The 55,604-nt window shown below is 66.4% G+C and carries 56 protein-coding genes, 1 tRNA gene and 1 pseudogene (1 of these 58 running past the window's edge); 27 read left to right on the top strand and 31 right to left on the bottom strand.

The genetic code is table 11. The annotated features are described in order from the left end of the window. A protein-coding gene (locus tag KF783_RS06745; RefSeq protein ID WP_294077654.1) for an RHS repeat-associated core domain-containing protein crosses the window boundary here: on the bottom strand, positions 1-4,097 show its 5' portion. It extends 7 nt beyond the left edge of the window; 4,097 of the gene's 4,104 nt are visible here — the first part of the coding sequence; its start codon is at positions 4,095-4,097; the stop codon falls past the left edge of the window. 4 nt (positions 4,098-4,101) lie between these two features. On the opposite strand from KF783_RS06745, the gene KF783_RS06740 reads away from it, so the two are divergent. The 10 genes from KF783_RS06740 (at position 4,102) to KF783_RS15790 (ending at position 12,661) form a co-directional block, all read left to right on the top strand. Further along, complete coding sequence (locus KF783_RS06740; protein ID WP_294077653.1) at positions 4,102-4,389, top strand: hypothetical protein; 288 nt, start codon at positions 4,102-4,104, stop codon at positions 4,387-4,389. 195 nt (positions 4,390-4,584) lie between these two features. After that, complete coding sequence (locus KF783_RS06735; RefSeq protein ID WP_294077652.1) at positions 4,585-4,896, top strand: TrbC/VirB2 family protein; 312 nt, start codon at positions 4,585-4,587, stop codon at positions 4,894-4,896. 3 nt (positions 4,897-4,899) lie between these two features. Further along, positions 4,900-5,184 carry a VirB3 family type IV secretion system protein gene (locus KF783_RS06730; protein WP_294077651.1) on the top strand — a complete coding sequence of 95 codons (285 nt, stop codon included), beginning with the start codon at positions 4,900-4,902 and terminating at the stop codon, positions 5,182-5,184. Further along, on the top strand, positions 5,163-7,535 hold the full coding sequence (locus KF783_RS06725; RefSeq protein ID WP_294077649.1) for a VirB4 family type IV secretion/conjugal transfer ATPase: 2,373 nt from the start codon (positions 5,163-5,165) through the stop codon (positions 7,533-7,535). Before KF783_RS06730 ends, KF783_RS06725 begins: the two co-directional genes overlap by 22 nt. Continuing rightward, a complete protein-coding gene (locus KF783_RS06720) occupies positions 7,532-8,734 on the top strand; it encodes a type IV secretion system protein (RefSeq protein ID WP_294077648.1) in 1,203 nt (400 codons plus the stop codon). The genes KF783_RS06725 and KF783_RS06720 overlap by 4 nt, the downstream gene beginning before the upstream one ends. Continuing rightward, positions 8,731-9,471 (top strand): VirB8/TrbF family protein, encoded by a 741-nt coding sequence (locus KF783_RS06715; RefSeq protein WP_294077647.1) that lies wholly within the window; start codon positions 8,731-8,733, stop codon positions 9,469-9,471. Before KF783_RS06720 ends, KF783_RS06715 begins: the two co-directional genes overlap by 4 nt. Further along, the gene (locus KF783_RS06710; protein ID WP_294077645.1) at positions 9,468-10,172 is read left to right on the top strand and encodes a TrbG/VirB9 family P-type conjugative transfer protein; all 705 of its coding nucleotides are present in this window, start codon (positions 9,468-9,470) and stop codon (positions 10,170-10,172) included. The genes KF783_RS06715 and KF783_RS06710 overlap by 4 nt, the downstream gene beginning before the upstream one ends. Next, complete coding sequence (locus KF783_RS06705; protein WP_294077643.1) at positions 10,169-11,284, top strand: TrbI/VirB10 family protein; 1,116 nt, start codon at positions 10,169-10,171, stop codon at positions 11,282-11,284. Before KF783_RS06710 ends, KF783_RS06705 begins: the two co-directional genes overlap by 4 nt. 2 nt (positions 11,285-11,286) lie before the next feature. Continuing rightward, entirely contained in the window at positions 11,287-12,297 is a 1,011-nt protein-coding gene (virB11, locus tag KF783_RS06700; RefSeq protein WP_294077953.1) for a P-type DNA transfer ATPase VirB11, read from the top strand. A gap of 4 nt (positions 12,298-12,301) precedes the next feature. Then, entirely contained in the window at positions 12,302-12,661 is a 360-nt protein-coding gene (locus KF783_RS15790; protein ID WP_366511711.1) for a TrbC/VirB2 family protein, read from the top strand. A gap of 57 nt (positions 12,662-12,718) precedes the next feature. On the opposite strand, the gene KF783_RS06690 is transcribed toward KF783_RS15790, so the two are convergent. The 9 genes and pseudogenes from KF783_RS06690 to KF783_RS06650 form a co-directional block, all read right to left on the bottom strand. After that, a complete protein-coding gene (locus tag KF783_RS06690; RefSeq protein ID WP_294077641.1) occupies positions 12,719-12,883 on the bottom strand; it encodes a hypothetical protein in 165 nt (54 codons plus the stop codon). 270 nt (positions 12,884-13,153) lie between these two features. Then, positions 13,154-13,300 (bottom strand): annotated as a pseudogene (locus KF783_RS06685) (transposase); the annotation flags it as partial. A 45-nt stretch (positions 13,301-13,345) separates the two neighbouring features. Next, positions 13,346-13,669 (bottom strand): tetratricopeptide repeat protein, encoded by a 324-nt coding sequence (locus tag KF783_RS06680; RefSeq protein ID WP_294077640.1) that lies wholly within the window; start codon positions 13,667-13,669, stop codon positions 13,346-13,348. After that, positions 13,666-13,914 (bottom strand): hypothetical protein, encoded by a 249-nt coding sequence (locus tag KF783_RS06675; RefSeq protein ID WP_294077638.1) that lies wholly within the window; start codon positions 13,912-13,914, stop codon positions 13,666-13,668. The genes KF783_RS06680 and KF783_RS06675 overlap by 4 nt, the downstream gene beginning before the upstream one ends. 10 nt (positions 13,915-13,924) lie before the next feature. Further along, positions 13,925-14,476 carry an integrase arm-type DNA-binding domain-containing protein gene (locus tag KF783_RS06670; protein WP_294077637.1) on the bottom strand — a complete coding sequence of 184 codons (552 nt, stop codon included), beginning with the start codon at positions 14,474-14,476 and terminating at the stop codon, positions 13,925-13,927. 291 nt (positions 14,477-14,767) lie between these two features. Continuing rightward, positions 14,768-15,061 (bottom strand): HU family DNA-binding protein, encoded by a 294-nt coding sequence (locus KF783_RS06665; RefSeq protein WP_294077636.1) that lies wholly within the window; start codon positions 15,059-15,061, stop codon positions 14,768-14,770. Positions 15,062-15,214: 153 nt separating this feature from the next. Beyond that, positions 15,215-15,874, bottom strand: a complete 660-nt coding sequence (locus KF783_RS06660) for a glycosylhydrolase-like jelly roll fold domain-containing protein (protein WP_294077634.1) — start codon at positions 15,872-15,874, stop codon at positions 15,215-15,217. A 212-nt stretch (positions 15,875-16,086) separates the two neighbouring features. Then, complete coding sequence (locus KF783_RS06655; protein WP_294077633.1) at positions 16,087-16,617, bottom strand: hypothetical protein; 531 nt, start codon at positions 16,615-16,617, stop codon at positions 16,087-16,089. A 198-nt stretch (positions 16,618-16,815) separates the two neighbouring features. Next, positions 16,816-16,891, bottom strand: a tRNA-Thr gene (locus tag KF783_RS06650). 164 nt (positions 16,892-17,055) lie between these two features. Between KF783_RS06650 and KF783_RS06645 the strand changes: the two genes are divergently transcribed. Both KF783_RS06645 and KF783_RS06640 read left to right on the top strand, forming a co-directional pair. Next, positions 17,056-18,363 (top strand): hypothetical protein, encoded by a 1,308-nt coding sequence (locus KF783_RS06645; protein ID WP_294077632.1) that lies wholly within the window; start codon positions 17,056-17,058, stop codon positions 18,361-18,363. Positions 18,364-18,485: 122 nt separating this feature from the next. Further along, positions 18,486-23,102: an NAD-glutamate dehydrogenase domain-containing protein gene (locus KF783_RS06640; protein WP_294077631.1), complete on the top strand. Its 4,617-nt coding sequence runs from the start codon at positions 18,486-18,488 to the stop codon at positions 23,100-23,102. A gap of 7 nt (positions 23,103-23,109) precedes the next feature. Here the strand turns inward: KF783_RS06640 and KF783_RS06635 are convergent, their stop codons facing one another. From KF783_RS06635 to KF783_RS06620, 4 genes are all read right to left on the bottom strand, one after another. Further along, positions 23,110-23,697 (bottom strand): hypothetical protein, encoded by a 588-nt coding sequence (locus KF783_RS06635; protein ID WP_294077630.1) that lies wholly within the window; start codon positions 23,695-23,697, stop codon positions 23,110-23,112. Between the two features lie 5 nt (positions 23,698-23,702). Then, positions 23,703-26,366 carry a pyruvate, phosphate dikinase gene (gene ppdK, locus KF783_RS06630; protein WP_294077629.1) on the bottom strand — a complete coding sequence of 888 codons (2,664 nt, stop codon included), beginning with the start codon at positions 26,364-26,366 and terminating at the stop codon, positions 23,703-23,705. Between the two features lie 159 nt (positions 26,367-26,525). Then, the gene (gene glyS / locus KF783_RS06625; protein WP_294077628.1) at positions 26,526-28,799 is read right to left on the bottom strand and encodes a glycine--tRNA ligase subunit beta; all 2,274 of its coding nucleotides are present in this window, start codon (positions 28,797-28,799) and stop codon (positions 26,526-26,528) included. Further along, positions 28,796-29,677: a glycine--tRNA ligase subunit alpha gene (locus KF783_RS06620; protein ID WP_294077626.1), complete on the bottom strand. Its 882-nt coding sequence runs from the start codon at positions 29,675-29,677 to the stop codon at positions 28,796-28,798. The genes glyS and KF783_RS06620 overlap by 4 nt, the downstream gene beginning before the upstream one ends. A gap of 76 nt (positions 29,678-29,753) precedes the next feature. Here KF783_RS06620 and KF783_RS06615 point away from each other — a divergent pair, with 76 nt between their 5' ends. From KF783_RS06615 to pth, 3 genes are all read left to right on the top strand, one after another. Next, positions 29,754-30,599 (top strand): TraB/GumN family protein, encoded by an 846-nt coding sequence (locus KF783_RS06615; protein ID WP_294077625.1) that lies wholly within the window; start codon positions 29,754-29,756, stop codon positions 30,597-30,599. A gap of 131 nt (positions 30,600-30,730) precedes the next feature. Continuing rightward, positions 30,731-31,417 carry a 50S ribosomal protein L25/general stress protein Ctc gene (locus KF783_RS06610; RefSeq protein WP_294077624.1) on the top strand — a complete coding sequence of 229 codons (687 nt, stop codon included), beginning with the start codon at positions 30,731-30,733 and terminating at the stop codon, positions 31,415-31,417. 168 nt (positions 31,418-31,585) lie between these two features. Continuing rightward, the gene (gene pth, locus KF783_RS06605) at positions 31,586-32,161 is read left to right on the top strand and encodes an aminoacyl-tRNA hydrolase (protein ID WP_294077622.1); all 576 of its coding nucleotides are present in this window, start codon (positions 31,586-31,588) and stop codon (positions 32,159-32,161) included. An 82-nt stretch (positions 32,162-32,243) separates the two neighbouring features. Here pth and KF783_RS06600 read toward each other — a convergent pair whose 3' ends face one another. After that, positions 32,244-33,233 (bottom strand): transferrin-binding protein-like solute binding protein, encoded by a 990-nt coding sequence (locus KF783_RS06600; RefSeq protein ID WP_294077621.1) that lies wholly within the window; start codon positions 33,231-33,233, stop codon positions 32,244-32,246. 214 nt (positions 33,234-33,447) lie between these two features. Between KF783_RS06600 and KF783_RS06595 the strand changes: the two genes are divergently transcribed. Next, positions 33,448-34,050, top strand: a complete 603-nt coding sequence (locus tag KF783_RS06595; RefSeq protein ID WP_294077620.1) for a TIGR02466 family protein — start codon at positions 33,448-33,450, stop codon at positions 34,048-34,050. Between the two features lie 25 nt (positions 34,051-34,075). Here the strand turns inward: KF783_RS06595 and KF783_RS06590 are convergent, their stop codons facing one another. Next, positions 34,076-35,266: a serine hydrolase domain-containing protein gene (locus KF783_RS06590; RefSeq protein WP_294077618.1), complete on the bottom strand. Its 1,191-nt coding sequence runs from the start codon at positions 35,264-35,266 to the stop codon at positions 34,076-34,078. A gap of 93 nt (positions 35,267-35,359) precedes the next feature. Here KF783_RS06590 and ychF point away from each other — a divergent pair, with 93 nt between their 5' ends. Continuing rightward, positions 35,360-36,460, top strand: coding sequence for a redox-regulated ATPase YchF (gene ychF, locus KF783_RS06585; RefSeq protein ID WP_294077617.1), 1,101 nt, complete (start codon positions 35,360-35,362; stop codon positions 36,458-36,460). Here the strand turns inward: ychF and KF783_RS06580 are convergent. Next, complete coding sequence (locus KF783_RS06580; RefSeq protein ID WP_294077616.1) at positions 36,457-37,317, bottom strand: oxygenase MpaB family protein; 861 nt, start codon at positions 37,315-37,317, stop codon at positions 36,457-36,459. The two genes, ychF and KF783_RS06580, sit on opposite strands and share 4 nt — an antisense overlap. Before the next feature lie 74 nt (positions 37,318-37,391). Between KF783_RS06580 and KF783_RS06575 the strand changes: the two genes are divergently transcribed. The 3 genes from KF783_RS06575 (at position 37,392) to KF783_RS06565 (ending at position 39,714) form a co-directional block, all read left to right on the top strand. Then, positions 37,392-37,739 carry a hypothetical protein gene (locus KF783_RS06575; protein ID WP_294077614.1) on the top strand — a complete coding sequence of 116 codons (348 nt, stop codon included), beginning with the start codon at positions 37,392-37,394 and terminating at the stop codon, positions 37,737-37,739. A gap of 51 nt (positions 37,740-37,790) precedes the next feature. Then, positions 37,791-39,167: a hypothetical protein gene (locus KF783_RS06570; protein ID WP_294077613.1), complete on the top strand. Its 1,377-nt coding sequence runs from the start codon at positions 37,791-37,793 to the stop codon at positions 39,165-39,167. A 97-nt stretch (positions 39,168-39,264) separates the two neighbouring features. Then, positions 39,265-39,714 (top strand): MaoC family dehydratase, encoded by a 450-nt coding sequence (locus tag KF783_RS06565; RefSeq protein ID WP_294077612.1) that lies wholly within the window; start codon positions 39,265-39,267, stop codon positions 39,712-39,714. A 3-nt stretch (positions 39,715-39,717) separates the two neighbouring features. Here KF783_RS06565 and KF783_RS06560 read toward each other — a convergent pair whose 3' ends face one another. The 5 genes from KF783_RS06560 to petA all read right to left on the bottom strand — a co-directional run bounded on the left by KF783_RS06560 (position 39,718) and on the right by petA (position 43,548). Further along, entirely contained in the window at positions 39,718-40,062 is a 345-nt protein-coding gene (locus KF783_RS06560) for a hypothetical protein (protein ID WP_294077610.1), read from the bottom strand. A 141-nt stretch (positions 40,063-40,203) separates the two neighbouring features. Next, on the bottom strand, positions 40,204-40,743 hold the full coding sequence (locus tag KF783_RS06555) for an adenine phosphoribosyltransferase (protein WP_294077608.1): 540 nt from the start codon (positions 40,741-40,743) through the stop codon (positions 40,204-40,206). A 77-nt stretch (positions 40,744-40,820) separates the two neighbouring features. Then, positions 40,821-41,648: a cytochrome c1 gene (locus tag KF783_RS06550; protein ID WP_294077607.1), complete on the bottom strand. Its 828-nt coding sequence runs from the start codon at positions 41,646-41,648 to the stop codon at positions 40,821-40,823. 18 nt (positions 41,649-41,666) lie between these two features. Continuing rightward, entirely contained in the window at positions 41,667-42,962 is a 1,296-nt protein-coding gene (locus tag KF783_RS06545) for a cytochrome b N-terminal domain-containing protein (RefSeq protein WP_294077606.1), read from the bottom strand. Between the two features lie 13 nt (positions 42,963-42,975). Then, the gene (gene petA, locus KF783_RS06540; RefSeq protein ID WP_294077605.1) at positions 42,976-43,548 is read right to left on the bottom strand and encodes a ubiquinol-cytochrome c reductase iron-sulfur subunit; all 573 of its coding nucleotides are present in this window, start codon (positions 43,546-43,548) and stop codon (positions 42,976-42,978) included. A 194-nt stretch (positions 43,549-43,742) separates the two neighbouring features. Between petA and KF783_RS06535 the strand changes: the two genes are divergently transcribed. The 3 genes from KF783_RS06535 to KF783_RS06525 are packed head-to-tail and all read left to right on the top strand — an operon-like array spanning position 43,743 to position 45,647. Then, on the top strand, positions 43,743-44,192 hold the full coding sequence (locus tag KF783_RS06535; protein ID WP_294077604.1) for a tRNA (cytidine(34)-2'-O)-methyltransferase: 450 nt from the start codon (positions 43,743-43,745) through the stop codon (positions 44,190-44,192). Continuing rightward, positions 44,189-45,031 (top strand): oxygen-dependent coproporphyrinogen oxidase, encoded by an 843-nt coding sequence (gene hemF, locus KF783_RS06530; RefSeq protein WP_294077603.1) that lies wholly within the window; start codon positions 44,189-44,191, stop codon positions 45,029-45,031. The genes KF783_RS06535 and hemF overlap by 4 nt, the downstream gene beginning before the upstream one ends. Before the next feature lie 4 nt (positions 45,032-45,035). Next, positions 45,036-45,647 carry a GNAT family N-acetyltransferase gene (locus KF783_RS06525; protein ID WP_294077601.1) on the top strand — a complete coding sequence of 204 codons (612 nt, stop codon included), beginning with the start codon at positions 45,036-45,038 and terminating at the stop codon, positions 45,645-45,647. On the opposite strand, the gene KF783_RS06520 is transcribed toward KF783_RS06525, so the two are convergent. Continuing rightward, entirely contained in the window at positions 45,611-46,345 is a 735-nt protein-coding gene (locus KF783_RS06520) for a hypothetical protein (protein WP_294077599.1), read from the bottom strand. The two genes, KF783_RS06525 and KF783_RS06520, sit on opposite strands and share 37 nt — an antisense overlap. Continuing rightward, the gene (locus KF783_RS06515) at positions 46,342-47,166 is read right to left on the bottom strand and encodes a hypothetical protein (protein WP_294077598.1); all 825 of its coding nucleotides are present in this window, start codon (positions 47,164-47,166) and stop codon (positions 46,342-46,344) included. The genes KF783_RS06520 and KF783_RS06515 overlap by 4 nt, the downstream gene beginning before the upstream one ends. Positions 47,167-47,268: 102 nt before the next feature. On the opposite strand from KF783_RS06515, the gene lipB reads away from it, so the two are divergent. The 3 genes from lipB (at position 47,269) to KF783_RS06500 (ending at position 49,097) form a co-directional block, all read left to right on the top strand. Beyond that, on the top strand, positions 47,269-47,943 hold the full coding sequence (lipB, locus tag KF783_RS06510; RefSeq protein WP_294077597.1) for a lipoyl(octanoyl) transferase LipB: 675 nt from the start codon (positions 47,269-47,271) through the stop codon (positions 47,941-47,943). 91 nt (positions 47,944-48,034) lie between these two features. Next, a complete protein-coding gene (locus tag KF783_RS06505) occupies positions 48,035-48,268 on the top strand; it encodes a hypothetical protein (protein WP_294077596.1) in 234 nt (77 codons plus the stop codon). 169 nt (positions 48,269-48,437) lie between these two features. After that, positions 48,438-49,097, top strand: a complete 660-nt coding sequence (locus tag KF783_RS06500) for a hypothetical protein (protein ID WP_294077594.1) — start codon at positions 48,438-48,440, stop codon at positions 49,095-49,097. Positions 49,098-49,134: 37 nt separating this feature from the next. Here KF783_RS06500 and queE read toward each other — a convergent pair whose 3' ends face one another. From queE to KF783_RS06465, 7 genes are all read right to left on the bottom strand, one after another. Beyond that, complete coding sequence (queE, locus tag KF783_RS06495) at positions 49,135-49,767, bottom strand: 7-carboxy-7-deazaguanine synthase (RefSeq protein WP_294077593.1); 633 nt, start codon at positions 49,765-49,767, stop codon at positions 49,135-49,137. Between the two features lie 7 nt (positions 49,768-49,774). Beyond that, on the bottom strand, positions 49,775-50,464 hold the full coding sequence (gene queC, locus KF783_RS06490; protein ID WP_294077591.1) for a 7-cyano-7-deazaguanine synthase QueC: 690 nt from the start codon (positions 50,462-50,464) through the stop codon (positions 49,775-49,777). Positions 50,465-50,553: 89 nt separating this feature from the next. Continuing rightward, positions 50,554-50,952: a hypothetical protein gene (locus KF783_RS06485; RefSeq protein ID WP_294077589.1), complete on the bottom strand. Its 399-nt coding sequence runs from the start codon at positions 50,950-50,952 to the stop codon at positions 50,554-50,556. A 50-nt stretch (positions 50,953-51,002) separates the two neighbouring features. Next, a complete protein-coding gene (locus KF783_RS06480; RefSeq protein ID WP_294077586.1) occupies positions 51,003-51,902 on the bottom strand; it encodes an Hsp33 family molecular chaperone HslO in 900 nt (299 codons plus the stop codon). 157 nt (positions 51,903-52,059) lie between these two features. Continuing rightward, a complete protein-coding gene (argF, locus tag KF783_RS06475; RefSeq protein WP_294077584.1) occupies positions 52,060-52,983 on the bottom strand; it encodes an ornithine carbamoyltransferase in 924 nt (307 codons plus the stop codon). A 52-nt stretch (positions 52,984-53,035) separates the two neighbouring features. Continuing rightward, a complete protein-coding gene (locus KF783_RS06470; protein ID WP_294077581.1) occupies positions 53,036-54,232 on the bottom strand; it encodes an aspartate aminotransferase family protein in 1,197 nt (398 codons plus the stop codon). Between the two features lie 125 nt (positions 54,233-54,357). Continuing rightward, positions 54,358-55,212 (bottom strand): ABC transporter permease, encoded by an 855-nt coding sequence (locus KF783_RS06465; protein ID WP_294077580.1) that lies wholly within the window; start codon positions 55,210-55,212, stop codon positions 54,358-54,360. Between the two features lie 63 nt (positions 55,213-55,275). Between KF783_RS06465 and KF783_RS06460 the strand changes: the two genes are divergently transcribed. Then, on the top strand, positions 55,276-55,604 hold a 329-nt coding region (locus tag KF783_RS06460), incomplete at its 3' end, for a GcrA family cell cycle regulator (RefSeq protein WP_294077578.1).

Genomic DNA, 55,604 nt, shown 5'->3' with positions numbered 1-55,604 from the left:
CTTTTTTTTGTTCCGGGACCAGCACCCCTTACATTCTGCTTTCCTCCACGCCCTCGGGATTGATTTCCACGATTTTCCGAGATCGTTGGCCCGCGCGCGCCAGTCAGTCCTCGTGTAATTCTGCTTGCCCCATCGGCGGCTAGCGCGGTGCTTGCGCCAGTTAGAATAACGCCGCCAGCAACTGCAACAGTGGACGTGCCAAGCGTAGGCACCTCGGCAAGGGCGCCGCCAGTGGCGATCGCAATCCCCGTTCCAGCGCCAACTCCACCGACGACGACTTCTGCGGTTCCAACAACCACGTCGGTAACCCTTTCCCAGAACTCGCTCTGTTTCCCATCCGGATCACGCCCATTGACCGGATCGTTTGCGACATAAGCATACAGATTAACCTGATCGTCATACCCGATCGGATCGGTCTGGAGGAACCTCCCCAGCGTGGGCGAGTAGATGCGGGCCTTGTAGTAGTACATGCCGAGTTCCGGGATCCACGCCTGCCCCGTATACTGGAACCTCCCCGTGTTGCCGCTGCCGGGGATACCATATTCGTCATAGCTGTTGACGTTGGTGCGATTGCCGTTCGCGTCGGCGATCGCGATGATCGATCCCTGGTGGTCCGCGAACAGGTAGCGTGGGGACGACGTGCCGCTGCCGGTAAACTCGACCAGCGGGTCGTCCACCCCCTCCGCCGGGCCGTGGACATAGCGTTTGAGCATGTTGCCCGACCCGTCATATTCCGCCACCAGCGCGTCGCCGTCGTACAGGAACTGCGTCGTCCCCGTGCTCGGGCCGTACACCTGCCACAGCCGCCCCAGCGGGTCGTACGTCAGCACCGCGCCCGCGGTCGAACCAATGAGCCGGTTCTCGATGTCGTAGCTGTATCCCGTCGTCCCGTCCGACGTCAGGTTCCCGTTCGCGTCATAGCTGAAGCTCGCACTGCCCGCGGCCGTGTACTGGTTCAGACCGTTCCGCGCATAGCTGCGGTCCACGCTCGCATAGCCGGTGAACACGTAATCGTCATTGTCCCGCGTTCGCGATACGATCTGGCTCGCCCCATTATAGCCGAACGCCGTCGTGACATTCCCGCCACCCGAAAAGCTCTGCCCATAGCTCGATACCCGCGATATGCCGTCATACGCAAAGACCGTTCCGAACGTCCAGTTCCACGCCGACTGGTTCAGCCGCAGCAAACTCGACACCCGGCCCGCCGCGTCATAGGGCGGATAGAATAGCGGCGTCGTCCCGTTCAGATCCGCATAATAAAGACGCCCCACGCCATCGCGATGATAGTTCACATAGGTGCCGTCCGAATGCGTCACCCGCACACGGTTGCCATCCGCGTCGTAATCATAGCGGAGCCAGCGCCACGCCGCGCCCATATTGTTCACGCTCAGCGTCTGGCGCCCGAACCCGTCCCAGCTGCTCAGCACCGCGTCGCCGCCCGACGCGCTGTCGAACCGCGCCTCCGTCTGAAGCCCGCGCAGATCGTAGGCGTAATAGACCGCCCGCGCCCCGCCCGCGGGATAGGTCTTGCTGGTCATCCGGTTCAGGGCGTCATAGCCATAGGCGATCGTCCGCCCGTCCCGCTTGCGCAGCGCGGTGCGGTTGCCGTTCGCGTCATAGCCATAGTCTTCGTAATCGGCCGCGTTGACCGCGCCCGCGCTGGTGGGCGAAGGAAAGGTCCACCGGATCTTGCGGTCATGCCCGTCATAGGCGAATTGCGCGCGGTTGCCATTCGCGTCGATCACCGCGCTCTGCTGGCCGTTCAACGTATATTCGTAGCGCGCATCGTCGATCTGTTCGGCGGTCCCCACGCCCTTCTGAACCTTCACCAGCTGGCCGGCAGCGTCATATTGGTTCCGGGTGATCCGGTCCGGGCCGTAGCTCCCCTCCGCCCCCAGCGCACAGGCGCTGCTGGGCAGCGAGCCATAGGCCGCCGGATTCATCCGCACCGCCGTACATTCCAGGCGGCCGTAGAGATCGTAGCTATATTGGGTCAGCATATGGATGGTGCCGCCCGACGCCTTTGCCTCGGTCAGCTTGCGGTCGAGCAGGTCGTAGCTCGTGTCCACGCGTTCGCTCGCCGTGAAATTCGCCCAGTCGGTGTCCGACTGGCTCGCCACCGTCCCCTTTTCGACGCTGATGAGGCGGCCGGCGGCGTCATAGCTGTTGCGCACCGCCGGATGCGGATTGCCGGTGCCGGCGCCATCGGGATCGGGGCTGATCACGCCGGTCACCCGCCGCATCGCGTCGTAGCGCCAGCGGGTCGTGTCCGCGCTGCCGGCCATCGGCCCGTCCTCGGTCAGCTTGTCGCCATTGGCATCATAGGTCCAGCTGGTGGTGAGCGTCGTCATCGCCCCCGCCGCGCTATCCCAGGCGATCACCGATTTCGAAGTCGGCAGCAGATTGTTCGCGCTGCCCGCGGACCCATAGGTGAAGACCGTCCTGATCTCGTCATTGCCGCCGACGCACGCGGCCGGATTCCCGGCGCTCGAGTCGCGACACTCCGAAATCTCGGTCACCAGCCAGATCGGCGTCGCCGCCTGGACCACGCTGCCCGACGTGTTGCGATACCATGCGTAGAACTGACCATAGGTGTAGCGCTTCTGCGGACGCGCCGCTCCCGACATGGGCGCCGGCCCGGTCTCTGTCAGCACCCCGCCATGGGTGGTGTCGTAGGTGTAATCCGTCGTGTTGCCACGCGCGTCCGTCACCGTGACCGGTTTGAAACAGACGACCCATGTGGTGCAATTATAGGTCATCGATACAGAGATCGGCGCGTCCGAACTTCCGGTCGCCGCGCTCAATGTTCGCTGGCTCAAAAAACCGTTGGCGTAGGTGAAGCTTTCGGCCCGACCATTGGGCAGCGTCCGCTTGATCAGCCGTTGATACGGCATGTACGGCGCGCCGGAAAATTCGTTCGTCGTGACGCGATTGAGCGGATCAATGATCATTTCGGGCGAAGACGGAACGTATAGCGGCCCGACATTGCCGTTCACCACCTCCTGCCGGTAGCTCCATCCCAGAGCCGTCGCCAGCGTGCCGTTCTCTACCCAGCCGGTTCCGCGGGCATAGCCGCCGCCGACGATCGCCGGATCCGATGTCTGGGGATCAAGATCGGTGTAGGAATAGGTGAAGGTTCGGCCATCGGCGAACACCTGCTGCGTTACCGCCATCCCGCTCGCATCGAGCGCGGAAATCCCGTCCGTGATCGACAGCGTGTTGGTGAGATATGGCGAGGAGAGGCCGGGTTTGTAGAATAGCTGCGTATAGGGGCCGCTACCCGAGAAATTGTTGACGATCGTGCTCACCTGCCCGGCGGAATCGGTAATGCTGGCGACGCGATCGCCCGAATAGCCATAGCTCACGGACTGCGCGCCGCTGGGGCAGACGTCCGATCCTGGCGGCGTCGTGCTTGCCAGGTTGATCGCGCACGCCTTCTGAATCTTGTGCGCGTCCGATCCGCCGAAATATTCGAAGATCAGTTGATAACCGGCATTGCTGGTCACCCGCTTGAGTCGCCTCGCGCCATTGGGGCCACCATTGTCATAAGTAAGCGAGAACGCGGCGCCATCGGGATGAACGACCGTCGTGGCATAGGCATTGCGGCCATCGGCAGTCACTTCGAAGGTCGTGACGACGCCATCGGTCGTCGTGTGGCGGTAATAGTAATTCGACCCGCTGGCGATCCGCTCGAGTTTGTCGAGGCCGTTCGCGCTCCGGCTCATGTCGGTGATCGCGGAATAGTCGAGTTCCGCCTGAAAGGTCTTCGCCAGTGCGCCCCGGTGCGAAATCAGCCGGATCGAATCGACGACCGGAAAGCCCTGCTCGTCCTTGTGCCACTGCGTCTTGTTTTTGAGGTAAAGGTACCAGTTGGTTCGAAACAGCCGCGCCCCGCGGTTGACACGATCGAGCGCCAGTCCCCCTGCACCCTCGGGGCCGATCACCAAATCCCGGGTGGTGTCGCGATACTGCCCCGAAACCATATCGACACCGCCAGGGCTGACCACGGCCGTATCCGGGGGAACTGCGCTGTTCACGACCTGCGCCCATGCGGTCGCGGGTGTCAGTAGCGCCGCAAGCACCAGCAAGCGGGACATCAGATTGGCCAAGACGTTCTTCCTCATGACTGAATTTTCGCCGATCGGCGGGGATGCCCGATCACGCACCACAGAAGCGGGCGCCGCAGGTGATTGCGGCATCGATCGTTTCGATGCGCGTCGCGCGGAGCGGGATGCGACCGGCGGCCGTCGCATCGCGTTTGCGGTGGGGTGCCGTATCATCGTGGATCGCGGTGGAGAGCCGGGGCGCCGCCGCAACCCCACTCACGGACCCTTCGCGGCGTCAATCGTCCGATACGAATCATATGCCCCCCGCATTCAGATCATATGAAGAGGCCGAAATTCCCGATCTCGCACAATATGAAGATTGGTCCGAACCGGAGTAATTCATCGACGGGCGGATAGTTATCTTTCATTTGTCCATATCGGATGCAATTCAGGTTCATCCGTGACCGGTTCGTTATTTATTTCGACGGCCGGACGACTAGGATCGAAAGGTCTTTTGCGATTCAGGACTGGAGGGGCAGTGAACGGTCTTTGGCGATGGGCGCTTGCGGTGCCGACACTGTTGCCCGGCACGGCGTTGGCGCAGGACATGGCGGGCGACCCGGCCGGATCGAGCGCGCTCGTCTCGGCGGTGCAATGGCTTCAGGGGACGCTGCTGGGGACGCTCGCGACCGTGGTTGCGGTGATCGCGGTCGCGGTGGTCGGCCTGATGATGCTGACCGGGCGGATCAACTGGCGCCATGGCGCAACGGTCATCCTGGGCTGCTTCATCCTGTTCGGCGCGGCAAGCATCGTCGCCGGCATCCAGTCGACCGCGACACTTGGCGGCTGAGCGATGGAGGGACTGGAACGCGATATCGTGTTCGTCGCGCTCACCCGCCCGCAGATGTTCGCGGGGGTGACCTATAGCTGGTTCGTCGCCAACGCGGTGATCGCGACCGAATTGTTTCTGGTGTTCCGCTCGCCCTGGGTGCTCGCGCTCGCGCTGATCGTCCACGGCGCGGGCGTGTTGCTGTGTCTGCGTGAGCCGCGCGTCTTCGATTTGTGGCTCACCCGGGCCGGGCGCTGCCCGCGGGTCCGCAACCATGCGGTGTGGCGATGCAACTCCTATCGCCCCTGACCGGCGACCCACGGATCATCGCGCGCGAGAAACCCGCCGGCGATCACCTGCCCTATGCGCGCCATGTCGATGATCGCACGATCGAAACGCGAGACGGATTGCTCATGCAGGTCATCCACCTGCGCGGCCTTCATTTCGAAACGGCGGACAGCGAGGACCTCAATTACCGCAAGCGGTTGCGCGATGCGATGCTACAGGCGATCGGATCGTCGCGTTTCGCGCTCTATCACCATATCGTGCGCCGCCGGGTGGAGCCGCAGATCGACGGCGAGTTTCCCGACACCTTCTCCCGGCAGGTCGATGCCGCATGGCGCGCGCGGCTCGCCTCGAAGCAGCTCTATGCGAACGAGCTGTTCCTGACGCTGGTCCGCCGCCCGATGCAGGGCCGTCTGGGTACGTTCGACCGGGTGCGCAGCTGGCTCGGCACGTCGGCCATCGATCGCGACGCCGCCGCCGCCCATGACCTGCGCCAGCTCGACACCGCGCGCGATGCGCTGCTGGCCGCGCTGGGCAGCTACGGCGCGCGCCTGTTGAGCGTTTACGAAACGCGGCAGGGACCGTGTTCTGAGCCGCTCGAATTCCTCTCCGGCCTCTACAACGGCGAACTGCGCCCGGTGCTGCTGCCGCGCGAGGATATCGGCCGGTATCTTCCCTGGCGACGAGTGAGTTTCGGGCAGGAAACGGTCGAACTCGCGGCCGCCGGCGGGCATGCCGCCAGCTATATCGGGCTGCTCTCGCTCAAGGACTATCCGGCGCAGACCGCGCCGGGCATGTTCGACGAGCTGTTGCGGATGCCCTTCGAGCTGACGATCGGGCAGAGCTTCGGCTTTGTCGAGCGGCAGGCGGCGCTCTCTCGCATGAACCTGGCGCTCCGGCGAATGCGCTCCGCAGAGGACGAGGCGCTCAGCCTGCGCGCCGAACTGGCCAGCGCCAAGGACGATGTCGCGGCCGGGCGCGCCGGGTTCGGCGAACATCACATGACCATCGCGATCCGGGGCGCGTCGCCGGCCATCGTCGATGAAGGAATTGCCGAGGCGCAGGCCATGCTCGCCGATCTCGGCGCGATCGCGGTGCGCGAGGATATCGCGGTCGAACCGGCCTTCTGGGCGCAATTCCCCGGTAATTTCAGCTATATCGCCCGACGCGGGCTGATTTCGACGCGCAATTTCGCGGGGCTGGCGAGCGGACATAATTTCCCCGCCGGCACCGCGCAGGACAATCATTGGGGGCCGGCGGTCACGGTGCTGGAGACGACGGCGGCCGGCCCCTATCATTTCAACTTCCATCAGGGCGATCTGGGCAACTTCACCGTCATCGGACCGTCGGGATCGGGCAAGACGGTGGTGCTCAACTTCCTCCTCGCCCAGGCGCGGCGGTTCCGCCCGCGGATCATCTTCTTCGACAAGGATCGCGGCGCCGAACTGTTCATCCGCGCGATCGGCGGGCGCTATGACGTGCTGCGCCCGGGCATTCCGTCGGGCCTCAACCCGCTCCAGCTGGAGGACAGCGCGGTCAACCGCCAGTTCCTGATCGACTGGATCGCGCTGCTCGCCGGGGGCGCGGACGGGGAGGAGCTAGGCGCCATCCGCGATTCGATCGATGCGAATTTCGCGCAACCGCTGCCGCACCGCCGCCTGTCCCACCTGGTCGAACTCTATCGCGGTGGACAGCGCCCGCACGGCGCCGATCTGTGGTCGCGCCTGCGGCCATGGTGGGGGGCGGGCGAACGCGCATGGCTGTTCGACAACGCGGTGGACCTCACCGATCCGGGCGCGGCGACGGTCGGGTTCGACATGACGCAGATCCTGGACGATCCGGTGCTGCGCTCGCCGGCGATGATGGTGCTGTTCCACCGGGTCGAGGAACGGCTGGACGGCAGCCCCGCAATCATCGTCGTCGATGAAGGGTGGAAGGCGCTGGACGACGATGTGTTCGTGCGGCGCATCAAGGACTGGGAAAAGACCATCCGCAAGCGCAACGGCATCGTCGGCTTCGCGACGCAAAGCGCGCAGGACGCGCTCGAAAGCCGGATCGCGAGCGCGATCATCGAGCAGGCGGCGACCCAGATCTTCATGGCCAATCCAAAGGCGCGCGCCGCCGATTACATGCAGGGGTTCGGCCTGACCGCGCACGAATTCGACCTGGTGCGCGGCCTGCCCGACAGCGCGCATTGCTTCCTCATCAAACACGGCAATGACAGCGTCGTCGCGCGATTGGACCTGAGCGGCGCGCGCGATCTGCTCACCATCTTGTCCGGGCGCGAGCGGACGGTGCGATTGCTGGACGAGTTGCGCGTCAGCCTGGGCGATGCGCCGGAGGACTGGATGCCCCGACTGCTGGATATCGCATGACCTGTCCCACCCTCCCCGCCGACGGATTCCTGCCTGGCCTGCTCCGCTTCATCGATTGCGAGGCGCAGACGATCGGCGCGAACGGCTATCGGGCGCTGAGCGAACCGGGATCGTCGTTTTCGCTGATCCTTGCCGGGTTGCTCACGCTGTTCATCGCGCTTCACGGCTATCGGATGATGCTGGGCCATGTGCCGGATGTCCGCGCGGGGGTGCTTGCGTTCGTGAAGATCGGCGTGGTCCTCACGCTTGCGACCGGCTGGCCCGCCTATCGCACGGTCGTCTATGACACGGTGTTTCGCGGGCCGGCAGAACTCAGCGCGTCGATCGGCGCCGCATCCGGCCTCCCCGGCGCACAGGGCGGGATGGTCGCGCGGCTGGCAGCAACCGACCGCGCGATGGTGCGTCTCGCGATCGCCGGTGCAGGCCAGCCGACGACGCTTGCTCAGGCGGCGGAGCGGATGCCACCGCCGATCGCCGGGTTCGATGCCTTTGCACTGGGTGGCGCGCGGATCGTCTATCTGGGCGGAATCGTCGGCGCGTTCGCGACGGTGCGGATCGTTGCCGGCCTGTTGCTCGCGCTCGCGCCCTTCTTCATCGCCTTTCTGTTGTTCGATGCGACCCGCGGCCTGTTTGCGGGATGGCTGCGCGTGCTGGCCGGTTCGGCGATCGGCGCGCTCGGCGTCTCGATCGTGCTGGCGGTCGAGCTGGCGCTGCTCGAACCCTGGCTGGCGAGCCTGTTGACGGCGCGTGACGCGCGGATCGCGGTGCCGGATGCCCCGGCCGAATTGCTGGTGGTGGCGACGACCTTCGCGCTGCTGCTGGCGGCGATGCTGTGGGCGGCGGCGCGCGTCGCGATGGGGTTTCACCTGCCCGCGCTGCATCCGACGGGTCACGTACCCGCAACGCGCTCCAAAGAGGGGCGCGACGCGGAGCGGCCGACGCGTGAGGCCGCCGTCGATCCGCAGCCCGCCGGCCAGTCGCGCGCGGCGGCGATCATCGAAGCGGTGAGCGCCAGCCAGCGCCGCGAGTCCGGCGCGGGTGTCGCAATGATCTACACCCCGTCGAGCAGCCGCGTGCCAATCGACGCCGCATCGCGAAACGCGGATGCGCCGATCACCGTCCCGTTGGGCCAGAGCGGGCGCCGCCGCACGATCGCGCGCGTGTCGGCCAGCGCCGGACGCCGGGACCGACGCCCGTGAAGGAGGATCCGCGTCAGGCGCGCGAAGCCTATTATCGCGAGGCGGCCAGCTGGGCGCAGGATCGGCGGGACGGCCTGTACAGGTCGCGGCGCATCGCCTGGATCGTCGCCGGCGGCGCATGCACCATCGCGGTGTTGCAGGCGTTCGCGCTGATGCTGATGACCCCGCTCAAGACCGTCGAACCGCTGACGCTGATGGTCGATCGGCAGACCGGGTTCGTCCAGGCCGTCAAGCCGCTGGACCCCGCCCGGATCAGCGGCGACACGGCGCTGACCCAATCGTTCCTCGTCCAATATGTGATCGCGCGTGAGAGCTTCGACATCGACACGCTCCAGGCGAATTACCGCAAGGTCGCGCTGTGGTCCGCCGACAGCGCACGTAGCCGCTATATCGCGGCGATGCAGCCGGGTTTCCCCGACAGCCCGCTCAACCGCTACCCGCGCGCGACCCTGGTCGAAACGACGGTGAAGAGCGTCTCGCCCCTCGGCCCCGGCGCCGCGATGGTGCGGTTCGAAACGACGCGCACCGATGCGGGCGCCCGGCCGCGCGTCACCGGCGCGTTCGTCGCGGTGCTGCGCTATCGCTATTCGGGCGAGCCGATGCGGGTGGAGGACCGCTATCTGAACCCGCTCGGCTTTCAGGTGCTGCGTTATCGCCGCGATCCCGAAGCGATCCGGACGATCGATCCGGCAATCGCGCCGCCCTCCCCGATGCCGGCCGGGGGATCGCCGCAATGAGGCCGCTCGCGCTGGCGGTCGCGCTTGTCGCAACGTTCGCGAGCGGCACCCAGGCACAGGTCCGGCCCCAGCCGGGCGGCGGCGATCCGCGACTGCAATCGATCGCCTATCGACCCGAACAGGTCGTGATGCTGGAGGTCGCGACCGGCTATCAGCTAAGCTTGGAATTCGCGCCTGACGAGGCGATCGAGAGCGTCGCGGTCGGCGACAGCGGTGCCTGGGCCGTCGTGCCGACCAAGCGCGGCGGGCATCTGTTCATCAAGCCGGTGCTGGCGGGCGTATCGACCAACATGACCGTGGTCACCGATGCGCGCACCTATCTGTTCGACCTTCAACCGCTTCCCGGCCCGTCCCCCGACATGGCCTATACGGTGCGGTTCACCTATCCGCGCGCCGCCGCCGCGATGCAGTCGCCGGCCGGACCCGCCCGGGCCGTGGTCGAAACCCTGTATCGCGTACACGGGGACCGCATGCTTCAACCCGCAGCGATCAGCGACGACGGCACCGCCACCTATATCCGCTGGCCCGACGAAGCGGCGCTGCCCGCCGTTTATGCGGTGGATGCGCGCGGCCGCGAAACGCTGGTCAACGGGATGATGCGCGACGGCCTCTATGTGATCGATGGCGTGTCGCGCCGCTTGCGATTCCGCATCGATGATCGCACCGCCCTTGCCGTCCGCAGGAGCGGCAGGAACCGATGACCGCGCCTGACGCCACCAGGACACCATCGGGCGAGGTCGATATCCGGCCAAGCGTAGGCGTGGAGCGGCGCGCGATGCCGATGTGGCTGCTTTTTGGGGCGCCGCTACTGGCAGGAGCGGTCCTGTTCACCATGCTCGATGCGCAGCGCCGCGCACGCAACGCCCCCGCCATCGCGTCGGCGCCAGTCGATCTGGGCGGGGGAGCGCCGCCGCCGCTCCCCCTTCCACCTCCCCCTGCCCAGCCGCAGGTGGCGCCAGCGCTGCCGATCGCGACCGCAAGCCCCGCGCCCACCCCAACGCCGCCACGTCACGCCCCGGCTCCGTCGGTCCCCAACGCGATCCCGCAATTCGCTCCCTATATGACGCCGCCGGCCGCACCGGCTCTGGCCACCCCCCGCGCGGTGCAGCGCGACGGATCGCCGCTTCTGGTGATCGACAATGGCGGGCCGACGCGAAACGACATGCCGCAGCCCGCAGCCGCAAGCGGGAACCGTCGCGAAGATGGCGCAGCGGGCGGGGGCGGCGCCGCGCGCGATACGGCCCGCGCACGCGCGGGTGCATTCGCCAATCGCGCGACCACGATCGTACAGGGGACACTGATCCCGGCAGTCCTCGAATCCGCGCTTGATTCCAGCCGGGCCGGCTTTGCGCGCGCGATCGTGTCGCGCGACGTTCGCGGGTTCGACGGCACACGCATCCTGATCCCGCGCGGCAGCCGCCTGATCGGCGAATATGGCTCCGATGCCGCGCAGGGCCAGAAACGCGCGCTGATCGACTGGACCCGGCTGATCCGGCCCGATGGCGCGACGATCGCGATCGGCTCCCCGCTCGCCGACACGCTCGGGCGAACCGGAATCCGGGGGAAAGTCGATACCCATTTCCTTGAGCGGTTCGGCGACGCGATCCTTCAATCGATGCTCGATATCGGCAGCAACCTCGCCACGCGTGAGATTGGCGGGGCGACCGTCATCGCATTGCCCGGCGCGAACGTCGCGGCTCAGGCGGTCCAGCCGCAACGGATCCCGCCGACCCTTTCGGTCAAGCGCGGCACCAGCATCAGCGTGTTCGTGGCCCGCGACCTCGATTTCACCGGCGTCGAGGCGGATCGGTGACGATGCCGCAAACGGCGCCGGCGGCGACCACGGGCCAGGTCTATCTGCACAGCTATCTGGCGCCGTTCGCCGACGTGTTGGCACGCGCGGACGTGACCGACATCTATGTGAACCGCCCCGGCGAGCTGTGGGCCGAAACGACGGGCGGCGCGATCGAGCGCCACGCGGTGGACGCGCTCGACCGGACGATGCTCGACCGGCTCGCGCGGCAGATCGCCGCGCTCGCGCATCAGGGGATCAGTCGCGAGCACCCCCTGCTCTCCGCCCGCCTTCCCGACGGTGCGCGTGTCCAGATCGTCGCCCCGCCCGCCACGCGCGGCGACATGGCATTCGCGATCCGCAAACATGTGTCGCCCGACCTGTCGCTCGCGGATTATGTGGCGACGGGCGCGTTCGACATACGGGATCGGGCGGACGCACATGCGATCGACGCCGACCTCCATGCCCTGCTGGCATCGGACGACATCCCCGGCATGCTCACCGCTGCGGTCAGGGCGCGGCGCAACATCCTCATTTCCGGCGGCACCGCGACCGGCAAGACGACCTTCCTCAACGCGCTGCTCCGCGAAATCCCCGCAGGCGAGCGGCTCATCCTGATCGAGGATACCGCCGAACTGCGTCTCCGCCACGACAATGCGATCGGCCTGATCGCCCCGCGCAGCGCGCTTGGCGAGGCGCGGGTCACCGCCAACGACCTCGTCGCCGCGTCGCTGCGCATGCGCCCCGATCGCATCATCCTGGGCGAATTGCGTGGCGAGGAAGCGTTCGCGTTTCTGCGCGCGGTCAATACCGGCCATCCCGGATCGATGACGACCGTTCATGCCGACACCCCGGATGGCGCGATCGACCAGATCGCCCTGCTCGTGCTGCAAACCGGCACGCAGCTCTCACGCGCGGACGTCCATCACTATGTGCGGTCGACCATCGACGTGTTCGTCCAGCTGACCCGCACCGGCGGGCGGCGCCATGTCTCGCAGGTGAAGCTGCGCGCGATGCCCGGCGCAGGCGGCTGAGGTGATGACGGACGCGCTCTCCGGCCCGGCGGGTTCAGGCGCGCTGGTCGCGGCGGTGCAGTGGGTCCAGGCGGCGTTGCTCGGCACGCTCGCCACCACGGTCGCGGTGATCGCGGTCGCCGCGATCGGACTGGGCATGCTGACCGGGCGGATCCACGTCCAGCGCGGCGCAACGGCCATCATGGGCTGCTTCATCCTGTTCGGCGCACCTGCAATCGCGGACGGCCTGATGCGGCTGGGAGTGGCCGCCGGAGGATCGAACGAACGCGCGGCGCTTTCCCCGCCGGCGCCGATCCCATCACAATCCCCCCCGAGCCCGGCACCCTACGACCCCTATGCCGGCGCATCGGTCCCGATAAGGTGATGACCGACCTCCGAGAGGCTAGGCGGCGTGGACAAATTAGCGTGAGCGCAGCGGCGCTCAGTCAGGGTTATTCTGCCTGGCTGTTTTCACTGCCCAGCGGACGAGAAGGCCGACCCCGATGGCGATGACAGCGGAGGGTAGTAAGACTTGGGTCAGAAAGCCGTTCTTGCAAGCGGTATCCGGCACGCAGTCGCCCAACGCATCGACAATCAGCAGGAACATGAAGACAGGTGCGCCCAGGACGGCGGAGGCTATACATCCCCACCGGCCTTCGACCGTCGCGCCACCTTTATATCCGCCGTCGCCCATTGGCATTGGATAGCCCGATGCCCTGTCTTCGCAAAGAGGCGCGTCGATCTGGATTCAAGAACCAGATTGACGCGAGCCGGTGACATTGATTCAAGGCTGCTTTTTGGAAGGCAGGTTTGAGCCGGGGCGATGTGACCGAGGCAGAAGGCGCGCTCTGAAAGACTTGCTGCCGATAGAGCCTGAGAACCGCGCGCCGCTCTTGAGCATATGCATGATCCCCGCGATCACACGGCGATCATCGACCCGACGCGCTCCGCTGCGCCCCTGCGGAAGAAGCGGCTCGATCTTTGCCCACTCCGCATCGCTCAGCCACGTCAGTTGCCGCGCCATCCAACGTCTCCGCTCCAAGCAGAAGCCCTGAATCAGCACCCTCCTCTACCCGCAAGATAATTGAGTCCAGAGCCTAGACCGGGGAACCCATTTAAGGCTCACTGGCCCCCGGATTTCTTCCAAGGATTTAAGCTTATCGGCGGTGTCCTTCGCATCCGGGCGCAACTCAAGGGCTCGCCGGTAGAGCGCGATCGCGTCGTCGGTCCGACCGAGCGCGCTGAGCGCGTCAGCCCAACTGTCGTACCAGGATCCGTCGTCCGGATGGAGCGTCACGTTCAGCTGGAAGACATCCTCGGCAAGGGCAGGATAGCCGTTGCGCAGCAGGTCGTAGCCCAGGCGGTTGATACCCGTCTCGGCGCAGTATTTCACATGTATACCTCCAGCTCTTCGGCGGCGAGCAAAACTGGCAAGTTTTGGAGCGAGTTCGAAATTTGATCGCGCGTCAATAGGGCGGGGAAATTGCCGAGGCGCGCCAACACCACTCGCGCTGCCTGGTCTAGAGGTAAGGCGGCCGCACCATACAACTCAAAAGCGGAGGTCGCTGATCGATAAGCCTTTTCCCTGTGTTCGAGCGTCTCCGAGCAGGCGAGAATTGCGGCGGCCCTGACCACCATCGCCGCCTCGTCAAGTGCAGGCAGAGCCCCGAACGGACTCTTGCCCAACAAACTGTAGCGTGCGATGCGCCTTCTCGTCGTTTTTCGCGGCTTCATAAGGGCGCACCGCATCCAACACCTCATGCGGCTGAATTTCTGTGACGGGTCGACCGCCCAGCGATTTGGCAACCAAGCTAAGGAACCACTCTCGCTTTCGTACCGTCGCCTCAGCCAGGCCATCACGGCGGTTCTTTTTGATATATGAGGTTGCGATCGCACTGAACGTATTCTCGGCGTTTATCCGCGCAAGCCGTTTGTCCTGGCGCTTCTTCTCAGCGGGATCTTGGCCCTTGGCGAGTTGCGATCGTGCCCGGTCCCGCAACTCGCGAGCGCCCTTCAGGGTGATATTCGGGTAAGCCCCCAGAGACAGCTTCTTCTCGATCCCAGCCTGAGTTCGAAACTTGAACTTCCACAACCGCCCGCCAGCGGGCGTGACAAGGAGATACAGACCTTTTTCATCTGATACCTTAAATGATCTTTCCCGAGGCCTTAGCGCGCGGATCGCTGAGTCGGTGAGCGACATGCTGGGGGCCTTCCATTTTTATCACATCCAAAAGGCCCCCTCACAAGCCCCCATCAGCGCCCGACTTTGGGCGATCAATGGCGAATGCCGGCGATCGTGCCAGCGCAATATATGGCGGATTTCTGTGGTTTTCACAACCAACAGTGGTCATTGGCGAATGGAGAAATGGTGCCCCATACACCACCCCAATGGGCACTTAGATCATTGGGAAATTTCAGTAGATCTGCACGCCAACAGTTGACAGGCGAACAAGCGCTCGTCCCCGTCGTCCCGAAGGCAGACGTTTCTATTTCAGAGACTAGAAACACCGGCTTTTTCAGCCCGCACCTTCAGCGCCTCGGCAGGAGAGAAGACAACGCGGCGCGTGGCCGGAATAGCCATTGCCTCGCCTGTCCTTGGATTGCGACCCACCTTAGCGGCAACCACCCTGCCTTCAAACTTCCCAAAGCCCACAATAGAAACTTTGTCCCCGCGAGCCGCACGGTCGGCGATCGTGTCAAAAACAAGGTCGATCGCGGAGCGTGCCTCCCGTCGATTCAGTACTGAATTCGCCGCGAGAATCTCCGCAAGCTCACTAATCGTCATCCCATCGCACCCTTCATATGACCGAATAGCAAAGGCAAGAACAAGCAGTCAATCCTGCATGTTTATATGGCGAAGTCACGTCAGGACTTGAACGTCTGTCCACCCCTTTGCAGGCGCGCTTTCGTCGTCCGTTGCCGTCGGCTGCTTACGCCCCTATCGCTCGTCAGCAGCCGTTGCTTCGACGATCATTTTGACCGGACCGACCAGGCCGGATTCGATTAAGGGGCTGTCCTTCGTGAACGGGTTATAGGCGCTGATCGCAAATTGACCGTTGGCGCCGGGTTGCAGGTCTCCGATCAATCGATTGCGCCAGAGGTTTGCGACAGCGATCTCAATCCGATTTTCACCTTTGCGAACCAGCCCGCCGATCTCCACGCGATACGGTGCTTTCCAGGCAATTCCAGCCGAGCGCCCGTTAACGAAGACCTCTGCGACATTTGCGACCCTTCCCAGATCGAGAAGCAGGCGTCCGCCCGTCCGCAAATCTCCAAGCGAGACCGACTTGCTGTAGCGCGCCGTCCCCGAAAAGTAGCGAATTCCCGGGTCATCGCTCACAGACCAAGACTTCAAGGTTGCGAAGGTCGCTGACGCGGGAGCGCCATGGGCGGGTGGAAAGCTCAGTTGCCACGGCCCATCGATCGTTTTCAACGGGAGGTAGCGCGGTGATTGAGTACGAAAGCTGGAGGCGACCGCCGGCTTTCGAAACATGAGGAAAATCGCATCATTTGCCTCAAGTTCGAGCGGGACGCTTGTTCGACCATCCGCAATCCACCAGGAGATTTCGGATCCATAGCGCCGCCAGAAGATCGGCATCGCTACGCGCTTGTACGACCCAGCGTCGATATCGGCTGAGCAAGCCGAGGTTTGCCACGGCATAGGCGACCAGCGATACCGGCAAGGCGACGCGACTTCATGCCCCCCACCCCGCCCGTAGGTAGTCACTTGCACAAGCAGCGTGCGAGAACATCAAACGCCACCGGAACTGCTCAGCACCAGCAGATGCGACCAATTCCGCGCGATCCGCGCTAACCTTTTCCAAGCCACTTTGGCCGCTTCTGAAAACTGGTCGCGTCGTTTGCGCCGACAGTTAGTTTCCTTCCCGCCAGGGTTCGTACTTCGATCCAGAAATAGTTCCGCCCCAGACGGCCAAGCAACTGTGTCCACCGGCTCGCTTTCGCCGCTTCGTTGTCGAAACGATACTTGGCTAAAGGAAAGCTCGTGACCGACGCAGGCTTGAGTTGAAGCGGGAAGTTACCGTCTGTCACTTCGGGATAGTCGAACGCATATTTTGCCACCTGACTGCGCCACAGATACCCTTTCATGATACGCGCGCCGACGAGATACGAAGGCATACTGGAGGTATTCTGGATAGCCAGGTAGGGTTCCTCGTCCATCTCCCCGTTGTATCCCTGCCGCCACTCCCAAGTGACCGCCGCGCACAAACGTTCCTTGTTCTGCTGCCTGAAAACCCAAAGGCCAGAGACAGCCCCGACGAAGCTGGAGAGCAATATCGGCCCAGCCACAGCCAGACCCGCGCTTATCAATTGTGATGACATGCCCGCTCCAAACTAGCCGCGCTCAAGATACTCACGTGTTCCACGCGGCAGCAACCATGCAGCATGGGGCGGTTCCAATGGCGGATTCGACGTTTTGAGGCGACGCAAGCCAGGCCTATTTAGCCGCATCCCGGTGGGGATACGGTGGGGCGTTCTCCGCCACCCTGCTACGATTTCCGAATAAGTCTTTGAAAAATCTGGTGCCGCTTACAGGACTCGAACCTGTGACCCCCGCATTACGAATGCGATGCTCTACCAACTGAGCTAAAGCGGCGTGCCGGCGGTTTGGCCGGTGAAGGTGGCGGCGCTTACCAGCGTCTTTCGCGGCTGACAAGCGGTGCGCGTGGCCGGATCGCGAATTCGCCTTTACGCAAGATTTACCACGCCATGCGCAAAGTTTCCCGGATCGAGGGCAAACCCCCTCTGTGGAGCATGCGCATGGACACCGCCCGCGGACTGCACGACCGCTATGAAACCGATCGCGAGGACGATGTCGGGGTGAGCGATTCGGCCGACGATCGGCCGCGGATCGCGATCGGGACCGATGAGCGGCGCATGCATGTGCGCGCCTATAACCACTGGGTCTCGCTGTTGCGCGGGCGCGCCTATCCCGCGATCGAGGATCTGGACCCGACGAACATCGCCGATTTCGGCCCGCACAGCGTGCTGCTGGATTTCACCGCGGGGATCGAGGATCCGGCAATCCGGTTCCTGGGCGCGTCTCTGCGCGAGGAATGCGGCGTGACCGCTGATATCGGCCATGTCGCCGAAGTACCCAGCCGCTCGCTGCTCTCGCGCCTGACCGACCATTACCTCCAGATCATTGCCAACCGCGCACCGATCGGATTCGAAGCCGAGTTCGTCGGCCAGCGCGGCCACCAGACGCTGTATCGCGGCATCCTGATGCCCTTTTCCTCCAACGGGGATGCGATCGATTTCATCTATGGCGTGATCAACTGGAAGGAACTGGTCGACGCCGAAACCCAGGCCAGGCTGGAGCGTGAGGTCGAGGAGGCGCGGCGCGCCTGCCCGCCCCCGGCGCAATCGAATCCGATCTGGGCCGATGGTCCGAGCGCCGGGTTCAGCACGCCAGACGCGACGGAAGTCGATGCGACGGAAGACGATCCGGAAGAGAATCCGGCGATGCAGGGCGACGAGTCGCCGGCGCTTGCCGACCAGTTGCAGCTGGCACGCGAGAGCGCGGCCGCATCGCGGGCCGCCGACACGCGCAGCCGCGCGTCGCTGTACCGCGCCCTGTCCCGTGCCTATGACTTCGCGCTGGCCGCCGATGCCGATGCCGATGGATATCGCGAATTGCTGGACGATGCCGGGGTGAAGGTCCAGGCGCGCGCGCCGATGACCGCGCCGGCAAAGCTGGTGTTCGGTGCCGATTATGACAAGAAACGCCTGACCGAATTCGCGACCGTGCTGAGCCACGCGCGACGGACCGGGGTGGCGCGCGGCGGCCTGGACGGCTTTCTCGATACCATGCCGGGCGGCATCAAGGGGATCGTGAAGGCCGAACGCGCGCATCGCAGGCCGGTGGCCCCACCCGACACGTTCGATCGCATCCGCGCCGAATTGATGGCGCGCGCGCCGCTGGCGCATGTGCCGCTGGCCGCTGGTGGATCGGATCTGGTGATCCTGCTTGCGCGCGCGGGCCAGGACGGAATGCTGGACGTGGTCGGACGGATCGACGACGACGTGTCGCTCGCCCGCCATGCGGTGCGCAAGGTTGCGGCCTGAACCGCAGCATTGTGCGCAGCAAAGTGACCCTTTGCGGGTAGTGCCTGAAATTTCGTCTCAATTGTAACGGTGCAGTGCAGCAAGTCTTGAGCCGTGCGGCCAGCAGGCGCATAGCGCGCGCCATGAGCAAGACGCCGATCAAGTCGCTCGCCGAGGCGCTGTTGAACCGCCTGACCGAAGGCGCCCTTCCCGCAGAACTCGAAGGGTTCGATACCGATGCGCGGGTGGCCGCCGCACGTTTCGTGGCGGAAGCGGCCGCGACGCGCGCGCCGGGCAAGCCGGGCATCGCGCTGGAAACCGGCTTTGACGAGGACAGTCGTTCGATGCGGCTGGCGGTGGTCAATGACGACATGCCGTTCCTGGTCGATTCGATCGCGGCGACGGTCGCCGCGCATGACATCGCCATTCGCCGCGTCATTCACCCGGTCGTGTCGGTGGAGCGCGCGGGCGACGGTACGCTGGCCGGGATCGGCAGCGGCGGCGCACGCGAATCGATGGTCTATATCGAGATGGAGCGCGCCGATGCGCGCGACCGCAGCGGGCTGATCCGCGATCTCGAACATAATCTGGCCGATGTGCGCGCGGCGGTGACCGACTGGCCCGAACTGCGCCGGGCGATGAGCGAGGATGCGAACCGCGTCGCGGATACCGAGGGCGCGTCGCTGCTGCGCTGGTTCCAGGGCGGCAGCATGACGCTGATCGGCCATGAGAACTGGCGGCGCGACGGCGCGATCGAGGATGCCGCCGGCATCTGTCGGACGCAGCACGACACGCCGCTGCTGGCGGATACGTCGCGCAAGCTGGCCATCGAATGGTTCGAGGACGGCGGACAGCCGCCTTTGCTGCTCAAGTCCAACCTCATTTCGTCGGTCCATCGCCGCGCGCCGCTCGATCTCGTGCTGGTGCCGCTGCGCGACGGGCCGAAGGTGACCGGGCTGTCGGTCCATGCCGGGCTGTGGACCAGCGCCGCGCTGCATGCCTCGCCCGAAGAGGTGCCGGTGCTGCGCGCGCGGATCGCCGCGCTGGAGGCCAAGTTCGGCTTCGATCCGCGCGGCCATACCGGCAAGGCGCTGGCGCACGCGCTGACCGGTCTGCCGCATGATCTTACCACCGCCTTCCCGCCCGAAGCGCTGGAACAGATCGCGCTGACCGCGATGTCGGTGACCGATCGTCCGCGGCCCAAGCTCGTCCTGATCCGCAGCGCGCTGGGGCGGCATCTGTTCGCGTTCGTCTGGCTGCCGCGCGACGAGGTATCGACCGGTCGCCGCGTCTCGATCGGCGAGATGCTGGAGCGTGAGGCGAATGCGACGCAGATCAGCTGGTCGATCGCACTGGACGACGGGCCGGTCGCGCTGTTGCGCTACACGCTCGACCTGCGCGGCGAGGGCCGCATGCCCGACGCCGCGACGCTCGACGTCGAGCTGGAGCGCATGGTGCGCGGATGGCTGCCGGCAGTCGAAAGCGCGCTGGTCGATCAGGGCCTCGCCGGATCGCGCGCGGCGCGGCTGGCGCTGCGTTACGCCCCCTGTTTCCCGTTCGGCTATCGCAACGGCAATCCGCCCGAGGAAGGTGCGCAGGATATCATGCGCATCGCCGGACTGGCCGATCCGCAGGCGCGGTCGGTCCGCATTTTCGAGCAGGATGGCAAGACGCGGATCAAGCTCTATCGCCTGGGCGGTGCGCTGCCGCTGTCCGACGCGGTGCCGGTGTTCGAGAATTTCGGATTCCGGGTGATCGAGGAAGTCCCGACCGCGCTGGACGGCGACGCCGAGGCTTATATCCACGATTTCGAGCTGGAACTGCCCGCCGGCGGCGCGTTCAAGGGCGAGACCGCCGTGGTCGAGGACGCGATCGCCGCGGTGCTGGAAGGCCGGGCCGAGAATGACGCGTTCAACCGCCTGATCGTCGAGACCGGGCTGGAGCCGGCATCGGTCGTGCTGTTGCGTGCATGGTTCCGCTATCTGCGCCAGACCGGCCTGTCCTATGGACTGGTGACCGTGGTCGAGGCGCTGCGGCGCGCGACCGGCGTCGCGACCGCGCTGGTCGAGCGGTTCGCCGCCGCGCATGATCCGAAGCGCACAAAGGGCAGCGAGGCAGCGATCAAGGCGGCCGATACGGCGATCGCCAGCGGGCTGGACGCGGTGAGCGCGATCGACGACGACCGCATCCTGCGCGCGATCGCCGGCGTCGTTCGCGCCACGCTGCGCACCAACGCCTATGCGCCGGCCGCCAGCGAGGCGCTTGCGTTCAAGCTGGACAGCGCGCGTGTTCCCAACCTGCCCCAGCCGCTGCCCTGGCGCGAAATCTGGGTCTATTCGCCGCGGGTCGAGGGCATCCACCTGCGCGCCGGCCCGGTGGCGCGCGGCGGACTGCGCTGGTCCGACCGGCGCGACGATTTCCGCACCGAAATCCTGGGCCTGATGAAGGCGCAGCGGGTGAAGAACGCGGTCATCGTGCCAACCGGTGCGAAGGGCGGCTTCTACCCCAAACAGCTCCCCTCCCCCGCCGTCGATCGCGACGCGTGGTTCGAGGAAGGCAAGGAAAGCTACCGCATCTTCATCCGGTCGCTGCTGTCGATCACCGACAATATCGTGTCGGGCGAGGTGGTGCATCCCGAACAGGTCGTGATCCACGACGGCGACGATCCCTATTTCGTCGTCGCGGCGGACAAGGGGACCGCGACGTTCAGCGACGTGGCGAACGCGATCGCCATCGATCACGGCTTCTGGCTGGGTGACGCCTTCGCGTCCGGCGGGTCGCAGGGCTATGACCACAAGGCGATGGGGATCACCGCCAAGGGCGCGTGGATCAGCGTACAGCGCCACTTCCTGGAAATGGGCATCGACGTTCAGACCGATCCGATCCGGGTCGTCGGATGCGGTGACATGTCAGGAGACGTGTTCGGCAACGGCATGTTGCTGTCCAAGGCGATCAAGCTGGTCGCCGCGTTCGATCATCGTCACATCTTCATCGATCCCGATCCGAATCCCGCGAAGAGCTGGGCCGAACGCGACCGCATGTTCCAGCTGCCGCGATCGAGCTGGGCCGATTATGACGCCAAGCTGATCAGCAAGGGCGGCGGCGTGTTCGCGCGCACCGAAAAATCGATTCCGCTGTCGCGCGAGGCGCGCGAGGCGCTGGGCATCGACGCCGAGGAGATGGAGCCGAGTGCGCTGATCTCCGCGATCCTGAAGGCGCCGATCGACCTGATCTGGTTCGGCGGCATCGGCACCTATGTGAAGGCGGCGAGCGAGGCCCATGTCGAGGTCGGAGATCCCGCCAACGACCGCCTGCGGGTGAATGCCGAGGACATCCGCGCGCGGGCGATCGGCGAGGGCGCGAATCTGGGCGTTACCCAGGCGGGGCGCATCGCCTTTGCCCTGAGCGGGGGACGCATCAACACCGATTTCATCGACAATTCGGCGGGCGTCGATTGTTCGGACAATGAGGTGAACATCAAGATCGCCCTCAACCGCGAGGTGATCGAGGGCCGACTGAAGATCGAGGAGCGGAACAAGCTGCTGGTCGCGATGACCGACGATGTCTCGCACCTGGTCCTGGAGGACAATCGCCTGCAAACGCTTGCGCTGTCGTTCATGGAGAATGACGGCCCGCTGGCGGTGCCGAGCTATGTGCGGCTGACCGAGATTCTGGAGGCGTCGGGCCGGCTGGATCGCGCGGTCGAGGGGCTGGCGACCAATGAGGAATTCCTGCGCCGGTCCAAGGACGGCCAGGGCCTGACCCGTCCGGAACTGGCGGTACTGCTGGCGACGTCCAAGCTCGCGCTTCAGGATGCGATCGAACAGGGCGGGCTGGGCCAGGATCCCGAACTGGAGCCCGATCTGCTCGCCGCCTTCCCGCCGGCGATGCAGAAGAAATTCCGAAAGCCGATCGAGGAGCACCGGCTGCGCGGCGAGATCGTCGCGACCAAGCTGGCCAACCGCATCATCAACCGGCTGGGCGCGCTGCACCCGTTCGAACTGGCCGAGGAGGAGGGATCCTCGCTCCACGACATCGCGATGATGTTCGTGGTGGCGGAGCGGATCTTCCATCTCGACGCGATCTGGGAAGCGATCGAGACCGGCGACATGAGCGAGGGCGCGCGGATCGCGCTGCTCGACGAGGTCGCGGTGGCGACGCGGTCGCAGATCGCCGACCTGCTGCGCGTCTGCCGTCCCGGCGACGATACGGGCAGCGTGATCGGCCGCCTGAAGCCCGGCATCGCGGCGCTCGACAAACAGGCAAAGAAGCTGCTGAAGGACGAGGCGATCGCCCAGTCGGGCCGGATCGCCGCGCAGCTGGAAGAGGCCGGCGCGCCCGCCGCGCTGGTGGCGAAGATCGTCCGCATCTTCGAACTCGACGGGGCGGTGGGCCTGGCCGATCTGGGCCAGCGGCGCGGGATCGACGAGACCGAGTTGACCCACGCCTTCACCGATCTGGGCCAGGCGCTGGGGCTGGACTGGGCGCAGGCCAATGCGGCGCGGATCGTCGCGGGCGATCCGTGGGAGCGGCTGTTGATCGCGGGCCTTGCGCGGGATTTCCAGCAGTTGCGGCTGGAGTTCCTGGCACGCGGAACCGACGCGGACCCGCGTGCCGACGTGCAGGCGTGGCTCCACGAACATGCGGCGCGGGTGGCGCAGTTCGTGTCGCTGGTCGATCGGGCGAAGCGGGCGCCGGCACCCAATGCGGCGATGCTGGCCCAGATCGCCGGCCAGGCCCGGGTATTGCTGGGCCGGTGAGCCGCGCCTAGCGGGCGGCGGCGGCGCCGTCGCCCAGCAGCACGCGCTGATAATGTTCGACCACCTCGGCCAGCGGACGCCCCGTGCCGTCGAGGACGAGCGCGCGGTGGCGGACCACGACGCCGCCGGGCGGCACCCGGCCCGCTTTCACCATCCAGGTCGATAGCGTGACCCGGCGCGGCGAAAGCGGCAGGACGACGCGGCCGAACGGCGTGTCCCCGCCATCGAGCGCCGCGTTCATCGCCGGCGTCAGACGCGCCGGGACGAACCAGTTCGTCGCCTCCGACAACAGGATGTCGCCACACAGCAGCCGGACCCGCCGATAGCCGAGCATCTCAAGCCGGCCGACCTTCAGCCGCCGGCGCGCCGGCGAGGCGCTGGCCACGACCGTGCCGCGCTTCACCTCGGCATGGACGCGGGGCGGATCGGCAAGGCCGAGCGCCGCGCAACGCCGTTCGAGCACCTGAGTCGCGGTCGGCCCGGCGAGCAGCTCCGCGTTGAGACGCTCGACCCGCAGCCGGTCGATGGAGGGGCGTTCGGCGGACGACATCGCGGCCGGCGGGACGGCGGCGATCAGGAGCGCGATCGCCGCCATCCCGATCACCGGACCTTGAGCGCGGCCTGCGCCGCTGCGAGCCGCGCGATCGGCACACGATATGGCGATGCCGAGACGTAATCGAGCCCGGTTTGCTCGCAAAAGGCGATCGAGGCGGGATCGCCGCCATGTTCGCCACAGATGCCCAGCTTGATCTCCGGCCGTGTCGCACGCCCCCGTTCCGCGGCGAGCGCGATCAGTTCGCCCACGCCCTCCACATCGATGCTGACGAATGGATCGCGCGCATAAATGCCCTTTTCGACATAGGTCGTCAGGAAGCGCCCGGCATCGTCGCGGCTGACGCCCAGCGTGGTCTGGGTCAGGTCGTTGGTGCCGAAGCTGAAGAACGCGCCCGCCTCCGCAATCTCACCGGCCCGCAGCGCGGCACGCGGCAGTTCGATCATCGTCCCGACCAGATAGTCGATCGTGCGCCCGCGTTCGGCGAAGACCGCCTGTGCCGCCTTGTCCACCACCGCCTTCATCAGTTCCAGCTCGCGCTTGGTGGCGACGAGCGGGATCATGACCTCCGGCACCGGCGCGGCACCGGACTTTTCCGCCACCTCGCACGCCGCCTCGAAAATGGCGCGCGCCTGCATCTCGTAGATTTCGGGATAGGTGACGCCCAGGCGACAACCGCGATGGCCAAGCATCGGGTTGAATTCGTGCAGTTCGGCGGCGCGGCGGCGCAGCGTCTCGACATCCAGCCCCGCCGCCTGCGCGACTTCGGCGAACTCCGCATCCTCATGCGGCAGGAATTCGTGCAGCGGCGGATCGAGCAGGCGGATGGTACAGGGCAGGCCCGCCATCACCTCGAAAATCTCGACAAAGTCGGCGCGCTGTTCGGGGAGCAGCCGGTCGAGCGCGGCGCGGCGGCCTTCCTCGCTGTCCGCCAGGATCATCTGGCGCACCGCCGTGATCCGCGCGGCATCGAAGAACATATGCTCGGTACGGCACAGGCCGATGCCCTCCGCCCCGAAATCGCGCGCGGTGCGGCAATCGAGCGGAGTTTCCGCGTTGGTGCGCACCTTTAGCCGGCGTACCTTGTCCGCCCAATCCATCAGCGTGCCGAAATCGCCGGCAAGTTCAGGCTGGATCGTCGGCACTTCGCCCATCATCACCTCGCCGGTCGATCCGTCGATGGTGATGACGTCGCCCTCGCGAATCTCACGCGTGCCGACGCGGGCGACGCCTTCCCCGCCCTTGATCGAAAGCGTCCCGGCGCCCGACACGCAGGGGCGGCCCATGCCGCGCGCCACGACCGCCGCATGGCTGGTCATGCCGCCACGCGCGGTCAGGATGCCCTTTGCCGCGTGCATGCCGTGAATATCCTCGGGGCTGGTCTCGACGCGGACGAGGATCACCGCCTCGCCCTGGCCCGCCATCCGCTCGGCCGTGTCGCTGTCGAACACCGCCTTGCCCGACGCGGCACCGGGCGACGCCGGCAGCCCCTTGGTCAGCACGTCGCGCGGCGCATCGGGATCGAGCGTCGGGTGCAGCAGCTGATCGAGCGCCATCGGATCGACGCGCGCGATCGCCTCTTCCCGCGAGATCAGCCCCTCGCTCGCCATATCGACCGCGATCTTGAGCGCGGCCTTTGCGGTGCGCTTGCCCGAGCGGGTCTGGAGCATCCACAGCTTGCCGCGTTCCACCGTGAATTCGATGTCCTGCATGTCCCGATAATGCTTTTCCAGCGTCTCGAAGACCGCCGCGAGCTGGGCATAGACGCCCGGCATCGCCTCTTCCATCGACGCGGGCCTGGCGCCGGCGGCCTCCCGCGCCTGTTTCGTCAGATATTGCGGGGTGCGGATGCCGGCGACGACATCCTCCCCCTGCGCGTTGATGAGGAATTCGCCATAATAGGCATTCTCGCCGGTCGAGGGATCGCGGGTGAAGGCGACGCCGGTGGCCGAAGTATCGCCCATATTGCCGAACACCATCGCCTGAACGTTGACCGCCGTCCCCCAGCTGCCGGGAATATCGTTGAGCCGGCGATAGACCTTTGCCCGTTCCGACTGCCACGATCCGAACACCGCGCCGATCGCGCCCCACAACTGGTCATGCACATCCTGGGGAAAGGGCTTGCCCCACATTTCGAGCACCAGCGTCTTGTATTCACCGACCAGCGCCTGCCAGTCGGCGGCGGTCAGGTCGGTGTCGAGGACATAGCCATGATCCTCCTTGGCGATCTCCAGCGCTTCCTCGAACCGGCCATGGTCGAGTTCGAGGACGACATCCGAATACATCTGGATGAAGCGGCGATAGCTGTCCCAGGCGAAGCGTTCGTCGCCCGACGCGGCGGCGAGGCCCTTTACCGTTTCGTCGTTGAGGCCGAGGTTGAGGACGGTGTCCATCATCCCCGGCATCGAAACCCGCGCGCCGGAACGGACCGAGACGAGCAGCGGATCGCCGGCGTCGCCAAAGCGCTTGCCGGTCAGCCCCTCGATATGGGCGATGCCGCCGGCGACCTCGTCCCGCAGGCTGTCGGGGAAGTTCTCCCCATCGTCATAATAGCGTGCGCACATGTCGGTGCTGATCGTGAAACCGGGCGGCACCGGCAGGCCGATGCCGGCCATGCCGTCGAGATTGGCGCCCTTGCCGCCGAGCAGGTTCTTGTCCTGCGCGCCGCCATCATCGACCCCGCCGCCGAAACGGTACACATATCGAGTCATCCGAACCCCTTCCGTGATCTGCCGCGGCGCCTACCGCAGGTGCGAACAGGGGGAAAGGGCTTGTCCGCCGTTGTCAGGCTCCCGAATCGCGACACGCCCCCCGAAACGCGCAGTTTCGATCAATCGAATCGATGTCGGCGCGGTTTCGCGCGGCGCGCCCTACCCCTCGATCTTCGAGAAATCGGCGACGCGATGCACCGCAGCGCGCATCCGGCCGAGCAGGGCGAGGCGCGCGGCGCGCTTGTCCTGATCCGGATCGTTCACCGTCACATCGGTGAAGAACGCATCAATCGGCGCGCGCAGCGTGGCCAGCGCCACCATCGCGCCCTCGAAATCCTCCGCCTCGATCGCTGCCGCCGCCTTTGGCTCGGCCGTGTCGAGGGCGGCGATGAGGGCGGCCTCGGCGGGTTCGGCTGTGTAGGGAAGTGGTTTCCACTCCGCGTCGGCGACGCCTTCCTTCTTCAGGATGTTCGCAGCGCGCTTGTACCCGGCGAGCAGGTTGGCGCCGTCGTCGGTGGCCATGAAGGCTTGCAGGGCGTGGACGCGGGCGAGCAGGCGGACGAGATCGTCCTCTCCGCCGAGCGCGAACACCGCATCGATCAGGTCGTGGCGGACGCCGGCTTCGCGCTGCTGGACCTTAAGGCGGTCGGCGAAGAAGTCGAGGAGTGACAAGCCGTTACCGTCCAATATGCGGGGCGAGCAAATGCGCAGTTCCTCGGTATTTCGATTGTAGAACGCCCGCGAGATTCCCTCCTCGAAAATCGAGGGTTGGAACTCGCTGCCGGTTTCCCTTTTGCGACTCGCCCGCAGCAAGAGCGGTAGCAAGGCGAGGCGCAGCTGATTTTCGATCAGGAGCTGTAGGACGCCGAGTGCCGCTCGCCGTAAGGCGAATGGATCCTTTGACCCGGTCGGCTTTTCCGCGATCGCAAAAAACTGGGTGAGCGTATCCAGCTTGTCCGCCAGCGACACCGCCACCGTGACCGGCGCGGTCGGCACGTCATCCCCCTGCCCGACCGGCTTGTAATGGTCGCGGATCGCTGCGGCGACGGCGGGGTCTTCGCCCTGGGCTGCGGCGTAGTAGCCGCCCATCAGGCCCTGGAGCTCGGGAAATTCACCGACCATGAAGGTGACAAGGTCCGCCTTGCACAGCCGCGCGGCGCGTTCGGCGAGGGTGGCCAGATCCTCCCCGGCACGGGGAGGGGGACCATCCGCAGGATGGTGGAGGGGGGACTCCACGGGCGGGGTCGCTTGTGGAAGCCCCCCTCCGCCAGCTTCGCTGGTCCTCCTCCCCGTGCCGGGGAGGATTACCCCCTCTTCCACCAACCACCGCGCCAGCTTCGCCACGCGCTCGACCTTGTCGGCGACCGTTCCCAGCTTCTCGTGGAACACGATCTTTTCGAGCTTCGGCTGCAATTCCTCCAGCCGCGTCTTGAGGTCGGTCTCGTAGAAGAAGCGCGCGTCGGCGAGGCGCGCGGCCAGCACCTTCTGATTGCCCTCGACAATCCGCTCGCCGCCGTCCGCCGCGTCGATATTGGCGGTGCAGACGAACGCGTTGGCAAGCTTGCCGTCCGCATTTGTACAGACAAAATACTTCTGGTTCACCCGTGCGGTCAGCTGGATCACTTCGGGCGGGACGTCGAGGAACGCCGCATCGAACCAGCCGAGCAGCGGCACCGGCCATTCGGTCAGGCCGGCATTCTCGCTCACCAGGGCCTCATCCTCGACCAGATGCAGGTTCGCGCGTTGCGCGGCGAGCTTCGCGCCGAGCGCGATCGTCGCGCGCCGCTCATTCTGATCGACGATGACATGGGCGCCGCGCAGCGCCTCGACATAGTCGGCCGCGCTGCCAATGCCGATCGCGTCGGGATGGTGGAACCGGTGACCTACCGTGGCATTGCCCGACGCGATCCCGGCAATCTCGACCGGGACGACCGTTTCGCCCAGCAGGGCGACGATACCCTGAAGCGGGCGGACCCAGCGCAGGCTCTCGGTCGAGCGCGAGGCATCGCCCCAGCGCATCGATTTGGGCCAGGGAAAGGCGCGGACGATCGCCGGGATCGCTTCGGCCAGAACATCGGCGGTGGCGCGGCCGGGCCGTTCGATCACCGCGAACAACGTCGCGCGGCCCTTCACATCGCGGGTTTCCAGCGCGTCGCGGGTCAGCCCCGCCTTGCGCAGGAAGCCGTCGATCGCGGCATCGGGGGCATCGGCGGGCGGCCCCTTCAGCTCCTCGCTCACCGCAAGCGTGCGTTGGGGCATGCCGCGCGCGATCAGCGCGAGGCGGCGCGGCGTGGCATAGGTGGTCAGCCCCTCCGCCGCCAGGCCGGCCTTATCCAGTTCGGCCGCGAACAGCCGGGCGAGATCCTCGCGCGCCTTGTCCTGCATGCGCGCGGGGATTTCTTCGGAGCGCAGTTCGAGGAGGAAGTCCATCACGCGCTCCACCCGTTCTTGTCCATCCAGGCGGCACAGCTGCCCTTCGCCAGATCGCGGACGCGGCCGATATAGGCCTGGCGCTCGGCGACCGAGATCACGCCCCGCGCCTGAAGCAGGTTGAAGATGTGGCTCGCCTCGATCGCCTGTTCATAGGCGGGGATGGGCAGGCCGGCCGCCAGGCAGTTCTCGCATTCCGCCGTCGCCTTTCTGAACAGGTCGAACAACGCGTCGGTGTTCGCAATCTCGAAATTCCATTTCGACATTTCCCGCTCGTTTTCGAGGAACACGTCACCATAGGTGAAGGCCGGGTGATTGCCGCGCGCATCGTTGAACGCCAAGTCGTACACGCTGTCGCGGTTCTGGATATACATGGCGAGGCGTTCGAGACCGTAGGTCAGTTCGCCCGCCACCGGCTTGCAATCGAACCCGCCCATCTGTTGGAAATAGGTGAACTGGGTCACCTCCATCCCGTCGCACCACACCTCCCAGCCCAGGCCCCAGGCGCCCAGCGTGGGCGATTCCCAGTCGTCCTCGACGAAGCGGATGTCATGTTTGAGCGGATCGATGCCGATCGCGGTCAGGCTGCCGAGATACAGGTCCTGCAAGTCCGGCGGGCTGGGCTTCAGGATCACCTGATACTGGTAATAATGCTGGAGCCGGTTGGGGTTTTCGCCATAGCGGCCGTCGGTCGGGCGGCGGCACGGCTGAACGAAGGCGGCGTTCCACGGCTCCGGGCCGAGCGCGCGCAGCGTCGTGGCGGTGTGGAACGTCCCCGCGCCCATGCGCATGTCATAGGGCTGAAGGATCAGGCACCCGCGCTGGCTCCAGTAATCGTGGAGCCGGAGGATCATGGCCTGGAAGCTGAGCGGCGTGGTCATGGCGCCGGGCTTTGGCGAAAGCGCCTTGCAGGGTCAATGTTGACGTTTGCGCGGCGAGGCGCTTTGACCGGGGGCGATGTTCCAGCGAACCCTGTCCCTTCTCGCCGCGCTGCTGTTGTCGGGCTGTTCGCTGTTCGGCGAGGACGCCGATCCGGCGCTGTGGGTGGTGAAGGATGCCGACACCACCATTTACCTGTTCGGGACGGTCCATGTGCTCAAGCCGGGAACGCGCTGGTTCAACGACGGGGTGCGCGACGCGTTCGACGCGTCGGACGAGGTGGTGACGGAGATCGCCCGGCCCGATCCTGCGGCGATCACCGCACTGGCGAGCCGGCTGGGGACACGGGGCGGGCCACCGTTCGACCCGGCGGTCGATCGGGCGGCACGCGAACTTGGCATGCCCGACGGCGCGATCGACAGGATGGAGCCGTGGCTGGCGGCGATGACGCTGGCGCGGCTGGCGGCGGCCAAGGCGGGCTATGGCGCCGACGAGGGCGTCGAGGCGCGGCTGCACGACGCTGCCGAGCGCGCCGACAAGAAGGTCGCGGCGCTGGAGACGGCGGAGGGGCAGCTGCGGCTGTTCGACGGCCTGTCGGGCGCGGCACAGAGCGCGATGCTGGACGCGACGGTGCGCGAACTGCCCGATACCGGCAAGCGGCTGGCGAGCTTTGCCGCGGCCTGGGGCGCCGGCGACGCGGAGAGCGTCGGCGCGGAGATGAACCGCGAGGCGGCGGCCTCCCCCGAAATCGCACAGGCGCTGGTCACCGGCCGCAACCGCCGCTTCGCCGAATGGATCGCGCGGCGGATGCGCCAGCCCGGCACCGTGTTCGTCGCGATCGGCGCCGGTCATCTGGCAGGGCGGCAGAGCGTGCAGGCGATGCTGGCGGAACGCGGCATGCGCGTGGAGCGCGTCGCCTACTGAACCGCGTGCGACACGCGCAGCGGAAGGATTTACTTTCGCCGGCCCCTCCCCTATAGGCGCGCGCTTCCGGTCAGGGTCATCCCTGGAGGCCTGGGCGGAATTGGAACCACTTTAGCGCATTGGAACGACATATGAGCGACACGCTTACGCTGTCGGCCGAGACGCGCGACCGGGTTGGCAAGGGAGCCTCCCGTGCGCTGCGTCGCGAAGGCCGCGTCCCCGCCGTGATCTACGGCGACAAGAAGGATCCGATCGGCATTCATGTCGATGAGCGGGCCTTGATGAAGATGCTCCACACCGGGCATTTCATGAATTCGGTCGTGATGATCGAGGGCGTGGACGGCAAGGCCATCCGCACCCTGCCGAAGGACGTCGCGCTGGACGTCGTCACCGACCGCCCGGTGCATGTCGATTTCCTGCGTATCGGCGCGCATGCGAAGGTGCATGTGAACGTGCCGGTCGTGTTCGCGGATGAGGACGCCTCGCCGGGCCTTACCATCGGCGGCGTGCTGAACGTCGTTCGCCACGAACTGGAACTGGTCTGCGACGCCTCGTCGATCCCCAGCGAGATCAGCATCTCGCTCAAGGGCCTCGAAGTCGGCGATTCGGTCCATATCTCGGCGGTGACGCTGCCCAAGGGTGTGGAAAGCGCGATCGACGATCGCGATTTCACCATCGCCACGGTCGTCGCCCCGTCGGCGCTGAAGTCCGAAGGGGCGGAAGCGGCTGATGCGGCGGCCGAGGTCGAAGCGACCGAGACTGCCGAAAGCGACGCCGAAACCGGTGACGCCGAGGGCGAGGCCAAGGACGGCGAATAAGCCGGCCACCCGCTTTCGGGTTGATTCAGATCGCCTCCGCGCCGCAGGGTGCGGGGGCGATTTTGTTTGTATCGCGGTGTCTGCCCACTGCCTCCGCAGGACCATCCATCCGATCCCGACAGGGTGGACCAAGGGGGAAGCGACCGGCACCGCCAACGGGAATGGACGATGCAGCTATGGGTGGGGCTCGGCAATCCGGGTCCGCAATATGCGATGCACCGGCACAATGTCGGCTTCATGGCCATCGATGCCATTGCCGAGGTGCATGGCTTTGCGCCGCCCGCGAAGAAATTCCAGGGCTGGATTCAGGAAGGGCGGATCGGATCGCACAGGATCCTGATGCTGAAGCCGGCGACGTTCATGAACGACAGCGGGCGATCGGTGCGCGCGGCGCTCGATTTCTACAAGCTGTCGCCCGGCGACGTGACGGTCCTGTATGACGAGCTGGACCTCGCCCCATTCAAGGTGAAGGTGAAGCAGGGCGGCGGCGCGGCGGGCCATAACGGCATCCGCAGCACGATTCAGCATATCGGCGCCGAATTCCGCCGCGTGCGGATCGGCATCGGCCATCCCGGCCATAAGGATCGGGTGACCGGATATGTCCTCGGCAACTACGCCAAGGCGGAGATCGAACCGCTGACCGACCTGCTGGGCGCGATCGCGGCGGAGGCGGACTGGCTCGCGGCGGGGGACGATGCGCGATTCATGAGCGACGTTGCGCTGCGGCTACAGGCGATTCCCTGAACCGACGGAGCCGCCAACGCCACGCAGCAAAAAAGGGCCGGACGCGCACGCCCGGCCCCATTTGGGTTCGCGGATCGCGCGATCAGCTCTTCTTGCCGACCACGACGCCGACCGCGCGGCTGTCCCCGCCCGTCACCGTGCCGCTGATCGCGAAGGTGATGCCGATCTCTGCCGCCTGCGGCCCGTAGGCAAGACCCTGGAAGGTGCCGCCCGCGGCGCTGCCGGTGCCGAAGCTGCCGGTGAACTGATTGTTGCCCGCCGCGATCGCACCGGTGCCGCTGAAGCTGCCATAGGCGACGCCGCCGCGCGTCAGATTCATCGTCAGCGTGACGAGGCCGGTGGCATAGTTGATCGAGACCGTCGCGGTGCCGGCCAGCTTCTGCTCGGCGCTCGCCCCCGTGCTCGGCGAAACGATGCTGCGTCCCGCGACGTTGACGGTGTAGCTGACCGTGCCGGTGGTCGGCATGTCGGTCGGCACCGTCGGATAGCCGAAGGTCGAGTAGGTCACGCGCTTCGCACCCGCAGTGCTGTCGCCGCGCCACCAGCCGGCATAGCTGGCATAGCTGAGCGCAAGCGCGGTGTTCGACGTGACCGATCCGGTGATCGTGTTGTTCAGCAGATCGAGCTGGCTGAACATGCCCGCCGTCGTCGGCGTCGAGCTTTCGCGATAGACATATTCGGTCACCGCCGTGCTGGGCGCGGTCGCCAGGTCGGCGCCGGTGAAGCGCGATTCCTCGGTATTTTCAAGCACCACCGTCTCGGTCGTCTGGCTCGCGGTGGCGGTGCTCTGCAACGCAAGGCGGACGCGGGTCGAGAAGGCGTCGGTGCCGGCGGTGCCGAGCGTGACCGGCCCCGCTGTCGGATCGCCGGTATAGCTCATCGCCGCGCTAACCGAGTAGAATTCGGTCGCCGCCGCGAGCGGAAGCGTCGAATAGGTCGCCGGGGTGGGCGTCGGGGTCGCCGTCGCGGTCGCGGTCGGGGTGGGCGTCGGGCTGGACGAGCCACCGCCGCCACAGGCGGCGACGGTCAGCGCCACGCCGGTGCTGGCGATCAGAACGGAACGACGAATCATACCAAAACTCCTGTTACGGACGCGACTGCAAGACGCGCCGCGCCTGTACCGCGGATGAACATGCCTGGCCCGCCGCGGCCGATCGACGAATGCGGTAGCGCGGCTGGCGCAGAAACGAAAGCCCGGCATTTGCGGCATGGTGCGATCGGGGGACCGCCGTGCCGTCGAACGCGGCGGACTTGCGCAGCGGCGCGCACCATGCTGTGCGCGGGACATGACGATCCGCACCCTGTTCGCGACGCGCTTTTCCGAAACCCGGCTGGACGATGCCGCGCTGATCGCCGAGCTGGGCGAGGCGTGCCGCGATCTGGCCGCACAGGATCGCGCCGGCCAGTCCTGGTCGCGCGACCATGGCTATCGCGGCTATACCTCCTATGCCTCGCTCGATGACCTGCCGCTGCGCGATCCGCGGTTCGGCGATCTGGTCCGCCACCTCAACCGCCATGTCGCGCGGTTCGCCGAAGCGTGCGCGTTCGACCTGTCGCGCAAGCTGCGGCTCGACAGCCTGTGGGTCAACGTGCTGAAGGCCGGAGGGACGCATTCGGGCCATATCCACCCGCACAGCGTGGTTTCCGGAACCATCTATATCGAGGTTCCCGAAGGCGCCGGCGCACTCAAGCTGGAGGACCCCCGGCTGCCGATGCTGATGGCGGCCCCGCCGCGCCGCGCGGACGCGCCGGAGGATTTGCAGACATTCGTCTATGCCCCGCCCGCACCCGGCACGATCTTTCTGTGGGAAAGCTGGCTGCGGCACGAGGTGATGCCGAACGCCGCGAAGGGGGAACGGATCAGCATCAGTTTCAATTACCGCGCCTGATACCGCGCCCGGTCTGGCCGCGTACCTATTTCCCGGTGAACAGTTCGGGATATTCCCAGCGATAGGGGACGCCCGTTTCCCCCAGGATCGTGCGCACCAGCGCCGGGAACGCCGCCTCCGCACGGACATCGTTGGCCAGGATCAGCACGCAGCGCTGTCCCCGTTGCACACAGACCAGCGTATTGCCGGTCGAATCATTGTGACCGCCCTTGTAGAAGCCCGGCCCCTGCGGCCCGGCAAAGGTGAGCACGCCCAGCCCCGCCGCCAGATCCGCCACCCGCTTTTCCGGCGGCGCGTCGGGCAGGAGGCTGGGAAACTGCTGCGCCGTCATGATCGGCAGGGTCGGGCGGAGCATCTGGGCATGGGCGGCGGGTGACAGCCCCTGCCCGCGCACCAGCGCTGCGGCGAAATTCGCCAGATCGCGGATCGTGGTGTCCATCGACCCGGCGGCGCGCACGCGGCTGCGCTCGTCATGCGGTTCGACCTTCCCTTCCGCCGTCCAGCCATCGGCCAGATTGGCACGATAGGCGGGGCGCCAGATCAGGCTGGTACGCGGCATGTGAAGCGGGTCGAACACGCGCATCTGCAACGCGGTGCCAAGATCGATGCCCAGCCCCGATTCGATCCCGAATTGCAGCAATTCGATCCCTTCGCCCGAATAGGCATAGCGGCTGCCCGGATCGAAATGGATGCGCAGCTTTCCATCGGGTTCCAGAAACGCGAAATTGGCGAAACCCGTCGAATGGGTGAGCACCATGCGCGGGGTGATGCGGCGCCAGCGCGGATCATCCTTCAGGTCACCCCAATTCCCGTAGCGATCCAGATTGCCGTAATCGGGCAGCGGGCGGGGCAGCATGTCGGCGATCGGCCGATCGAGATCGAGCCGCCCGTCATCGACCAGAGTCATCGCATAATAGGCGAACAGCGCCTTTGTCAGCGACGCGCCGTACATGATCGTATCAGGCGTCAGCGGATCGCCGGCGGCGTTGCGGATGCCGAACGACTGAACCGAGGCAACGCGGCCATTGTCGATCACCGCGATCGCCAACCCCTTCGCGCCGGTATCGGCCATCGCCTGTCGCGCGGCCTCGGCGACCTGATCGGGCGAGGCGACGCGATCCGCCGCCACGGCCGGACCCGGCGCCGCGACCTGGGCCTGGGCGGTGACCGGCAGCGTCAACGCGAGCGCGGCGGCGAGTGCGATCCGATAGGTCATTTGGCACCTCCGATGCGGGAAACCCCAAGCTGGGCTGGAAAGCTGACGGCAAACACCCTATCGGCGCGGCAACCAAATTCAAAGGATCGTCAAATGGGGTTTCGCTGCGGCATCGTCGGCCTGCCGAATGTCGGCAAATCGACGCTTTTCAACGCGCTGACGGAAACGGCGGCGGCGCAGGCGGCGAATTATCCGTTCTGCACGATCGAACCGAATGTCGGCAATGTCGCGGTGCCGGACCCGCGACTGGACAAGCTGGCCGCGATCGCCGGATCGGGGAAGATCATCGAAACGCAACTGGGCTTTGTCGATATTGCCGGACTGGTGCGCGGCGCGAGCAAGGGCGAGGGGCTGGGCAACCAGTTCCTGGGTAATATCCGCGAGGTCGATGCGATCGTCCATGTCCTGCGCTGTTTCGAGAATGACGACATCCAGCATGTCGACAACAAGGTCGATCCGATCGCCGACGCCGAGACGGTCGAGACCGAACTGATGCTGTCCGACCTGGAGAGCCTGGAGAAGCGCGTGCCGAACCTTCAGAAGAAGGCGGCACAGGGCGACAAGGAGGCGAAGATCGCCGCCAGCGTGCTGGGCCAGGCGCTCGACCTGCTGCGCGAGGGCAAGCCCGCGCGGCTGACCGAGCCGAAGGATGTCGAGGAGGAGCGCGTCCTGAAACAGGCGCAGCTGATCACCGCCAAGCCGGTCCTCTATGTCTGCAACGTCAATGAGGAGGATGCCGCGAACGGCAACGCCTATTCGGCGCGCGTGTTCGACAAGGCGAAGGCGGAGGGCGCGGAAGCGGTGGTCGTTTCCGCTGCGATCGAGGCGGAAATCGCGACGATGCCGGCCGAGGAGCGCGGCGAGTTCCTGGCCGAGCTGGGGCTGGAGGAAACCGGCCTCGCCCGTGTGATCCGGGCGGGATACAGCCTGCTCCATCTGCTGACCTTCTTTACCGTGGGACCCAAGGAGGCGCGCGCCTGGACGACGCATGTCGGGGCCAAGGCACCGCAGGCGGCGGGAGAAATCCACACCGATTTCGAACGCGGCTTCATCCGCGCCGAAACCATCGCGTTCGACGATTACGTGCAGTTCAATGGCGAGGCCGGCGCGCGCGACCATGGCAAGCTGCGGTCCGAAGGGAAGGAATATGTCGTCCAGGACGGCGACGTGATGCTGTTCCGCTTCAACGTCTAGTCGCGGGCGCCCACCCCCGCTCCGAACGCCCAGCGAAAGGTGGCCGCGATCGCCTGGGTCGAGCCGCGCACCAGCGGCAGTGTGGCGACGGGACGGCGCAGGCCGTGCATCGTCCGCGCCCAGTCCGGCAACAGATCGATCGCGGCGGCGAAGATCGCCCGCTGTGCCGGCGCCACGGCAAGGCTGGGCGCGCGATGGTCGAGCAGGAAGCGGGCGACTTCACGCGTGCGGGCGTCCACGCACAGTTGCGGGCGCATCGCGGCGATCAGCGCGTCCGCCGCATCCTGGCCGTGCGGCACCGGGTCGGCGCCAAGAGCCACGCCGATCCGCGCGGTTTCGTCGAAATAGACGTCCCGCTGCGGGGCGGAGAGCGGAATGCCGTATCGTTGCCACGCGGCGAGGAAGCTCCACATTTCCGTCACATGCACCCAGGCGAGCAGCGCGGGATCGTCGGCGCGATAGGGCGTCCCGTCGGGCAGGGTGCCGCCGAACCGCGCATGTACCTCGCGCACCCGCGCGATCGTCGCCTCGGCAATGGTCCGATCGGCGTAGGTGGTCTCCGCGATGAAGCGGGCGGTGCGGCGCAGGCGGCCCAGCATGTCCTGCCGGAAGGCGCTGTGGTCCCACACGCCGGCCAGCACCGCCGGGTGCAGCATCTGAAGCAGCAGCGCGGCGACCCCGCCGACCATCATCGTCGTTACGTCGCCATGCACCCGCCACGTGACGCTGTCGCGCGGGAACAGGGCATTGTCGCTGCGCTGGACCGGCGTCTCGCCGCGCTCCTGGTCATTGAACGTGGCGCGCACCACGCCGATCAGGCGGGCGCGCAGGCCGGCGACGGGATCGGGTGGAGGCATGGACGGCAATTAGGTTCGCCGCGCGCACCCGGCAAGCCTTGGCGAGCGGCGGCGGCGGCGCTAGAGCCGCCGACATGCTGTCGCGGCTGTTCCTGATACTGGCGCTGATGCTGAGCGCGCTGCCCGCCGGGGCGGCGGCGGCGCCGTCATGCCATGACGACGCGAAGGCGACGATGGCGATGGCGATGGCGATGGCGATGGCGGACCATGCCATGCCGATGGCCGGTGCCGAAGCACCCGTTCCCAGGGATCCTCCCGCGCATGGCGAGCGGATGTGCATCGGCTGCATCGCCCCCGCGACGCTGATCGCGCCGCATGTCGCGCCGCCGCACGCGCTTGCGGGACGGCGCGGCGTTCCCCCGCTCCACGACGCGATCGCGCGACGCAATCCCACGGTCGAGCCGCCCCCGCCGCGCGGCTGATCCCGGACGGGCCGACGCCCGACCCGAATGGATCAACCGGAGATTTCTGACATGAAGACGCGAATTTCGATCGTCGCCCTGATGGCGACGGCGCTGCCCGCTGCTGCGGCGGCGCAACAGCATGACCACGGCAAGATGGGACAGGGCATGGCGATGCCGGCGCCCACGCCCATGACACCCGCTGCTCCAAACCCGACCCCCGCCCCGGCTCCCACAGCCGCCCAGGCACCGGCGGCGGCGATGCCGCACATGCATCACCAGATGGCGGACGCGGAAAGCGGTGCGCCGAAGCCCAACGCCACGATCGCGTCCGGCACGGCGCTGCTCCCGGCGGCGACCGGCGGCATGCACGACGGGCTGCACGTGATGGCCGGCGACTGGATGATCATGGGTCACGGCTATCTGTGGGGCGTGGTGACCGATCAGGGCGGCCCGCGGGGCGACGACATGGCGTTCGTCGAATCGATGGGGATGGTCACCGCCGGCCGCGACCTGGACGATCGCGCGCGGATCGAACTGCGCAGCATGTTCAGCCTCGAGCCGCTGATGGGCAGGCGCGGCTACCCCAACCTGATGGCGGGAGGCGAGACGGCCGATGGTCAGGCACTGATCGACCGCCAGCATCCCCACGACCTGTTCATGGAACTTGCCGCGCGGGTCGAGGTCGATGTCGCGCCGGACACCAGCCTGTTCCTCTATGGCGGGCCGGTCGGTGAACCGGCGCTGGGTCCGGCGGCGTTCATGCACCGCGCATCGGCGCGCTATCAGCCGATGTCGCCGATCACGCACCACTGGTTCGATTCGACCCACATCACCTATGGCGTGGTCACCGCCGGGCTGCGCACGCGCGCGTTCCAGATCGAAGGATCCGCCTTTCGCGGGCGCGAACCGGACGAGACTCGCTGGGACATTGAGGCGCCGAAGCTCGATTCATGGAGCGTACGGGCGACGTTCACTCCCTCCCCCAATTGGGCGGCGCAGGTCAGCCACGGGCGGCTCAAGGACCCTGAGACGCTGCATCCGGGCGAGGACGAGGCGCGCACGACGGCCAGCATCCATTATGCGCGCGGCGGCCTGTCTGCGACGGTTGCCTTCTCCGCGAAGAACCGCCTGCCCGGCCCGGTGCTGACCGCATGGCTGGCGGAGGCGAACTGGGACATCGATGCGCGCCATTCGGTGTTCGCGCGGGGCGAACTGGTGGAGAATGACGAGCTGTTCCCCGATCATTCCAGCCCGCTGCACGACCGGATCTTTCGCGTCGGACGGGTTGAGGCCGGCTATGCCTATCGGATCGCGCTCGCCAAATCGGTGACGCTGGCGCTGGGCGGCACCATCGCCGCCTATGTGAAGCCGGACGTGCTGGCGTCCTATTACGGGCGGGCGCCGGTCAGCGCGACGGGCTTCGCGAAACTGTCGCTGGGGAAATGAGCCGGGGCGCGGGCGTGCGATGCCCGCGCCATCCCAAGGCTGCGCGACACACGCAAATCCCCTTGCCAAAAACAGGTTTCAACACGAAACTCACCTGATGCGATATTACGAAGACCTGGAAATCGGCGAGACCGCGCGCTTTGGCAGCTATCAGGTGACGCGCGAGGAGGTGCTGGCGTTCGCAAGAGCCTATGACCCCCAGCCATTCCACCTGTCGGACGAAGCGGCGGCGCAGACCCATTTCGGACGGCTGGCGGCGAGCGGGTGGCACACGTGCGCGATGACGATGGCGATGCTGGTCGAGCAGATGAAGGCCCATCCGTCCGCCGGGCGTGGCGCGGGCGGCGTCGATGAACTGCGCTGGATCCGCCCGGTCTATCCCGGCGACACGCTGCGCTGTGAAACCGAATTGCTCGAAAAGAGCCTTTCGGACAAGCGGCCGGAAATGGGGCGCACCCGCTCGCGCATGCTGGTGTTCAACCAGCATGACGAGCCGGTGCTGACCTTCATCGCCAACGCGCTGATCGCGCGCCGGGCAACCGATTAGGGCCTAACGGCGCGGGCGGCGATCGCGGCGGTCACGGCGATAGTCACGCCAATTGTCCCGCATGGCGCGACGATCGCCGCGCCAGCCCTGCCGGCGCTGTTCCCAATATCGGCGCTGGCCGTCGCTCCAGCGCATCGGCCGGCGATAATTGTCGTACACATAATAGCCGGTGCCGGGATAATAATAGCCGTCGTACCAGCCCCAATAGGGGTCGCCATAGGTTCCGGCATAGCCGGCGCTGCCATAGCCGACCGAAACGCCGGAATAGCCATAGCCGTCGGTGCAGGCGGCAAGGCCGAGGGCGGCGGCGCCGATCAGGCCGCCGGTGACAAAACGCGGAATGTGCATCGATACTCTCCCGAACGGGGTCCAACTTGCGTGGCAACCCAAAGGGAACGGGGGAACGGGCGGCGAAGTTCCGACCTCGCTGGAATGCGCGATCACCGCCGGGGATGACCTGCGGGCGCTATTCGCGGTCGCGACCGGCCCCTAATGCCCCGGAAAGGCGACAAGCGCGCTGACCGCGACGCCTTCGGCCCGCAACGCATCCGCGCCGCCCAGATCGGGCAGGTCGATCACGAACGCCGCCTGCGTCACCCGCGCACCGGCCTTGCGCAGCAGACGGACAGCCGCGCGCGCGGTGCCACCGGTGGCGATCAAATCGTCGATCAGCAGCACCCGCGCGTCGGGTGCGCAGGCATCGGCATGAATGGCGATGCGGTCGGTGCCGTATTCAAGCGCATAATCCTCAGCGATCGTGGCGCCCGGCAGCTTGCCATCCTTACGCACCAGCAGCACGCCGGCACCCAGCGCGATCGCGACCGGCGTGGCGAAGAGGAAGCCCCGCGCCTCGATCCCCGCGACCAGATCGACCGGCTCCTCCACCGCGTCGATGATATGTTCGACCGCGCGCGCCAGACCGACCGGGTCGAGCAGCAGGGTGGTCACGTCGCGAAACAGAATGCCCGGCCTGGGAAAGTCGGGAATCGTGCGGATCAGCGCAGCGAGATCGCGGTTGGCGTCGGACATATGGCTCCCCTGCGGCAAAGCGAACGGCCCGGGAATCGCTTCCCGGGCCGTTACGAGTCATGACTGGCGTGAACGGGTCAGTCCTTCAGGTTCCGCCAGATCTGCTTCTTGGCGCCATAGGCGAGGAAGCAGAAGATCACGAGGAACAGCAGCGAGGCCAGACCGGCGGTCTTGCGCGCCGCCATCTTCGGCTCGGCCGCCCAGGTCAGGAACGCGGCGATGTCCTTCGCATAATTGTCCAGCGTCGGTGCGGTGCCGTCCGAATAGGTCACCTGACCATCCTTGAGCGGGGGCGCCATCGCGAGGTTCAGGTTTGCGAAATAGGGGTTGTAGTGCAGCCCCTTGGGCGTCTTGGCGTCCGGAAACTCCTTCAGCAGCGCGGCCGGCTGATCGGTGAAGCCCGTCAGCAGCGAATAGATATAGTTGCTGCCGTCGTGACGCGCCTTTGCCATCAGCGACAGGTCGGGCGGGATCGCGTTGTTGTTCGCGGCGCGCGCGGCGACGTCGTTGGCATAGACCAGCGGGAATTTGTCGAACGGCATGCCGTCCCGCGTCGCCGCCTCGCCGGTTTCCGGATTGACCGAGGGGACCTGGAAGCCCTTCGCGATCGTCTTCACCTGGCCTTCGCTATAGCCGATCGCCTCAAGATCGCGGAACGACACGAGCCGTAGCGAGTGGCAGGCCGAGCAGACTTCCTTGTACACCTGCAAACCGCGCTGCAACTGCTGGTTGTCATATTTGCCGAACATGCCCTCGAACGAGAACCCGGCCTTGCGCGGGTGCTTGTGGAACTCGTGCTCGGCCGTCGGGGCCGTGCTCATCCCGTTCGAGATCGTGCTTCCGATCCCGAAGATAAGCGCGAGCACGAAGCCGATGCCGACCAAGCCGCCTAGAATGCGAACCATCTTCTTTCGAGCCCCTTGTTATTCGGCGGCAGCCATCGCCGTCTGTGTCGGCGAGGTTCCCCCCTTGCCGGCCAGCACGGCTTCCGTGATCGAGTTGGGCAGCGGGCGCGGACGCTCCATCGCCGACACGATCGGCAGGATCAGCAGGAAATGCAGGAAGTAATAAGCGGTCGCGAACTGGCCCAGCAGGATGACCCAGGGCGAAGGCGCCGCACCGCCGACATAACCGAGCACCAGCACATCGACCAGCAGCACGATCAGGAACCAGCGATAGGTCGGGCGATAATTCGCCGACCGGACCGGCGAGGTGTCGAGCCACGGCAGGAAGAACAGCAGCAGGATCGACCCGAACATCGCCAGCACGCCCCACAGCTTCGCCGGGATCCACAGGAAGTCGAAGGTGAACGACTTCAGGATCGCGTAGAAGGGCAGGAAATACCATTCCGGCACGATGTGCGCCGGGGTCGAGAGCGGGTTGGCCGGAATGTAGTTGTCCGGATGACCCAGCAGGTTCGGCATGTAGAAGATCAGCGCCGCGAAGACGAGCAGCGCCACGCCGACGCCAACGCCATCCTTGGCGGTGTAATAGGGGTGGAACGGGACGGTGTCCTGTTCATCCTTCACCTCGACGCCGGTCGGGTTCGACGACCCGGGAATGTGCAGCGCCCAGATGTGGAGGATCACCACGCCGGCGATCACGAACGGCAGCAGATAGTGGAGCGAGAAGAACCGGTTGAGCGAGGCGTTATCCGGCGCATAGCCGCCGAGCAGCCACACGCGGATGGTTTCGCCCACGCCGGGAATCGCCGAGAAGAAGCCGGTGATCACCTGTGCGCCCCAGAAGCTCATCTGACCCCAGGGAAGGACATAGCCCATGAAGGCGGTGGCCATCATCAGCAGGAAGATGACCACGCCGAGCAGCCATACCATCTCGCGCGGGGCCTTGTACGAACCGTACCAGAGGCCGCGGGCGATATGGACATAGACCACCAGCAGGAACATCGACGCGCCGTTGGCGTGCGCATAGCGCAGGAACCAGCCGGCGTTCACGTCGCGCATGATATGCTCGACGCTGTCAAAGGCGATGCCGGCATTGGCCGCATAATGCATCGCCAGGACGATGCCGGTGACGATCTGAACCGCCAGGAACATTCCGGCGAGCACGCCGAAATTCCAGAAATAGTTCAGATTGCGCGGCACCGGATAGCCGGCGCCGACCGCATTATAGACGAACCGCGGCAACGGGAGCCGATCGTCCACCCACTTCATCAGCGGATGCTTGGGTTCGTACTGCTTTGCCCAGGGAAAGCTCATTACCTATGCCCCCTCAGCCGACCCGGACCGCGGTGTCGGAAATGAATTCATAATTCGGAACCTGCAGGTTCTTCGGCGCCGGCCCCTGACGGATGCGCGCGGCGGTATCGTAGGCGGAACCGTGGCAGGGGCAGAAATAGCCGCCGAACGGCCCCTTGTTCTCGCCCTCGCCCGCGCCCAGCGGCACGCAGCCCAGATGGGTGCAGACGCCCAGCGTGATCAGCCAGTTTTCCTTGCCCGCCTTGGTCCGCTGCGCCAGCGTTTCCGGATCGCGCAGGTCGGACAGCGGCACCGCATCGGCCTCCGCGATCTCCTTGGGCGTCAGGTTGCGCACGAACAGCGGCTGCTTGCGGAACGTCGCCTTCACGGCCTGCCCCGGCTGGATCGCCGAAATGTCGAGTTCGGTGGTCGATTGGGCAAGGACGTCGGCCGACGGGCTCATCTGGTTGATGAGCGGCAGCGCGACCACGCCCGCGCCGACACCGGCCCAGGCGACCGCGCCGATCGCGAGATAATCGCGACGACGGGGATCGGCCGGGGCGTCGATCGCTCCTTCCGAGGGGACAGCTTCATCAAGCGTTGCCATGCATCAGCCCTTGCACTTCAAAATCTGGACGCGAACACGCCCGAAACCGGATGCGGCGAAGCGCGCGAACGCCACGCCAAGCCCCCCGGCGCCCCCGGTGGCTGGCGGGCCTGATAGACGGCCCGGACGGGCTTTGCCAACCGCCTTTTTGACCGGCTTGTTACGCCCGCCCCCGCTCGCCTATGCGTCCGGTCATGCGCGTGGCCCTGTTTCAGCCCGACATCGCCGGAAATGTCGGCACGATCATCCGCACCGCCGCCTGCCTGGGCGCGGGAGTCGATCTGATCGAGCCGATGGGATTCGCGTGGAGCGATCGCGCGCTCGCGCGGGCCGGCATGGACTATGCCGACGGCGCGGTCGTCGCGCGCCACGCCGACTGGGCGGCGTTCGAGGCGCAGGTGGCGACCCGGCTGATCCTGTTCACGACGCGGGCGCAGGCGCGGTACGACACGGTATCGTTCGCGCCCGACGACATCCTGTTGTTCGGATCGGAAGGCGCCGGGGCGCCCGATTTCGTCCACGCCCGTGCGGACATATTGGCGCGGATACCGATGCGCGCGGGCATGCGATCCTTGAACCTGGCGGTTTCAGCGGGCATCGCGCTGGCCGAGGCATTGCGACAGACAAAGGGCTTTCCCGAATGATCGAACCCGATATCCAGCAGACCAGGGCGCGCGACTGGTTCGAGGCGCTGCGCGACCTGATCTGTGCCGAGTTCGTGGCGATCGAGCGGGAGGCGGGATCGGACGCAACCTTCGACTATCTCGCCTGGGACCGCACCGACCCCTCGGGCGCGCCGGGCGGCGGTGGCGTGCGCGGCGTGATGAAGGGCCAGGTGTTCGAGAAGGTGGGCGTCAACGTCTCCACCGTCGGCGGCACGTTCGAGGGCGATTTCGGCAAGACGATCCACGGCGCGGGCGAGGATCCGCGCTTTTTCGCGACGGGCATCAGCCTGGTTGCGCATATGGCCAATCCGCACGTTCCGGCCGTGCATATGAACACCCGGTTCCTTTGCACCACGAAACGCTGGTTCGGGGGTGGCGCCGACCTCAACCCGCCGATCCCCTATCCCGAAGACACCGACGCCTTTCATGCGCGGCTGAAGGCGGCTTGCGACGCGCATGATCCGGATCATTATCCCCGGTTCAAAAAATGGGCGGACGATTATTTCTACATTCCCCACCGCAAGGTCCATCGCGGCGTCGGCGGCATCTTTTACGATCATCTGGAGGGGGATTGGGACGCCAATTTCGCCTTTACCCAGGATGTGGGCCGGGCGTTTCTGGACATTTTCCCAGCGATCGTGCGGCGGCGGATGGCGATGCCGTTCGACGCGGCGGACAAGGCGCGGCAGCTGGAATGGCGGGGCCGCTACGCCGAATTCAACCTGGTCTATGACCGGGGAACGCTGTTCGGCCTGAAAACCGGCGGGAATATCGACGCGATCCTGATGAGCCTGCCGCCGCTGGCGACGTGGAGCTGAACCGATGGGCCTGATCGCGGTAAAGCCGGGCGAGGTCGCGACCATTGTCACCAGCCTGGAGATGCGGACGCGCCCGACGCCGCGGCCGCTGCCCGATTCACCGTTGCGGCTGGCGCGGTGGGAACGCCCGTCGCCCGCCAAATATCGCGCCCTGTTCGCGCGGGTGGGTGCGCCATGGCTGTGGTTTTCGCGGCTGGTGATGGAGGAGAGCCGGCTGACGTCGATCATCCACGATCCCAGCGTCGAGATTTATGCCGTGACCGATCCGCGCGGGATCGAAATCGGTCTGCTGGAACTGGATTTCCGCGCAGAGACGCAGGGCGCGGCGACGTGTGAGCTGTCCTTTCTGGGCCTGGTGCCGGAATTGACGGGACAGGGGCATGGCCGCTGGCTGATGGCACAGGCGCTGTTGCGCGCATGGCGGCGCGAGGTGACGCGGGTCTGGGTGCATAGCTGCACGCTCGATCATCCGTCCGCGCTGGGATTTTATCGGGCGTCGGGGTTCACCCCCTATGCCCGCGCCGTCGAAACCTTTGCCGATCCGCGCCTGTCAGGCCATTTGCCGCGCGATGCGGCCCCTCACGTCCCGTTGCTCGACCCGGCGAGCGCGCGATAGACGGCGACGCGCAGCACGGTGAAGGCGGTGAAGCCCGCCGCACCGGCGGCCGCGACCGGCACCAGGAACAGCGCCTGCGCCCATGGCGCGTCACCTGCGGCAGCGGTGAGCAACTGGGTCACGATCAGCAGTGCGAACACCGCCGCACCGGCGACGATGGCAAGGCCCGATCCGGCAAGGGCGATCCGCCAGCCATTGCGCGCGCTGAGCCTGAAGCCGCGCTCGACCGCGCCGAGCAGACCCGATTCGGGGCTGGCAGCATAGGCCGGTCCCATCAGCCAGGTCCGCCCGAACACGTAGATGCCGGGGATGATGAGCAGCGTGAAGCCCAGTTGCATCAGCGCGCCGACGGCCAGCCCGATCAGCACGAAGGGGAGCAGACGCACCAGCGACCCCAGCAACAGCTCCCGCACCGATTCGCCGCGTTGCAGGAATAGCCGGAGCAGCGCGAACGCCCCATAATCGAGCATGACGGAAATCAGCAGCACCCAGACAAGGTTCGCCTGGTAGAATGCGCCGACCGCCTCCCGAACCTGTTCGGGCGCGGCCTGTTCGGGCAGGGCGATCCCGGTCGCGAGCATCGCCAGCGCCAGGATCGGGAGGAAGAGGAAAACCCCCGCGATGCGCACGATCAGGTCGCGATCCGCACGCCAGAGGGCCGCAGCGTCGGCAAAGGCGCCGCCAAGATCGAGCCTCATCGCGCGGCGGTAGCCTCATCCCGGGCGCGCAGCGCGACGAAGAGCTTTGCGGCAAAGGCGGTGGCGAGAACGGTGAAAGCGGTCCCGACCGCGCCGCTGACCACGGCCGTCAGCACCGTCGCGAGCGACAGGCCATCCTCCCCCGACCCCACGGCGAGCCGGGCGACCGCGCCGAACGCGGTGGTCGCCGCAAGGCTCGCGACGGAAGAAACGATCACATAGAGGATCAGCACGCCGACGATCCGCAGCGCCACCCCGCGCGTCAGCCGCCAGCTTTCCCCGATCGCGCCCAGCGACTTGCCCTCGCCGACCACGGCCGGGACCAGCACCGAGAGGCGCGCGGCCAGCCAGAGCACCAGCGGTACGAGCAGCAGCAGATACGCCGCCACCCACAGGCGCGCGGCAACCGGAATGGCGGGCATCGTTCCCGAACCGATATTCGACAGATCGACGCCCGCGACCGCGAGCAGCACGCCGAACGGGACCGCGAGCAGCAGCGCGCAGAGCACCACCACGACCATCACCAGCAACGCGGCGGGCAACCGGCGGGTGCCGATCCGCGTCGCCGACAGGCCGAGCGAGGGGTCGAGCGCGAGCGCGGTGATCGACAGCTGTCCCCAAAAGGAGACGAGCGCGAGAATGAGGCCGGCGATGCTCAGCCCCATGCGCAGGCCTGCCGACGCACCCTGTTGCAGATCGGTGAAATTGCCGCTGATGACCGCCGGCACGAAGATCGCGAGCAGCGCGATCGGCACCACCGCGCCCAGATTGTCGCTCAGAAATTCCGCCGTTCGATCCCAGACATTGCCCATGCTGATCATAATTCACCCCTTGTCCGCCGTCCGTTAGCCGATCCGCGAAGCGGGCGCCACCGCCGCTTCCCCCGGTTGCGCCGCGCCGCACACTGGCGCAATCGCGAAACCATGGAATCGACCGATGAGATCGAATGGCGCGTCGCGGATGCGCCCGTCCCCTATCCCGACGCGCTGGCGCAGATGGAGGCGCGCGTCGCCGCCGTACAGCGCGGGGAAGCGCGCGAGCTGGTCTGGCTGCTGGAACATCCGCCCGTCTATACCGCCGGCACCAGCGCCGATCCGGCCGAACTGATCGACCCGCGCTTTCCGGTGTTCACCGCCGGGCGTGGCGGGCGATACACCTATCACGGGCCGGGACAGCGGATCGGCTATCTGGTGCTCGACCTTGGCCGGCGCGGCAGGGACGTGCGCTGTTTCGTCCACGCGCTGGAGGAATGGGTGATCGCCGCGCTGGCCCGGCTGGACATCCACGCGTTCCGCGTCGAGGGGCGGGTCGGCATCTGGACCCGCGACGGCGGGCCGGAGGCGAAGATCGGCGCGATCGGGGTGCGGGTGAAGCGGTGGGTGACGATGCACGGCTTTTCGGTGAATCTCGACCCCGACCTTGCCGATTTCGGTGGAATCGTCCCGTGCGGCCTGTCCGAATTTCCGGTGACCAGCGCCGCCGCGCTGGGGCGCCCGGTGTCGGCGGCCGGGTTCGACGCGGCGCTCGGGGCGGCGTTTCCCGCCTTCCTGTCCGCGCTGGGCGGGACGTGCGCGGGGGGTGACGAGCAAAAGGGTTGAGAGCGCGGCACGAAGCGTTTAATTGTCCATCCCGGATTGGGGATATAGGACGAAGCGCCACCCCCATTCGACAATCTAGGGAGCTTATTTCATGCGTGCACTCTTCACCAAGGCGGTTGCCGGTTCGATGATCGCCAGCGCCGCGCTGCTGCTGTCGGCTTGCGGCGACAAGACCGAAACCACCCCCGAAAACACCACGGTTGTCGATGTGAACGCGACCGATCCGGTGCTTGACGGCACCACCAGCGACAACATGACCATGGTCGATGGCGCCACCGGCAACGACATGGGCATGGCGAACGACACCATGGGCAACGGCATGTAAGTTCGCGAAAGCGGATTTACCGGCTTGAGGGGCCGTCCGGGATGCCGGGCGGCCCCTTCCGATTCCGGGATGTTTGCGCAGTCGCAACGAATCGCGGGGAAAAACTGCTTGGGCGGGCGCGCAAAAGTCCGTAACCCCTGCCCCACTTCAGCGTGTTCGAGAGGGTGTGATGTTGGTTTCGCGTATGGTTTGCGGCGTTGCGGGTGCGGCGGTGCTGTTCGGGGCGGCGCCGGCATCGGCCCAATTCTATTTCCGCGGGCCGGATATCGCGAGCGCGCCGGCGACCGGAACCGAGCCGGGCCTGCTCGCCCAGCCACTCCCCGGCGCGACCCCGGCGGAGTTGCGCGCGGCGATCGTGTGGAATGTGCGCGCGGCGTTGAACGTGGCGGCATTGCAGTGCCAGTTCGCGCCGACGCTGTTGACCCTGCCCAATTACAACACGATCCTGAAGGATCATGGGGCGGAGCTGAACGCATCCTACGCCACGCTGTCCAAATATTTCCTGCGGACCGCCAAGAATGCGAAGGCGGGCCAGACCGCGCTCGATCAATATGGCACGCGTGTCTATTCCAGTTTTTCGGTCGTCTATTCACAGCTATCCTTCTGCGCGACCGCGCATGCGGTATCCGAACAGGCGGTGTTCGCGCCGCGGGGCGGGTTCGGCGACATCGCCGTCCAGCATATCGGCGAGCTGCGCAACAGCCTGACCCGATGGGGCGAAATGCAGTTTCCGATGGTCACCTATTACGGCGCACAGGTGAACCTGCCGCAGTTCGGCAACGAGAAATGCTGGCGCAAGGATGTGTACCGGCCGGAACGCTGCGCCTGACCCGGCCGCGTTGACCGCCGGCATCGACCGCCGGCGATCAGCGCAGCCCCAGCGCCTTGTGCGCCTGAAGCGTCAGGCGCCATTTCGGACGCGCGAGCGCAAAATCGATCGCCGCCTGCACGTTGGCGGGCGCATGCGCATCGTCCATCGGCTGAACCAGGAAATGGGCGAAGTCCCAGCGTTCCAGCGCCGCGACATCGGCGCCGGCTTGCGGCCAGACGAGCTTCAGCTCGTCACCCCGGCGCTGGACGACCTGGCTGCCCGCCTTGGGGCTGATACACACCCAGTCGATGCCCGGATGGGCAGGCAGCGTGCCGTTGCTTTCGATGGCGATGCGAAAGTCCCGGGCATGGAGCGCATCGACCAGCGCGTCGTCCACCTGCAACATCGGTTCGCCCCCGGTCAGCACGACGAACCGGCGTTCGACGCCCTCCCCCCAGAATCGGGCAGCCGCATCGGCAAGCGCGTCGGCATCGGCGAACCGCCCCCCGCCCGCGCCGTCGGTGCCGACGAAATCGGTGTCGCAGAATTTGCAGACCGCCGAAGCGCGATCCTGTTCGCGTCCCGACCACAAATTGCATCCGGCGAAGCGCACGAACACCGCCCGCGCCCCGGCATTGACCCCCTCCCCTTGCAGGGTCAGGAACATTTCCTTCACCGAATAGGCCATGGCCGCGTCAGGGCCGCGTGGCGTAGCGGGTGGGATCGGCGATGCCCGCCTGTTCGAACCCCAGCGCGCGCAGGCGACAGCTGTCGCACAGGCCGCAATGCAGGCCGCCGGGCGCGGGATCGTAGCAGGACCAGCTGAGCCCGAGATCGAGGCCGAGTTCGGTCGCCTTGCGCACGATATCGGCCTTGCTCATGTGGAGCAGCGGCGCGTGGACGTGGAACGGATCGCCCTCCACCCCCGCCTTGGTCGCGAGTTCCGCGAGCCGTTCGAAGCCGGCGATGAATTCGGGGCGGCAGTCGGGATAGCCCGAATAGTCGAGCGCATTGACACCGAGGAACATGTCGCGCGCGCCCGCCGCCTCGGCCCAGCCCAGCGCGAGGCTGAGGAAGATCGTGTTGCGCGCCGGGACATAGGTGACCGGAATATCGTCGCCGACGCCCTCCTTCGGCACCTCGATATCGGCGGTCAGCGCCGATCCGCCGAACGCCGACAGGTCGAGCGGCAGGACGATATGCCGTACCGCGCCCAGCTCGACCGCGATACGGCGGGCGGCGGCCAGTTCGATCTGATGGCGCTGATTGTAATCGACCGACAGCGCGAGCAGCGAAAAGCCCTCGGCCCGGGCGCAGGCCGCGGAAACATAGGAATCGAGGCCACCCGAAATCAGGGCGACGGCTGTACGTCCGGATTGTGTCATGGCCCTGCGCTACCCACTTTGCCGCAGCGCGGCAAGCGAGGCGAGAGGCTCACGCGAATGGCCCCGCGTCAAGGATAAGCGGCGGGGGTTCAGCGACAGGGGCCGGTGCGCCGCCCTTCATACTCATAGGTGAAGGGCAGGCCGCGGCTCACCCCCTGCGTTTCGATCCGGACCAGGCGCGGGGTTTCGACGGTGATGCGGGTATCGCCATTGCCGATGCCCGGGCAGCTATAGGTCACGCGACCGCCCAGCGGGGTGTTTTCGACCACGAAGCGCGAGCAGGTGACGCCGCGATGTTCGAGCTGAAGCATCACCTGCGGATCGGAAATGCAGATCGATCGGGTGCCGCCTTCGCGATCGCGCAATTGCCATTCGCCGCGTTCGATTCGACCGAGCGCGGCCAGGCCGCCGCTCTGCGCCGCCGCGGTGAGACCGGCGACGGCCGCGCCAACCAGTGCGCCAAGCGCGAGGAGAGAGCGAATCTTCATTTCACCGCTGGTCTAACACGTTCCGGCTTTCAATTCGCTGACAATTCCTGTCAGCTAACCGCTTCGAAAGGAATCGGAAATTTCCGCGCGCAAAAGGCACAATCGACGGTGATGATGCCATCCTCCGCCATTTCGGCGCGGTCCTCCGGCGTGAATTTGGCGAGGACCGATTCGATATAGGCGGGATCGCAGCGGCAGCCGCGCACCAGATCGACGCCGCCCTGCACGCGCACCTCCGCTTCTTCGTTGAACAGGCGCCAGATCAGCGTTTCGAGCGGCAGCGACGGATCGGCGAGTTCGTCCTCACCCATCGTCGCACCCAGCGCCTCGACCGTATCCCATTCGGGATGGTCGTCGCGGCTGTGCAGTCGCTCGCCACCCTCCTCCCCCTCGGGCAGGTGCTGGAGGAACAGGCCGCCGCCGATGCAATGCCCCGCCGCGTCATGGCCGACGCCCAGCCGGACGAGGCTGGGGATCTGTTCCGACTGGTCGAAATAGCGTTCCGCCGCCTGTGCGAGCGACGCGCCATCGAGCGGGACGATCCCCTGATAGCGCTCGCCGGTCGCCGCCTGATCGAAGGTGATCGCGAGATAGCCCTGCGCGAACAGCGCATAGAGCGACGGCGCCTCGCCCAGTTCGGCGAGCTTGTCGGCATCGAACTGGACATAGCCGCGCAATTCGCCGCCGCGATAATCGCACACCATCAGCGTCACGATGCCGCCCTGCGCCTGGGCCTGGAGGGTCAGCTGGCCGCTGGTATCCTTCAGCGTCGATCCCAGCAGCGCGGTCAGCGTCAGCGCCTCGGCGAGCAGTCGCTCGATCGGCGCGGGATAGGCATGGGCGGCGAGAATCCGATCGAGTACCGGACCCAGCCGCGCGATCCGCCCGCGCGCATGGCGCCGGGGAATCGTGAAGTTCACGGTGCGATCAAGGTCGGTGGTCGTGGTCATTCCAACACATCCGTTTGTCCCCGGACCGGTCCGGGGCTGTTCAGGGCCGCTCCGCCCTGGCCCCCGGGTCGGGAAGGGCATCCGTTTCGCCACGGGCGCGTGACAGGCAGGCGTCAGGAGATGCCCGGAAGATAGGAAGCGCCAGCGGGCGTTCAACTCACCCGATCTGGCCGAAGCACCAGCGCAGGACCGCCTTCTGCCCGTGGAGCCGGTTTTCCGCCTCTGCCCAGATCAGCGATTGCGGGCCGTCGATCACCGCATCGGTCACCTCTTCGCCGCGATGCGCGGGGAGGCAGTGGAGGAACTTCGCGTCGGGCCTGGCCTGCGCCATCAGCGCCTCGGTCACCTGATAGGGCGCGAGCGCGGCGAGCTTTGCATCGGCATGCGCCTGACCCATCGACACCCAGGTGTCGGTGACGATCACATCGGCATCCGCCACCGCTTCGGCGGGGTCGTTGACGCAGCGCGCCCGCCCCTTGCCGAGCGCCATCGCCGCATCGGGCAGCGAAAAGCTCTGCGGACAGGCGGCGACGACGTCGAAGTGCATCAGGCCCGCCGCCTCGACAATCGAGGCGAGGACGTTGTTGCCGTCGCCCAGCCACGCGACCTTGAGCCCCGGAAGCGCCTTGCCGCTTTCGAGGATCGTCTGGAGATCGGCGACGATCTGGCACGGATGGCTGTCGTCGGTGAGGCCGTTGATGACCGGCACGCTGGCATATTCGGCCATTTCGAGCAGCTTCGCATGATCGTCGGTGCGAACCATGATCGCGTCGCAATAGCCCGACAGGACGCGCGCGGTGTCGGCCACGGTCTCGCCCCGGCCGAGCTGGCTGGTCGCACTGTCGAGCACCACCGCGCTGCCGCCCAGTTGGCGGATCGCCATTTCGAAGCTGACGCGGGTGCGGGTCGAGTTCTTTTCGAACACCATCGCGAGGCAATGGCCGGCGAGCGGCGCGTCGGCATCGACCGCGCCCCGGGGCAGGCCGGCCCGCGCGGCCTTACGCTCGATCGCTTCGGAGAGGATCGCGGCAAGGCCGTCGGCGCCGGCATCACTGAGAGACAGGAAGTTGCGATAGGTCATGGACGTGGCCCCTTCGTGGCCGCCGCGGATTGCCCGCAGCGGCGGCACGGCATCAATCGTCGGCGGGCGGCGCATAGCTGCGCGCGCCCGCGCTCAGCTTTTCGACGCACTCGGCGATATGGCGTTCCTCGATCACCAGCGGCGGCAGGACACGGAAGACATTCTCGCCCGCCGCCACGGTCAGCAGCCCGTGATTGTCGCGCAGATGCGCCACGAAGTCGCGCGCGACCGCCGGCTCCTTGAGCTTGATGCCCAGCATCAGGCCCTTGCCGCGAATCTCGTCGAACAGATGATCGTGATTGGGGATCATCTGTTCGAACGCGGCGCGCAGACGCTCGCCCATCCGCGTCACGTGATCGAGGAAGCCGGGCTGGGTCATCACGTCGAGCACCGCCATGCCGGCCGCCATCGCGAGCGGATTGCCGCCATAGGTCGATCCGTGGGTGCCGAACACCATGCCCTTCGCCGCCGCTTCGGTGGCGAGGCACGCGCCCAGCGGGAAGCCGTTCCCGATCCCCTTGGCTGCGGTCATGATGTCGGGGGTGATGCCGTAATGTTCATACGCCCACATCTTGCCGGTCCGGCCATAGCCGCACTGAATCTCGTCAAGGATCAACAGCATGCCGTGCGCGTCGCACGCCTGACGCAGGCCCCGGATGAATTCCGGGGTGCCGGCGGTCATCCCGCCCTCGCCCTGCACCGTTTCGACCATGAAGCCCGCGGTCTGGTCGTCGACGAGCGCGAGCGCGGCGTCGAGATCGTTGAACGGCGCATAGTCGAAACCGGGCAACAGCGGTTCGAACCCGTCGCGCATCTTCGCCTGGTTGGTCGCCGAAATCGCCCCCATCGTCCGCCCGTGAAAGGCGTTGGTGAAGGTGATGATCTTCGTCCGCTGCGGATTGCCGTTCACATAATGATAGCGGCGCGCCGTCTTGATCGCGCATTCGACCGCCTCCGCGCCCGAATTGGTGAAGAACACCGTGTCGGCGAACGAATTGTCGACGATGCGCTGCGCCAGCGCCTCCCCCTGCGGCGAGCCGTAGAGGTTGGACACGTGCATCAGCGTCGCGACCTGGTCCTGCACCGCCTTGGTAAAGGTCGGATGCCCATGGCCCAGCGCGTTGACCGCGATGCCAGCGGCGAAGTCCAGATAGCGCTCGCCTCGCTCGCCGATCAGGTAGCAGCCCTCACCGCGCACCGGACGCACATCGCACCGCGGATAGACGGGCATGAGCGGGGTGATCGACATTGGACTGCTCCTCCTTTTTTGGCTGGGTTGTAGCGCCGTTGAACCTGATACAAACAACAAGGGCGGCCCGACCGGACCGCCCGGATCGCGCTTTTACCCCCGCCGATACGCGCTCGCAACCCCGGTCAGCTGCGCGTCTTCCATCCCGATCGCAGCAGCGCGTAACAGGCCAGCCCCATCACCAGATCGATGCCGAAAATCACCGCCGCGCCAAGCGGGATCGGGGAATCCGCCACCCCGAGAAAGCCGTAGCGAAAGCCCGAGATGATGTAGAAGAATGGGTTGGCGTGGCTGATCGCCTGAAACGCCGGGGCAAGGCGATCGACCGAATAGAAGGTGCCGGAGAGCAGCGCGAGCGGCGCGACGACGAAATTGGTCACCGCCGCGGCATGATCGAACTTTTCCGCCCAGATCGATGTCAGCACCCCCATCAGCGCCAGGAACAGCGCACCGAAAAAGCCGAACCACAGGATCGCCCAGACATGGTGCGGGGTTACCGAGACGCCGGGCCAGATCGCCATCGCCAGCCACACCGCCGCCCCGACACAAAAAGCACGGGTGATCGCGCCGCCGCACAGGGCGGCCAGCAATTCCATCGTCGATAGCGGCGGCATCAGATAATCGACGATCGTTCCCTGAATTTTGCCCACCAGCAGCGAGAAGCTGGCATTGGCGAACGCGTTCTGGAGCATGCCCATCACGATCAGCCCGGGGGCGATGAAATCGGCGAAGTGGATCGCCCGCCCCTCCAGCGTCACCATGCGTCCGCCACCGCCCAGCGCCACGGTGAACACGACGAGAAAGAGCAGTGTCGTGACCGCGGGCGCCCACACCGTCTGGAGCTGCACCTTGAAGAAGCGGCGCACCTCCTTCACATAGAGGGTCCAAAGCCCGCCCCAATTGACGTTGCGGATGACCGGCACGCCGGGGCCGGACGTCAGGGCTGTGGGCATTTCGGGCGGTTGGGACTGGTCGGCCATGGAAAGGCCGGGTAATCGCTGCCGCCGCGCCCGGCAACGGGATTGATTCTTTAGGGACGACAAATGAGCTGGACCGACGAACGGATCGAGACGCTGCGCAAGATGTGGGACAGCGGGATGACCGCGACCCAGATCGCGGAGGAACTGGGTGGCGTGAGCCGCAATGCGGTGATCGGCAAGGCGCATCGCCTGGGCCTTGCGTCGCGTCCTTCCCCGGTCAAGGCGAACGCGCCGGAGGCGAAGGCCGCGGCCCCTGCCGCCGAGCCGGCGCCCGCGCCTGCGCCAGCACCGAAGCCTGCCCCCAAGCCGCAACCCGCGCCCGAGCCGCGCGCCGCCGCCCCGGCCGCGCCGGAACCGCAACAGCCCGCCAGCGGCAAGCCCGCCGGCGACGG

The organism is Sphingomonas sp. (assembly GCF_019635455.1).
GTDB lineage: Bacteria > Pseudomonadota > Alphaproteobacteria > Sphingomonadales > Sphingomonadaceae > Sphingomonas.
Note: the sequence above shows the minus strand (reverse complement) of the source record. Positions and strands in the feature narration are given on the sequence as shown.

Excerpts from the sequence above, each read along its gene's own strand:
- KF783_RS06730 (WP_294077651.1), top strand. The coding sequence starts at position 4,900 with ATGGAGGGACTGGAACGCGATATCGTGTTCGTCGCGCTCACCCGCCCG.
- KF783_RS06725 (WP_294077649.1), top strand. The coding sequence starts at position 5,163 with ATGCAACTCCTATCGCCCCTGACCGGCGACCCACGGATCATCGCGCGC.
- KF783_RS06720 (WP_294077648.1), top strand. The coding sequence starts at position 7,532 with ATGACCTGTCCCACCCTCCCCGCCGACGGATTCCTGCCTGGCCTGCTC.
- KF783_RS06710 (WP_294077645.1), top strand. The coding sequence starts at position 9,468 with ATGAGGCCGCTCGCGCTGGCGGTCGCGCTTGTCGCAACGTTCGCGAGC.
- KF783_RS06705 (WP_294077643.1), top strand. The coding sequence starts at position 10,169 with ATGACCGCGCCTGACGCCACCAGGACACCATCGGGCGAGGTCGATATC.
- virB11 (WP_294077953.1), top strand. The coding sequence starts at position 11,287 with ATGCCGCAAACGGCGCCGGCGGCGACCACGGGCCAGGTCTATCTGCAC.
- KF783_RS15790 (WP_366511711.1), top strand. The coding sequence starts at position 12,302 with ATGACGGACGCGCTCTCCGGCCCGGCGGGTTCAGGCGCGCTGGTCGCG.
- KF783_RS06690 (WP_294077641.1), bottom strand. The coding sequence starts at position 12,883 with ATGTTCCTGCTGATTGTCGATGCGTTGGGCGACTGCGTGCCGGATACC.
- KF783_RS06675 (WP_294077638.1), bottom strand. The coding sequence starts at position 13,914 with ATGGTGGTCAGGGCCGCCGCAATTCTCGCCTGCTCGGAGACGCTCGAA.
- KF783_RS06670 (WP_294077637.1), bottom strand. The coding sequence starts at position 14,476 with ATGTCGCTCACCGACTCAGCGATCCGCGCGCTAAGGCCTCGGGAAAGA.
- KF783_RS06665 (WP_294077636.1), bottom strand. The coding sequence starts at position 15,061 with ATGACGATTAGTGAGCTTGCGGAGATTCTCGCGGCGAATTCAGTACTG.
- KF783_RS06660 (WP_294077634.1), bottom strand. The coding sequence starts at position 15,874 with ATGCCGATCTTCTGGCGGCGCTATGGATCCGAAATCTCCTGGTGGATT.
- KF783_RS06655 (WP_294077633.1), bottom strand. The coding sequence starts at position 16,617 with ATGTCATCACAATTGATAAGCGCGGGTCTGGCTGTGGCTGGGCCGATA.
- KF783_RS06645 (WP_294077632.1), top strand. The coding sequence starts at position 17,056 with ATGGACACCGCCCGCGGACTGCACGACCGCTATGAAACCGATCGCGAG.
- KF783_RS06640 (WP_294077631.1), top strand. The coding sequence starts at position 18,486 with ATGAGCAAGACGCCGATCAAGTCGCTCGCCGAGGCGCTGTTGAACCGC.
- KF783_RS06635 (WP_294077630.1), bottom strand. The coding sequence starts at position 23,697 with ATGGCGGCGATCGCGCTCCTGATCGCCGCCGTCCCGCCGGCCGCGATG.
- ppdK (WP_294077629.1), bottom strand. The coding sequence starts at position 26,366 with ATGACTCGATATGTGTACCGTTTCGGCGGCGGGGTCGATGATGGCGGC.
- KF783_RS06620 (WP_294077626.1), bottom strand. The coding sequence starts at position 29,677 with ATGACCACGCCGCTCAGCTTCCAGGCCATGATCCTCCGGCTCCACGAT.
- KF783_RS06615 (WP_294077625.1), top strand. The coding sequence starts at position 29,754 with ATGTTCCAGCGAACCCTGTCCCTTCTCGCCGCGCTGCTGTTGTCGGGC.
- KF783_RS06610 (WP_294077624.1), top strand. The coding sequence starts at position 30,731 with ATGAGCGACACGCTTACGCTGTCGGCCGAGACGCGCGACCGGGTTGGC.
- pth (WP_294077622.1), top strand. The coding sequence starts at position 31,586 with ATGCAGCTATGGGTGGGGCTCGGCAATCCGGGTCCGCAATATGCGATG.
- KF783_RS06600 (WP_294077621.1), bottom strand. The coding sequence starts at position 33,233 with ATGATTCGTCGTTCCGTTCTGATCGCCAGCACCGGCGTGGCGCTGACC.
- KF783_RS06595 (WP_294077620.1), top strand. The coding sequence starts at position 33,448 with ATGACGATCCGCACCCTGTTCGCGACGCGCTTTTCCGAAACCCGGCTG.
- KF783_RS06590 (WP_294077618.1), bottom strand. The coding sequence starts at position 35,266 with ATGACCTATCGGATCGCACTCGCCGCCGCGCTCGCGTTGACGCTGCCG.
- ychF (WP_294077617.1), top strand. The coding sequence starts at position 35,360 with ATGGGGTTTCGCTGCGGCATCGTCGGCCTGCCGAATGTCGGCAAATCG.
- KF783_RS06580 (WP_294077616.1), bottom strand. The coding sequence starts at position 37,317 with ATGCCTCCACCCGATCCCGTCGCCGGCCTGCGCGCCCGCCTGATCGGC.
- KF783_RS06575 (WP_294077614.1), top strand. The coding sequence starts at position 37,392 with ATGCTGTCGCGGCTGTTCCTGATACTGGCGCTGATGCTGAGCGCGCTG.
- KF783_RS06570 (WP_294077613.1), top strand. The coding sequence starts at position 37,791 with ATGAAGACGCGAATTTCGATCGTCGCCCTGATGGCGACGGCGCTGCCC.
- KF783_RS06565 (WP_294077612.1), top strand. The coding sequence starts at position 39,265 with ATGCGATATTACGAAGACCTGGAAATCGGCGAGACCGCGCGCTTTGGC.
- KF783_RS06560 (WP_294077610.1), bottom strand. The coding sequence starts at position 40,062 with ATGCACATTCCGCGTTTTGTCACCGGCGGCCTGATCGGCGCCGCCGCC.
- KF783_RS06555 (WP_294077608.1), bottom strand. The coding sequence starts at position 40,743 with ATGTCCGACGCCAACCGCGATCTCGCTGCGCTGATCCGCACGATTCCC.
- KF783_RS06550 (WP_294077607.1), bottom strand. The coding sequence starts at position 41,648 with ATGGTTCGCATTCTAGGCGGCTTGGTCGGCATCGGCTTCGTGCTCGCG.
- KF783_RS06545 (WP_294077606.1), bottom strand. The coding sequence starts at position 42,962 with ATGAGCTTTCCCTGGGCAAAGCAGTACGAACCCAAGCATCCGCTGATG.
- petA (WP_294077605.1), bottom strand. The coding sequence starts at position 43,548 with ATGGCAACGCTTGATGAAGCTGTCCCCTCGGAAGGAGCGATCGACGCC.
- KF783_RS06535 (WP_294077604.1), top strand. The coding sequence starts at position 43,743 with ATGCGCGTGGCCCTGTTTCAGCCCGACATCGCCGGAAATGTCGGCACG.
- hemF (WP_294077603.1), top strand. The coding sequence starts at position 44,189 with ATGATCGAACCCGATATCCAGCAGACCAGGGCGCGCGACTGGTTCGAG.
- KF783_RS06525 (WP_294077601.1), top strand. The coding sequence starts at position 45,036 with ATGGGCCTGATCGCGGTAAAGCCGGGCGAGGTCGCGACCATTGTCACC.
- KF783_RS06520 (WP_294077599.1), bottom strand. The coding sequence starts at position 46,345 with ATGAGGCTCGATCTTGGCGGCGCCTTTGCCGACGCTGCGGCCCTCTGG.
- KF783_RS06515 (WP_294077598.1), bottom strand. The coding sequence starts at position 47,166 with ATGATCAGCATGGGCAATGTCTGGGATCGAACGGCGGAATTTCTGAGC.
- lipB (WP_294077597.1), top strand. The coding sequence starts at position 47,269 with ATGGAATCGACCGATGAGATCGAATGGCGCGTCGCGGATGCGCCCGTC.
- KF783_RS06505 (WP_294077596.1), top strand. The coding sequence starts at position 48,035 with ATGCGTGCACTCTTCACCAAGGCGGTTGCCGGTTCGATGATCGCCAGC.
- KF783_RS06500 (WP_294077594.1), top strand. The coding sequence starts at position 48,438 with ATGTTGGTTTCGCGTATGGTTTGCGGCGTTGCGGGTGCGGCGGTGCTG.
- queE (WP_294077593.1), bottom strand. The coding sequence starts at position 49,767 with ATGGCCTATTCGGTGAAGGAAATGTTCCTGACCCTGCAAGGGGAGGGG.
- queC (WP_294077591.1), bottom strand. The coding sequence starts at position 50,464 with ATGACACAATCCGGACGTACAGCCGTCGCCCTGATTTCGGGTGGCCTC.
- KF783_RS06485 (WP_294077589.1), bottom strand. The coding sequence starts at position 50,952 with ATGAAGATTCGCTCTCTCCTCGCGCTTGGCGCACTGGTTGGCGCGGCC.
- KF783_RS06480 (WP_294077586.1), bottom strand. The coding sequence starts at position 51,902 with ATGACCACGACCACCGACCTTGATCGCACCGTGAACTTCACGATTCCC.
- argF (WP_294077584.1), bottom strand. The coding sequence starts at position 52,983 with ATGACCTATCGCAACTTCCTGTCTCTCAGTGATGCCGGCGCCGACGGC.
- KF783_RS06470 (WP_294077581.1), bottom strand. The coding sequence starts at position 54,232 with ATGTCGATCACCCCGCTCATGCCCGTCTATCCGCGGTGCGATGTGCGT.
- KF783_RS06465 (WP_294077580.1), bottom strand. The coding sequence starts at position 55,212 with ATGGCCGACCAGTCCCAACCGCCCGAAATGCCCACAGCCCTGACGTCC.